Genomic DNA, 57024 nt, shown 5'->3' with positions numbered 1-57024 from the left:
TGTCATCGTGCTGGATGCGCAGGGGCTGATCCGTTCGTCCAACCCAGGCGCCACCCGCATCCTGCGCGCTCCCATGGCCGCTTATGAGGGGCGGCCGCTGTCCGAAGTGCCGGGCCTCGCGGAGTTTGCCGCGTCGGTCCAGGGCCATTTCGATGCGTTTTTGGGGGACCATGAACGCCATGGCCTGGACCATTGGCAGCAGCCGTTCGAGCTGCATGCCTCCTCCGGCGGCGCCGGACAACACGCCACCAGCCTGGTCGCGCGGGGCGCAGAGCTGCCCGATGCCACCCGACTGTTGGTTTTTGACGACATTTCGGAGATCGTTTCGGCCCAGCGTGCGCAGGCCTGGGGCGAGGTGGCGCGCCGGCTTGCGCACGAAATCAAGAACCCGCTGACCCCCATCCAGCTGTCGGCCGAGCGCCTTGAAATGAAGCTGTCGGGCAAGCTGCCGGACCCTGAACAGGCCATCCTCGCCAAGTCCGTCAAGACCATCGTGGACCAGGTCGATGCGATGAAGCGACTGGTCAACGAGTTCCGCGATTACGCGCGCTTGCCTGCTGCCGAACTGCATGCGCTGGACCTCAATGCCCTGGTCGCCGACGTGCTCCATTTGTATGGGGCAGAAAACGCCACCGTGCCTGTAGAAGCCGAGCTGGACCCGCGCTGCCCTTGGATTGCGGGCGACGCGCAGCAGTTGCGCCAGGTCGTACACAACTTGCTGCAGAACGCCCAGGATTCGACCGAGCAGGCCCGCGCCGGGGCCTCCGAGCCCGTGCCGCCGGTGCGCATCAGCACCCGCTGGAGCGAATCGTCACGCCGTGTGCGGCTCACGGTATCGGACAGCGGCGGGGGCTTTCCGTCCCACATCCTGCAGCGCGCTTTCGAACCCTATGTCACCACCAAACCGCGTGGCACCGGCCTGGGTTTGGCCGTGGTCAAAAAGATCGCAGATGAGCACGGAGCGCGCATCGAACTGTCCAATCGCACCGAAGAAGGCGTGGTGCGCGGCGCCCAAGTGTCGTTATCATTCGCCCCTGAACCAGCGGTGGCGTCATAACAACACCGCCCCGCAGTACCTCCCCAAGGCGCTTCAACACACATGGCAAACATTCTGGTGGTCGACGATGAGCTCGGCATTCGTGATCTGCTGTCGGAAATCCTGAACGACGAAGGTCACAGCGTAGACCTCGCAGAAAATGCGACCCAGGCCCGAGCCGCCCGGGCAGGCAACAGCTATGACCTGGTGCTGCTGGACATCTGGATGCCCGACACCGACGGCGTCTCGTTGCTCAAAGAGTGGGCGACTGCGGGCGTGCTCACCATGCCGGTCATCATGATGAGCGGCCACGCCACCATCGACACGGCGGTGGAGGCCACGCGCATCGGCGCTTTCTCGTTCCTCGAAAAACCCATCACCCTGCAAAAGCTGCTCAAGGCCGTGGAGCAGGGCCTGGCACGCAACGCGGCCCACCAGGCTGCACCCGTGGCTGCTGTGTCCGCACCCGCTGCCGCTCCGGCCGATCCGACGTTCTCGCAGCTGCCTGCCGTTTCTGCGGTGATGGCGGGGGTGGACCCCGGCCCCCACGCCCACCAGGGGTTTGACCTGGATCGCCCCCTGCGCGAAGCGCGCGATGGTTTCGAGAAAGCCTACTTCGAGTTTCACCTGGCCCGCGAAGGCGGCTCCATGACGCGCGTGGCCGAAAAGACGGGCCTGGAGCGCACCCACCTGTACCGCAAGCTGCGCCAGCTGGGCGTGGATCTGGGGCGCGGCAAGCGCGGCTGATCAATTAATTTGTGCTTTTTGCCGGAAGCGCTGATTTTTCTGGCTATAATTTGAGGCTCAGGCCCGGTAGCTCAGTCGGTAGAGCAGAGGATTGAAAATCCTTGTGTCGGTGGTTCGATTCCGCCCCAGGCCACCAAACAAAAGCCCTTGATTTGCAAGAATCAAGGGCTTTTTCAATTTCGTACCGCCGAAGCAGGGCCACACCCAGCTGGGCAGGTGCGCATGTCGAAATCCTGCGTTGCCTTGGTGCTGGTTGCTGCCCGTACCGCGCATTGCGTTCCTTGTTGTTTCTCCCCACGTTCCCCATGCCCCTTCTGCAGGACACCACCCTTGGTATCGACTTCGGCACTTCCAACTCCGCGATGGCGGTGCGGCAGGGCGCGGGCCTGTCGCGAATGGTGGCGCTGGAGGGGGATGCACACACGCTGCCCACGGCGCTGTTCTTCAACGCTGAAGACCAGCGCACGCACTTTGGGCGCGATGCGGTGGCGCAGTACCTCGCGGGCACGGAAGGGCGGCTGATGCGCTCGCTCAAGAGCCTGCTGGGCAGTGCGCTGCTGCAGGACAAGACCGCAGTGCACAACCAGCTGGTCAGCTACCAGGACATCATCGGCCTCTTCTTGCGGATGCTGGCGCAGAAGGCCCGCGACGAACTCGGTGGCATGCCCGGGCGGGTGGTGATGGGGCGGCCGGTGCATTTTGTGGACGGCGATGCCGAGCGCGATCAGCAGGCCGAGGACGCGCTGCGCCAGGCCGCGCTGTCTGCAGGGTTCGAGAACGTGAGCTTCCAGTTCGAGCCCATTGCGGCCGCGCTGGACTACGAGCAGCGCATCGACCGGGAGTCGCTGGTGCTGGTGGTGGACATTGGCGGCGGTACGTCGGACTTCACGGTGGTACGCCTGGGCCCCGAGCGCATGGCCCGCGCGGACCGCAGCAGCGATGTGCTGGCCACCACTGGCGTGCACATCGGTGGCACGGACTTTGACCGGCGCCTCAGCCTGGACCTGCTCATGCCGCTGCTGGGCTTTCGCCACATCGGTCCGTCGGGGCGCGAGGTGCCCAGCCGCGTGTTTTTCGACCTCTCGACCTGGCACCTGATCCAGTGGCTGTATTCGCCGCGCGCACTGCGTGATGCGCAGAACCTGCGCACCGACTATGCCGATGCCGCGCTGCATGCCCGGCTGATTCGGGTGTTGAACGAGCGGCTGGGCCACCGCCTGGCCAACACGGTGGAGCAGGCCAAGATCGCGGCTTCTCTGGCCGATGCCGAGGCGCCCATGCCGCTGGACTGGGTCGAGGCTGGGCTCGGCGCCGCCATCACGCCGCCCGGATTGGCGCAGTCCCTGGCGCAGCCGCTGGAACAGGTGGTGGCCTGCGCGCGCGACTGCCTGCAGATGGCGGGACTGGGCGATGGGGGTGTGGATGCGATCTACCTGACTGGGGGCTCGTCGGCATTGCGGCCCCTGCGCCAGGCACTGCGCACGGCCTTCCCGGCAACTCCGCAAGTGGAGGGTGATCTGTTCGGCGGGGTGGCTGCGGGCCTGGCGGTTTCGCGGTAGTCATGCCATCCAGTTTGCTATTAATTGGATAGCTTGTGCGGCATATTGCACTAGCGCTACCGCCCGAAAACATCGCAAACAAGGCCCGGGAGCACCTGGAGTCAGTCCTGTACGCCATCCTCGCGCTTCCACTCCAGCGCGGTGTCGTACAGCACGTTGCGCGATGCGCCCGTGATCTCGGCGGCCAGGCGCACGGCGGTCTTCAGGGGCAGCTCGGCCAGCAACAGGCGCAGCACGCGGTGGCTGTCGCCCGCGTCGCTGACCACGGGTACCGGGTGCAGCAACACCACGAATTCGCCGCGCGAGCGCTGGGGCGACCCATCCAGCCACGCCGTCAGCGCCTGCGCTGGCTGGGTGGTGACTTCTTCAAACTGTTTGGTCAGCTCGCGCGCCAGGGTGACGGGGCGCTCGCCCAATACGGCCAGGGCCTGGGCCAGCTCGCCGATGCGGTGGGGCGCTTCGAGCAGCACCACGCACCGGGGCTCCTGGGCCAGCTGCTGCGCAATCACGTTGGCACGCTCCGCGTTCTTGACGGGCAGAAATCCTGCAAACACAAAGCCGCCGTGTTCGGTGCTGTGGGCCACGGCACCGGCCACGCTCAATGCGGTGGTGATGCTGCTGGCGCCCGGCAGGGGCACGGCACGCAGGCCCGCCGCCTGCACTGCGGCCACCAGACGTGCGCCGGGGTCGCTCACGCCGGGGGTGCCTGCATCGCTCACATAGGCCACGCGCTGGCCCTGCTGCAGCCGGTGCACCACGTTCTGCGCGGCTTCGGCCTCGTTGTGCTGGTGCACAGCCAGCAGCTGGCTGGCGCCCTTGTCGATGCCGTAGGCGCGCAGCATCGACTGCGTATGGCGCGTGTCTTCGCAGGCCACCGTGTCGGCCAGTTGCAGCACATGCAGTGCGCGCAAGGTGATGTCGGCCAGGTTGCCGATGGGCGTGGCCACCACGTACAGCGCGCCCTGCGGATAATGCTGCGCAGCGGCGGCGTCGTGCGCCGCGCTCTGGGCTGAAGCGAAAGATGCGCTCAATGAATTTCCTTGGAAAAAGACCACCGGCCCTTGCCACCCCGGGGGCTGCCAAAAAAGCCACCACGCGTGAGCGGGGCAACGCTGCCGAGGACCAGGCATTGGCCCATCTGCAGGCAGCGGGACTGCAACTGGCGGTGCGCAATTATCGGACGCCCGGACGCGGCGGGGGCGAGATTGATCTGGTGATGCGTGACCGAGATGGCACCCTGGTGTTTGTGGAGGTGCGCAGCCGCGCGCATGGCGGCTTTGGCGGCGCCGGTGCCAGCATCAGCGCGACCAAGCAGCAGCGCATCATCTTTGCCGCACGGCACTACCTGATGCGCTTGCCGTCGCCACCGCCCTGCCGTTTTGACGTGGTGCTGGTGGAGGAGGGGGTGCAGTGGCTCAAGGCGGCGTTCGATGCGCAGTAGCGGCGGGCGCCGTACCGGTCGCCAGCGCAATGCGGGTGGCTACCCTTTGCTACAAAAGCTGTAACACGCGGCGGGTATCATCGGGCCCTCATGCTTGAGCAACGCATCCAACAGCATTTCATCGACAGCGCCGACCTGAAGTACCAGGCCGCGCAGACCCTGAGCCACCCCATTGCCGCTGCCGTACAGGCGGTGCTGGCCTGCGTGACCAGCGGCGGCAAGGTGCTGGCCTGTGGCAACGGCCCGTCCGCCGCCGAAGCGCAGCAGTTTGCCGCCTTTTGCGTGGCGGGCTTTGAACGCGAACGTCCCGAGCTGGCCGCGCTGGCGCTCACATCCGACAACACCCTGCTCACGGCGGCTGCGGGCAGCAACGATGCCACCCAGCAGTTTGCGCGCCAGGTGCGCGCCCTGGGCCAGGCGGGCGATGTGCTGCTGGCCCTGACGGTGCACGGCAACGACCCCAACCTGCTGGCTGCCGCCGAGGCCGCGCACGAGCGCGACATGACCGTGGTGGTGTTGGCGGGCCGCACCGGCGGCAAACTGGCCGCCATGCTGCGGGAGACCGACGTCTTGATCAGCGTGCCCCACGACCGTGCGGCACGCGTGCGCGAAGTCCATACGCTGGTACTGCACTGCATCAGCGACGGCGTGGACGCACAGTTACTTGGTGAACAGGAGATCCCACTATGAACCCGACAACCCTGAATCGCACCCGCCGCGTGGTGGGTACTGCCCTGGCTGCTGTCACGCTGGCCGCCGCACTATCGGCCTGCGCGCCCCTGATCGTGGGCGGCGCTGTGGTCGGCGGCGTGATGGCGGTGGACCGCCGCACGGCCGGTACCCAGATCGAAGACGAAGGCATTGAGCTGCGCGCGGCCAACCGCATTCGCGAAGCCCTGGGCGACCGGGCCCATGTCAACGTGACCAGCTACAACCGCCAGGCCCTGCTGACCGGTGAAGTCGCCACGGCCCAGGACCGCCAGGCGGTGGAGCAGATGGTGTCGCAGGTGGAGAACGTGCGCTCCGTGGTCAACGATCTGGCCGTGATGCCCAGCTCCACCCTGAGCCAGCGGTCCACGGACACCTTCATCACCGGCAAGGTGCGTGCGAGCCTGGTGGACGCGCAGGACATCTCGGCCAACTCCTTCAAGGTGGTGACCGAGCGCAACACCGTCTATCTGATGGGCCGTGTCTCGCAGCGCGAGGCCAACCGTGCCACGGACATCGCCCGGGGCGTGAGTGACGTGCGCAAGGTGGTGCGTGTGTTCGAGATCGTTTCGGAGGAAGAGCTGCGCCGCATTGCGCCGCAGCCTGCGCCGGTCACCACGGACACCAAGCCTGCCGGCGGCTGAGGACGGGGTTCAGACCGGAGGGTCAAAGTCCCAGACCGCCGCGCGTGGTCTGGGACTTTTTTCTTGCAGCGCAGCGCTGGAGCTCCGCTGCGCTGCCACACGTCGCCGGCGTTGCACCCGGGGGTGAGGCTGCGACGACGCCTGCTTTGCCCGACCGCCAGTCCTGCCCTTTGTCGGGGCAGACACCGCAGGCGGCTGAGGGGGTTACTTCAAGCGCTGAATCAGGCTGGACGTATCCCAGCGGTTGCCGCCCATCTTCTGCACATCGGCATAGAACTGGTCCACCAGTGCCGTCACGGGCACGCGTGATCCGTTGCGCTTGGCTTCGTCCAGCACCAGTCCCAGGTCCTTGCGCATCCAGTCCACGGCAAAACCAAAGTCGAACTTGCCGTCCACCATGGTCTTGCCACGGTTGTCCATCTGCCAGCTCTGGGCCGCGCCCTTGCCGATCACTTCCAGCACCTGCTTCATGTCCAGCCCGGCGTTCTGGCCAAACGCCACGGCTTCCGACAGGGCCTGCACCAGCCCGGCGATGCAGATCTGGTTGACCATCTTGGCCAACTGGCCCGAGCCGCTGGCACCCAGCAGCGTGAAGGCGCGCGAGAACGCCATGGCCACGGGCTGAGCAGCCTCGAAGGCTGCGGCATCGCCACCGCACATCACGGTCAGCAGGCCGTTCTGAGCGCCGGCTTGGCCGCCGGACACGGGCGCATCCACAAACTGCAGGCCGAGCGCCAGGGCGGTCGCATGCAGCTCGCGGGCCACCTCGGCCGAGGCCGTGGTGTGGTCCACAAAAATCGCGCCGGGCTTCATGCCTGCGAAGGCACCGTCCGCACCCAGGGTGACCGAGCGCAGGTCATCGTCATTGCCCACACAGCAGAACACGATGTCGGCGCCTGCCGCCGCCTCGCGGGGCGTTACTGCATGATGGGGGGCCTTGGTGCCCGCATACTCTGCGCACCACGCTACGGATTTGGTAGCGGTCCGGTTGTACACAGTGACTTCATGACCAGCCAGCGCCAGGTGGCCTGCCATGGGATAGCCCATCACGCCCAGGCCCAGAAAGGCGACTTTGCGGGAGGGAGTGGTGTCGTAATTGCGGGGGTTAGTGCTTGGCATGGTGTGGCGGGAAGATGTTGCAAAAGTATGCGTGAAAACGAAAACCCGCCCAAGAGGGCGGGTGAAGCGGTGCGAAGGTATGTGGACCTGGCTCTGGGGTCAAACGATCGCAAAATGCTCGGTGCCCTGTGCCAGGTCGGGTGACTTGGCGCGCTGGCTGTTGAGCTTGATCTGCAGGCGCAAGTCGTTGAGCGAGTCGGCATTGCGCAGCGCGTCTTCGTAGCTGATGACATTGGCCTCGTAGGCATCGAACAGCGCCTGGTCGAAGGTCTGCATGCCCAGGTTGCGGCTCTTCTTCATGATCTCCTTGATCTCGGAGACCTCGCCCTTGAAGATCAGGTCGGAGATCAGCGGGGTGTTGAGCATCACCTCCACCGCTGCGGCGCGGCCCTTGCCGTCCTGCTTGGGGATCAGGCGCTGCGACACCATGGCGCGCAGGTTGAGCGACAGGTCCATCAACAACTGGGCACGGCGCTCTTCGGGGAAGAAGTTGATGATCCGGTCCAGCGCTTGGTTGGCGCTGTTGGCGTGCAGCGTGGCCAGGCACAAGTGCCCGGTTTCGGCAAACGCCACCGCATGCTCCATGGTCTCGCGGTCGCGGATTTCGCCCATCAGGATCACGTCGGGTGCCTGGCGCAGCGTGTTCTTCAGCGCTGCTTCCCAGCTGTCGGTATCCAGGCCCACTTCACGCTGCGTCACCACGCAGTTCTTGTGCGGGTGCACAAATTCGATGGGGTCTTCCACCGTGATGATGTGGCCGAACGAGTTCTCGTTGCGCCAGTCCACCATGGCGGCCAACGTGGTGGACTTGCCCGAGCCCGTGGCACCCACCAGGATGCACAGGCCGCGTTTGGTCATCGTCACTTCCTTGAGCACCTGCGGCACACCCAGGCCGTCGATGGTGGGCAGCGTGAGCGGAATGGTCCGCAGCACCATGCCGACCTTGCCCTGCTGGATGAAAGCGTTGACGCGGAAGCGCCCGATGCCAGCGGGCGAGATGGCGAAGTTGCACTCCTTGGTGCGCTCAAAGTCCGCCACCTGCTTGTCGCTCATGATGGCGCGCGCCAGCGTGAGCGTGTGGTTGGACGTGAGGGGTTGCGGCGACACCTTGGTCACCTTGCCATCGACCTTGATGGCGGGTGGAAACTCTGCCGTGATGAACAAGTCGCTGCCGTTGCGGCTCACCATCAGCTTGAGCAGGTCATTGATGAATTTACTGGCCTGATCGCGTTCCATCAGAATTTCTCCCGGGGGTGGTCGTCTGCCGGACGATCTTGTGTCGTGGATAGGTGCATCATTTCTGGTTGTCGCTCAGGCGTGCGCTCACCACGCGCAGGCGCAGCGACAGCTTGCGCGCCAGCAGGGCAATCAGGCTGGCGGCCAGTTGCGGATCCTTGGTCATCATGTCGTCCATGGCCTCGGCGGAGAGCACGGCGATCTCGCAGTCGGTGAGTGTGGTGCAGGCCGAAAAGCGGATGCCGCTATCCAGCAGCGACATCTCGCCCAGGATGTCCCCAGGGCGTGTCTCGGCCAGACGCAATTGTTCGCCCCAAGGCTGCACGCGGTCCACGGCGATGGTGCCGGTGAGCAGCACCACCATGAAGTTGCCGTACTCATCCTGGCGAATCACGTCGCGATTGGACGGGACGGCCGCAAATTCAAAAAAGCGCTCCATGCGCTCCACAGCGTCCTTGTCCAGGTGCGCCATGTACTTGTCCTTGGCCCACAGGCCTTGCAGCAGTTTGCCGCCCCGGCTGGTAGGCAGGCGCTTGGCGCCCACTTCCACGGCGCGTGCCTCCCAGGGCACCAGCATGGAGTCGTCCACACCCTGGCCCGCAAACGCGGTGGAAAACAGCACGGAATCCGTGTGGTCGTCCGATGGCTTGCCGCTGCGGGCTTTCATTTTCAGAAGGCTCAAAATGCCTTTCATATCGCGCTCCGGTATGCGGCGCCTGCAGGGGCCGCAAAGTCGTTCATGGGGGTGTGCTGTCGGGGGGCTCAGCCGGGGAAGTTCTCGGGGATCTTGGCCTTGCTGCGTGCTTCGGCCGGACTGATGATGTTGCGGCGCACGAGGTCGGTCAGGTTCTGGTCCAGCGTCTGCATGCCCACGCTGTTGCTGGTCTGGATGGTTGAGTACATCTGCGCCACCTTGGCCTCGCGGATCAGGTTGCGGATGGCGCTGGTGCCCAGCATGATCTCGTGCGCCGCCACGCGGCCGGAGCCGTCCTTGGTCTTGCACAGTGTTTGCGAGATCACGGCCTGCAGCGATTCGGACAACATCGCACGGACCATTTCCTTTTCTTCGGCGGGGAACACGTCGATGATCCGGTCGATGGTCTTGGCGGCGCTCGAGGTGTGCAGCGTACCGAACACCAAGTGGCCCGTTTCAGCAGCCGTCATGGCCAGGCGGATGGTTTCCAGGTCGCGCATTTCGCCCACCAGAATGGCGTCCGGGTCTTCGCGCAGTGCGGACTTCAGGGCCGCCGCGAAGGACAGCGTCATCGGGCCGACTTCACGCTGGTTGATCAGGCACTTCTTGGACTCGTGCACGAATTCGATCGGGTCTTCCACCGTGAGGATGTGGCCGTATTCGGATTCGTTGAGGTAGTTGACCATGGCGGCCAGCGTGGTGGACTTGCCCGAGCCCGTGGGGCCGGTCACCAGCACCAGGCCCCGTGGCTTCAAGGCCAGGTCGCCGAAGATCTTGGGGGCGTTGAGCTGCTCCAGCGTCAGGATCTTGCTCGGAATCGTCCGGAACACGGCGGCCGCGCCCCGGTTCTGGTTGAAGGCGTTGACGCGGAAGCGGGCCAGGCCTTCGATCTCGAAGGAAAAGTCCACCTCCAGGAACTCTTCATACGTCTTGCGCTGCGCGTCGCTCATGATGTCGTACACCATGGCATGCACCGTCTTGTGGTCCAGCGCATCGACGTTGATACGCCGCACGTCGCCGTGGACCCGGATCATGGGCGGCAGACCGGCGGAGAGGTGCAGGTCGGAGGCCTTGTTCTTCACGCTGAACGCGAGCAATTGGGTAATGTCCACGGAGTCCCTCTATCGTTTGGTACGCTTGCCAAACATTATGACCACGATTGCTAACAACCTCCAACAGGTTATGGGCCGGATCGCCCAGGCGTGCCGGGCTGCCGGGCGTGACCCGGGCCAGGTGGGCCTGCTGGCCGTTTCCAAGACCTTTGGCGCCGATGCAGTGCTGGAGGCGGTGGCCGCAGGCCAGCGCGCCTTTGGCGAGAACTACATCCAGGAGGGCGTGGACAAGATTGCCGCCGTGCGGGCTGCCTTGCCCGGCGTGGCGCTGCAGTGGCACTGCATTGGCCCTATCCAGAGCAACAAGACCCGCCTGGTGGCCGAGCACTTCGACTGGGTGCACACGGTGGACCGGCTCAAGATCGCCGAGCGCCTGTCAGCCCAGCGGCCCGATCACCTGCCGCCGCTGCAGGTATGTATCCAGGTCAACATCGACGGTGGGCCCACCAAGTCGGGCGTGGCCCCGGCCGAGGCCCTGGACCTGGTGCGTGCTGTCGCAAAACTGCCACGACTGGTCGTGCGGGGGCTCATGAGCATTCCGGACCATGCTCCTGAATTTGAAGCGCAATTGGCAATCCACACTAGCGCCAGAAGGCTATTTGATGAGATATCGGCAGTGGGAGAGCCAGGCCTGGGGCAGTTTGACACCCTGTCCCTGGGCATGACGGCCGACCTGGAGGCCGCCATTCAGGCAGGCAGCACGCTGGTGCGCGTGGGCACCGGCGTGTTTGGTGGACGGACCTACCCCGCCGCCTGAGCGGGCTCAGCCCGGCAGCGTGAAGCGCGCCACGCAGTCCAGCGCCGCTGTCACATCCGCCTCACTCACATCCAGGTGCGTCACCCAGCGCAGCCGGGTGGCGCCGCCATACAGGCTGCTGGTCACGCGTACGCCGTGCTGCGCCAGCCAGGCGGTGAAGGCTGGGGCCACCTCTGCGTGCAGGTCGGTGAAGAGGATGTTGGTCTGCCACGGCAGCACGGTGAGCTTGCCCTGCAGCACGGGGTGGCTGCGGTTGGCTTCGGTCAGCCCTTGGGCCAGCCGGTCCAGGCGGGCGTGGTCTTCCGCCAGGCGCCGCACATGGTGCTGCAGCGCGTAGTGGCCGGCAGCCGCCAGGACACCCGCCTGCCGCATGCCACCGCCCAGGATCTTGCGGGTGCGGCGCGCCTGCCGGATGAAGTCGCGCGAGCCCAGCACCAGCGAGCCCACGGGCGCGCCCAGGCCCTTGCTCAGGCACAACGATGCGGAATCAAAGTGGCTGCACAGTGCGCGCGCTTCCGCATACACATCGGTGCCGTTGCGCGCGGCATTGGCCGTGGCGGCGTTGAACATGCGTGCGCCGTCCAGGTGCATGGCCAGCCCCCGGCTGCGCGCCAGTTGCGCCACCTCGGCGATGTAGGCGGGCGGCAGCACCTGGCCGCCGGTCGTGTTCTCCAGCACCACGAGGCGGGTGCGCGCGAAGTGCGGGTCGTCCGGTTTGATGGCGGCCGCGATGTCGGCCACGCGCAGCGTGCCGTCTGGCTGGGTCTCGACCGGCTGGGGCTGGATGGAGCCCAGCACGGCCATGCCGCCCGCCTCCCAGCGGTAGGTGTGCCAGCTCTGGCCCACGATGGCCTCGTCGCCGCGCTGGCAGTGGCCCCACAGCGCGATCAGGTTGGTCTGCGTGCCCGAGGGGGCGAACAGCGCGGCCTCAAAACCCAGCAGCTCGGCGGCATGGTCCTGCAGTGCGTTCACTGAGGGGTCGTCGGCAAATACATCGTCGCCCAGCGGGGCCTGGAACATGGCCTCGCGCATGGCGGGCGTGGGCTGGGTGACGGTGTCGCTGCGAAAGTCGGGCATGGGCGCGGTCCTTGTGGGTCGGGTCAATGAATGCAATGGCCGGCCATATTAGTCGCGTTGGCATCCCCTACAGCTGCAATGCCCTCGGCCGGCGAAATGGGCGCTGCCTAGGTCAGGGACGCCGAGCAAGGGCCGCCCCGCAGTGAGGGCGTCGTCCCCCTGAGGGGGAAGGCGCCGAAGGCGACTCAGGGGGGGGCTACGGTCTGGTCATCTTGCAGTCCGTGCCTTGCGCCAGCTCATTGCCGGTGTAGGCGGCATCGGTGCGAAAGCCGTAGTTCGTGCCTTCCCAGCCCACCTTCACGGTCTTGCCGTCCACCGGCGCGATGGTGTTGACCACCTGGGGCAGCAGCAGCTGGTGGTCTTCGCCGCGCATGCGCACCGGGCCCACCACCGAGTCGAGGGTCAGGTCTTCCAGCGCGCGCGCCACCTTCACCGGGTCGGTGGACTGGGCCTTGTTGATGGCGGCGGCGAGGAAGCGCGGCGTCATCTCGATGCGCGGCGCGAGAAAGTCCTTGCCCGTCTTGGCCTTGTAGGTCTTGGCCAGCGCGTCCACCTTGGGGGTGTCGGCCTGGCCGGGGTGCCATTCGGCCACCCAGGTCAGCTGGCCTTGCTTGGCCTGCGATACCGCCAGCACCGTGCCGGGGATGGAGCCCGCGCTGTGGTTGAAGTAGCGCAGGTTGTAGCCCGCGTCACCCGCCGCTTTCAGCAGCAGCGTCATGTCCTGCCCCCAGTTGCCGGTGATGACCGAGTCGGCCTCGGTGCTCTTGACCTTAGCGAGGTAGGGCGCAAAGTCCTTCACGCGGCCGATGGGGTGCAGCGCCTCGCCCACAAACTGGATGTCTGGCCGCGCCAGGCCCACCATCTCGCGGCCATAGTGCGCCCACTGCTTGCCGTGCGCGTAGTCCTGGTTGAGCAGGTACACCTTCTTGATGTCCGGCTGCTTCTTGATGTAGTTGGCGATGGCCTTCATCTTCATGGCCGTGTTGGCCTCGAACTGGAAGTGCCAGAAGTTGCAGGCCTTGCCCGTCAGCTCGGGGTCGATGGAGGAGTGGTTCAGCACCAGGATCTCCTTGCCCGGGTTGCGCTGGTTGTGGCGCGCTGCCGCCTGCACCAGCGCCGTGACCACCGATGAGCCCGAGCCGCCCGTCACGATGGCCTTGGCTCCCTGGTCAATGGCCGCCTGCAGCGCGCTCTGGCTCTCTTGCGCCGAGAGCTTGCTGTCGAACTGCAGCAGCTGCAGCTTGGTGCCCTTGAGCACGCCGCCCTTGGCGTTGATGTCCTCGATGGCGTACTGCGTGTGGGTGAGCATCAGCTCACCCACGTTGGCGAACGGGCCCGACAGCGGATCGATGTAGGCGACCTTGAAGGTCTCCTGCGCGCTGGCGGCCGTGCCGATGAGTAGTGCCGCCGCAGCGGCCAGGGGGGTGAGGAACACGGTTTTCATGGGTTTTGTCTCCGGTGGTTGTTGTGCTTGGTGTAGGGGGGCTGCGGTGCGCGTCAGGCTGGGTTGCGCTTGCGGGTTCGCCGCAGCCCCAGCACACGCCAGGCCAGCTGCGCCAGCTCCTGCGCCACCTCGTCTTGCGACAGGCGGCCGTCAGGGCGGTACCAGTTGTAGAGAAAGCCGGGCAGGCTGCAGGCGGCCAGGGCGGTGATCTTGGTGTCGTTGAACTCGAACATGCCGTCGTCGCGGCCCTGTTCGAGCAGCGCGCACAGCCGGTCGTAGAAGTGGTTCGCCAGGTCCTTTTGCGCCGCCAGGTACTCGGGCCGGTACACCTGCGGCTCGCGGTACGGGAAGAAGGCCGAGGGGTGGTGCTCCAGCGTGGCGCGGATCAGCCGCTCGATGCCTTCCGTCACCTTCACATGGGCAGGCCGGTCATCGTCCGCCGCAAAGTCCATCGCAGTGAAACACGCCACGGCAGGCGCCCACGACAGCGTCTCGAAGATCTCCTGCTTGTTGCGAAAGTAGTAGTACACAAAGGGCTTGGTCACGCCCAGCTGCTGCACGATCTGCTCAATGGTGGTGTTGGCGTAGCCCTGCGCATCGAACAGCGCCTCGGCCGCGCGCAAGATGCGTTCGCGCTTCTCGTCCGACCCGGCCGTGGCGGCCTTCTGGCGGCCGCTGGCCTGCACGGGGGGCTGCTGGTTCATCGGTGTCCTTTGCGCGACGTTGGAGTTATACCCATGGGTAGCATTGTTCTACCGAGCGGTATATATTGGCAAGACGCTGGCGGGTGAGGGTGCTCAGAGAAAACCCTGAGTGGCCGCCAAGAACCAGCGATTTCAGACACCTCGGAGACAACGCCATGCCTTCTGCCGCACCGCAGCTGCTGCTGCACGAACACCTGCGCCGTCACGCGCGCGAAACGCCCGACCGCATCGCCTACCTCTGGTACGGCCAGCCCCTCACCTGGGCGCAGCTTGATGCGGCCAGTGATGCATTTGCCGCGCACCTGCAGGCGCTGGGTGTGGCCAAGGGCGAGCCCGTGGCACTGTTCATGAACAACTGCCCGCAGTACGTGATGGCGCACTACGGCATCCAGAAGATCGGCGCCATCGTCTGCCCTTGCGGGCCGCTGAACAAGGAGCATGAGCTCGAATACCAGCTCACCGACCTGCAGGCGCGCGTGATCGTCGCGGCCGATGTGCTGCTGCCCGTGGTGGACAAGGTGCGCGCCAAGACTGCGCTGCAGCAGGTGTTTGTGGTGCGCTATGCCGAGCTGCTACCCGAGGGCACGCCCAGCATCGACGTACCCGCCGAGCTGCTGGCCATGCGCGCCGCCATGGCTCCGGTGCCTGCGGGCTGCGAAGACTTCTTGGCCACCACCCGCACCGGTGCGCGGCCTGCGCCCGTGGCGCTGTCGATGGATGACATTTCGCTCATGACCTATACCTCGGGCACCACCGGGTTGCCGAAGGGCGCGATGCTGAGCTACGGCAATGCCACCTTCAAGACCGCCGCGTCGGCCGACTGCAATGGCATGACGCCGCACGAAACGCTGCTGGCCGTGGCCCCGCTGTACCACATCGCCGGTATGGTGATGGGCGTGAACCTGCCCGTGTACACCGGCGCCACGGCCGTGCTGCTGTACCGTTTTGACCCGCTGGGCGTGGCCCAGGCGCTGGAGCGCCACCGCGTGACCTGGTGGTACAGCATCGCGCCCATGAACGGCGCGCTCATGCAGGTGCCCGGCGCACGCGAGATGGACTGGAGCGCGCTGCGCCGCAACCCAGTCACCAGCTTCGGCATCACCTTCACCGAGGCGCTGGCCCTGCAGTGGCAGCAGTTCGCGCCGAACTGCATTGCGCACGAGGCGGCCTACGGGCTGTCCGAAACGCACACCGTGGACACCGCCATGCCGGTGGACGCGATCCGCTGGGGCACCCAGGGCAAGCCCGTGCCGGGCAACACCCTGCGCATCGTCGACCCCGACACCGGCGCGCCGCTGGCCGTTGGCGAGGTGGGCGAGATCACCATCCACGGCCCCGGCAACTTCCAGGGCTACTGGAACAAGCCCGAGGCCACGGCCAAGACCCTGCGTGACGGCTGGGTCTACACCGGCGATATGGGCAAGATTGATGCGGACGGCTATGTCACCTTCATCGGCCGCTTCAAGGAAATGATCAAGGTGTCGGGCTACAGCGTGTTCCCCGAAGAGGTCGAGACCCTGCTCATCAAGCACCCCGCCGTGGCCCAGGCCGCCGTGATTGGCGTGCCCGATGCGGAAAAGGGTGAGGTGGTGCGCGCCTTCATCGTCAAGAAGTCCGGCCAGGAGGTGGACGCCGCCGGCCTGGTGGCCTGGTGCCGCGAGAACATGGCGCCCTACAAAGCCCCGCGCGAGGTGCGTTTCATCGACGCACTGCCCGCCACGGGCGCGGGCAAGGTGCTGCGCCGCCTGCTGCGTGATATTGCTTGAATGAGTGAAAAATTGGCTGCCGGTGCTAGTTGAATATGCGCTGGCAGCTATAAAAAATAGAGCGACTGCCCCATGCCATCTTCTGTTCTGTTCACCAAAGTGCTGGTTGCCAATCGGGGCGAAATCGCACTGCGCACCGTGCGCGCCCTGCACGACCTGGGCATCACCAGCGTGGCCGTGTATGCCGACGATGACGCCACCAGCCCCCATGTCCACGCAGCCAGTGCGGCCGTGTCGCTGGGCGCCACCGGCCCAGCGGCGTACCTGGACGGTGCGCGCCTCATCGCCATTGCGAAGGCGCAGGGCTGCGACGCCGTGCACCCGGGCTACGGCTTCTTGAGCGAGCGCGCCGACTTTGCCCGCGCGTGTGCCGAGGCGGGGCTGCGCTTCATCGGCCCCACGCCTGCGCAGCTCGCGCTGTTCGGCGACAAGGCGCAGGCCCGTGCGCTGGCGCAGCAGCAGGGCGTGCCGCTCATGCCCGGCACGCAGGCGGCGGTGTCTCTGGAGGAGGCCCAGGCCTTCTTCGCGCAGCACGCCCATGCTGGCATCGTCATCAAGGCCATCGGTGGCGGCGGCGGGCGGGGCATGCGCGCGGTGGCGTCGGCCGATGACTTGCCCGCTGCCTACGCGCGCTGTCGCAGCGAGGCGCAGGCCGCCTTTGGTGTGGACGGTGTGTACGTGGAGCGCCTGATGGGCAACGCCCGCCACATCGAGGTGCAGGTGCTGGGCGATGGGCGCGAGGTGATCGCCCTGGGCGAGCGCGAATGTACGCTGCAGCGGCGCTTTCAGAAGGTGGTGGAGATCGCGCCCAGCCCTTCGCTGCCCGCAGCGCTGCGCGAGCGGATCACCACCGCTGCCTTGTCGATGGCGCGGGCCGTGGCCTACGAGGGCCTGGGCACGTTTGAGTTTCTGGTGGACCTGGCCTCCAGCGACTTGCCGTTTGTGTTCATCGAATGCAACCCGCGCCTGCAGGTGGAGCACACCATCACCGAAGAGGTCACCGGCGTGGACCTGGTGCAGGCGCAGATCGCGCTGGCCGCAGGCTGCACGTTGCAGGACATCGGCCTCGACCCTGCCGCACCGCCTGCCGTGTTGGGCTTTGCCGTGCAGTGGCGCATCAACGCCGAGACGCTGGACGCACAGGGCAACGCCACCCCGGGCAGCGGTACGCTCAGCCGCTTTGACCTGCCCGCAGGCCCCGGCGTGCGCGTGGACACGCACGGCGCAGCAGGCGCCACGCCGTCGCCGCACTACGACACGCTGCTGGCCAAGCTCATCGTGCACACGCGCAGCCCGCGTTTTGCCGATGCGCTGCGCCGCTCGCAGCGCGCGCTGGCCGAGTGTCGCATCGAGGGTGTGGCCACCAACCTCGCGCTACTGCAGGCGCTGGCAACACGGCCCGAAATGGAGAGCCAGCAGGTGCACACGCGCTGGCTGGAGTCGGTGCTGCCAGAGCTTCTGGTTGCTACTAAAAATATAGCTATCAAGGCAGATTCGACTAGCGCTACAGGGAAAAAAGAAACGCATGTCGCCTCTGACACCCCTGACGGCGCCGTGCTGGCCCCCATGCCCGCCCGCCTGGTGCAGCTGAGCGTGGCCGAGGGCGACGTGGTCGCCGCAGGCGCTGAGCTGGCCGTGCTCGAAGCCATGAAGATGGAGCACGTGCTGCTGGCCCTGCACGCAGGCCGCGTGGGCGCGCTGCTGGCCGTGGCCGGTGGCTACGTCGCGCAGGGGCAGCCGCTGCTGGTGCTGGAGGCTTTGGACGATGCGGCCGATGTCGAAGTGCAGGGCAGCACGGCACATGACCCGGACCACATCCGCGCCGACCTGCAACGCGTCATCGACCGCCACGCCTTCACGCTCGACGCCGCGCGCCCCGACGCCATGGCCAAGCGCCACGCGCAAGGCGGCCGCTCCGCGCGCGAGAACATTGCCGACCTGTGTGACGACGGCAGCTTCATCGAATATGGTGCCCTCGCCATCGCCGCGCAAACGCGCCGCCGCAGCAAGGAAGACCTGATTGCCAACACGCCCGCCGATGGCATGGTCACGGGCATTGGCGGCATCAACGGTGCACTGTTTGGCGAGGTGAAATCCCGCGCGGTGGTCATGTCGTATGACGCCACCGTGCTCGCAGGCACCCAGGGCGCACGCAATCATGCCAAGACCGACCGCATGCTCGGCATCGCGCTGGCCCAGAAGCTGCCCGTGGTGCTGTTCGCCGAGGGCGGCGGCGGGCGCCCGGGCGACACCGACATGCCCGTGGTGGCGGGGCTGCATGTGCACACCTTCGCCAGCTACGCGGCGCTGTCGGGCCAGGTGCCAGTCATCGGCATCGCCGCTGGGCGCTGCTTTGCGGGCAACGCGGCGCTGCTGGGCTGCAGCGACGTGATCATTGCCACGCGCGCTAGCAACATCGGCATGGGCGGCCCGGCCATGATCGAAGGCGGTGGGCTGGGCGTCTTCAAGCCCGAGCAGATCGGCCCGAGCCGCGTGCAGCATGCCAACGGCGTGATCGACGTGCTGGTCGATGACGAGGCCGGGGCGGTGCAGGCCGCGCGCCACTATCTGTCGTTCTTCCAGGGCCGCACATCGCAGTGGTCTGCACCCGACCAGCGCCTGCTGCGCGCCGTGGTGCCCGAGAACCGCCTGCGCGTGTACGACACCCGCACGGCGATGGCGGGCCTGGTGGACGACGGCAGCCTGCTGCTGCTGCGCACCGGCTTCGGTGCGGGCATCCACACGGCGCTGGCGCGCATCGAAGGCCGCCCTGTGGGCCTGCTGGCCAACAACCCGCAACACCTGGGCGGCGCCATCGACGCCGATGCGGCCGACAAGGGCGCGCGCTTCATGCAGCTGTGTAACGCGCATGGCCTGCCCATCGTGAGCCTGGTGGACACGCCCGGCTTCATGGTCGGCCCCGAGGTCGAAGCCACGGCCCAGGTGCGCCACGTGAGCCGCCTGTTCGTCACCGCCGCCAGCCTGCGTGTACCCACCTTCAGCGTGGTGCTGCGCAAGGGTTACGGCCTGGGCGCCATGGGCATGACGGCCGGGGGCTTCCATGCGCCCGTGTTCACTGTCGCCTGGCCCACGGGCGAGTTCGGCGCCATGGGGCTCGAAGGCGCCGTGCGCCTAGGCTTTCGCAAGGAGCTGGAGGCGCTGCCCGAGGGCGCCGAGCGCGACGCGCTGTTTGCCAAGCTGCTGGCCAAGTCCTACGCCAACGGCGAGGCGATGCACATGGCCGCCACGCTGGAGATCGACGCGGTGATCGACCCGGCCGACACGCGGGCCTGGCTGGCGCGGGGGCTGGCGTCGGCGCAGGTGGCTCCGCTGGGTCCACGTTGCATCGATACCTGGTGAAGCAGCACGGCACCTGGCACGGTGGTGCCTATCGGTGCATCAGGGCGAGTTTTGCGCCGAGCCCGACAAACGCGGCCGCAAAGCCGCGGCGCAGCCACACCTGCGCGCCGGGGCGCTGCAGCACCTGGTCACGAAACCGGGCGGCAAAGACGCCATAGCCCAAGAACACCACAAAGGTCATTGCCATGAAGACCAGCGAGAGCTGGACCATGCGCCACGCGGGCTGCGCTTCACCCGGTGCGATGAACTGCGGCAGAAAGGTGAGGAAGAACAGCGACAGCTTGGGGTTGAGCAGGTTGATCAGCATGGCTTCCGCGATACGCCCACCGGCTGTGCGTGCGGGTGCGTCAGTGCGAACCTCCAGTGTGGCGGGCGAGCGCCACGTGGCCCAGCCCATGTAGACCAGGTAGGCGACCCCCGCGTAGCGCAGGACTTCGAATGCCGTGGCGCTGGCGTTGAGAAGTGCGGCCAGCCCGGTGATCGCCGCCAGCAGGTGCGGCACGATGCCGAGCGTGCAGCCCAGCGCCGTCACGGCGGCGGCTCGCGCGCCGCCCGAGAGCCCGGCCGCCACGGTCAGCAGGGTTCCTGGCCCCGGCGAGATGACCACGATGAGAGAGGTGATGAGGAATTCGATGCCCATGGCGAGGGGCCGCGCGGCGGCGTGAAGTGGCGATGCCCGCAGCATCCGCCAACCCCCGCACAACGGTCTTGAACGAAATTGCAGGGGCCGGGCTGTCAGCCGCGTGCGCGAACGTAGGCGCCGGGTGTGATGCCAAAGCTGCGCGTGAAGAGGCGCGTCAGGTGGCTTTGGTCGGCAAAGCCACTGGCTGCGGCGACATCGGCCAGGGGCGTACCCGCGCCCATCAGATGGCGCGCAAGTTGCAGTCGGCGCTGCAGCAGGTAGGCGTGTGGCGTGAGGCCCGTGGCCTGGGCAAATTGGCGCACAAGCTGGTAGCGGCTCAAATTTGCTGCATCGGCCAGTTGCGCGAGACTCCAGGGCTCGGTGGGATCGTCGTCCATCATGGTGCGAGCCCTGGTGATGGTCGCGGCGGATTGTTGGTGGCCCTTCGGCCGCAGCAGCCCGCTCAGCACGTGCAACAAGCATTCCTCAACATGCAGCGCTGCGGCCGAGTGGTTGGGGCGGTGGGTGGCCGCGTCGAACAGCGCCAGTACCTGGGCCGCCAGCCGCGCATCGCGCATCGTCGGAGCATGGAATTCGAAGGCGGAGCCGAGCGGGCCCGGATGCACCTCTGCCGCCAATGGCGCCACCAGGGCAGGCTCTAGGTAGAGCATGCGCCAGGCGCGTCCACGCTCGTCCAGCGGCATGCCATCGTGGACTTCGCCGGGGTTGACCGTGATGGTGTCGCCTGGGCCTGATTCCACAATCCCCCGGCCGCTGGCCGATTTCTGCGCACCCCGCTCGATCACGCCGAGGCCGAACTGCAAGTGCATGTGCCTGCCGAAGACGAGGCGGGAGTCGGCCTGCATTGCTTCGATGCCGGGCAGTGCGGTGGGCAGGAATCGGAAGGGTTTTTGCTGCATGGCGCGCGGCCTTGGGGTGGCGCGGGGCCATGATAAGCTGACCTGATCGTCCCTTTTTCCTACCCCAGTTTCACACGCGGAGACTCCCCATGCCCGGCCTTTTGCCCGATATCGACCCCGATGGTTTGCTTGAGTTTTCGGTGGTCTACACCGACCGCGCGCTCAACCACATGTCCAAGCGCTTCACCGGCGTGGTGCAGGACATCCTGGGCACGCTCAAAGAGGTCTACCACGCCCACACTGCCGTGCTGGTGCCCGGCAGCGGTACCTTCGGCATGGAGGCCGTGGCGCGCCAGTTTGCCAACAAGGAAAAGGTGCTCATCGTGCGCAACGGCTGGTTCAGCTACCGCTGGACGCAGATCTTTGATGCCGACAAGGGCCTGGGGGGTGGTTCCGTGGTGTGCAAGGCGCGCCAGCAGGGCAGTGGCCCGCAGGCGCCCTGGGCACCATGCCCCGCTGAGGAAGTCGCCGCTACCATCCGCGCTGAAAAGCCCAAGGTGGTGTTCGCGCCCCATGTGGAGACGGCCAGCGGCATCATCCTGTCCGACGACTACATCCGCACGCTGACGGCAGCTGCGCATGAGGTGGGCGCGCTGTTTGTGCTGGACTGCGTGGCGTCGGGCGCGATGTGGGTGGACATGCAGGCCACGGGCGTGGATGTGCTCATCAGCGCGCCGCAAAAGGGCTGGAGCGGATCGCCCTGCTGCGCCATGGTGATGCTGTCCGAGCGTGCGCGCGAAGCCATCGAGGGCACCACGAGCAGCAGCTTCTCGTGCGACCTCAAGAAGTGGATGCAGATTGCCGAGGGCTACGAAAAGGGCCAGCACGCGTACCACACCACCATGCCCACCGACGCGCTGGTGCGCCTGCGCGAGGTGATGGCCGAGACGCGTGAATATGGATTTTCCAAGGTGCGTGACGAGCAGATCGAACTGGGCGCCAAGGTGCGGGCGCTACTCGAATCGCGCGGCTTCCCCAGCGTGGCGGCCGACGGCTTCAAGGCGCCCGGCGTGGTGGTGAGCTACACCACCGACCCCGGCATCCAGAACGGCAAGAAGTTCATGGAAGTGGGCCTGCAGACTGCTGCGGGTGTGCCGCTGCAGTGCGATGAAGGGCCGGACTTCAAGACCTTCCGCATCGGCCTGTTTGGCCTGGAGAAGTGGCACAACGTGGACCGCACGGTGGGCCACCTGTCGAAGGCGCTGGACCAGATTGCGGCGGCGGCCTGACGGGTTGCGGTCCAAGTCGGCGGGCTTGCCCGGATGAACGCCGAGACTGATAGCGCAATTTTCGCCTTGCGCCGGGCCAAGCGCCAGGCACTGGGCCTATTGCTGCTGGTGACGGCGGTGTTCATCGCCACCAGCGTGGTCGAACGCGGCCTGCTGCTCAACTGCGTGAAAGCCATGGCTGAAGCCGCCATGGTGGGTGCGCTGGCCGACTGGTTTGCGGTGGTGGCGCTGTTCCGGCGCCCGCTGGGCCTGCCCATTCCGAACACAGCGGTCATTGCGCGCAACAAAGCGCGCATCGGCCGCAACCTCGCCACCTTTGTGCGCGATAAGTTCCTGGATGTGCCCTCGCTGGTGTCTCTGATCCGCCGGCACGACCCCGCCGAGCGGCTGGCGCAGTGGCTGACTGCCCCCGGCAACGCCGCGCTGCTGGGCCACCAGGCCACGCGCCTGGCATCGGCTGCGCTGGAGACGGTGCAGGACGCGCAGGTGGAGCGCTTCATCCACAAGGCCGCGCGTGCCTTGATCGGGCAGGTGGATATGTCGCGTGCCCTGGCGGCAGTGCTCGACACCCTCACGCACAATGGCCGTCACCAGGCGCTGCTGGACGACGTGCTGGCCAAGCTCATCGAACTGTTGCAGAACGAGCAAACCCGCACCTGGGTCGCGCAGTCCATCGTGGCCTGACTCAAGAAGGACCACCCGCGCACCGAGAAGTTGCTGCCCAGCGACTGGCTGGGCGACAAGGGCTCGGCCCTGCTGGCCCGCGCGCTGGAGAGCCTGATGGCCGATGTGGCCGCCAACCCGCAGCATGCACTGCGTGCGCGGTTTGATGTGGCGGTGCAGCGCTTTATCGAGCGTCTTCGCAGCGACCCGGAATGGGAGCGCAAGGGCGAGGAGATCCGCACCTGGTTGCAGACCGACGCCACGGTGGCAGGTTATGTGCAGACCTTGTGGCTGGATCTGCGCGGCGCTCTGCAACGCGACCTGGCCGATACCAACTCGGTGCTGGCGCGGCAGGTGGGCAAACTGGGGCTATGGCTGGGCGAGTCGCTGGCGGGGGACGCGGCGCTGCGGCAGTCGTTCAACGACCGGCTGGAGCGGTGGGTGGAGGGGCTGGCGCCAGATGTGTCCGCGTTCATTGCGCAGCACATCGAGGACACGGTGCTGCGGTGGGATACGGAAGAGATGACACAGCTGATTGAGCTGAACATTGGGAAGGATTTGCAGTACATCCGTATCAACGGCACCGTGGTGGGCGGGTTGATTGGGCTGGTGCTGTTTGCGGTGTCGCATGTGGGGGAGATGGGGCGGGCTTTGTGGGGCGGGTGAGGGCCGCTGAGCGCGGCGCAGCGTGGGAAAAGAGGCGATGCCCCCGTCACACCCCTCACAACAGCCGAAACACCAGCGACATCAGCACCGCCGCCAACACCACCTGCAGCCCCAGCGCCAACCCTGCATACGCCCCCGCTTCGGCATGCACCTGCAGCGCATGCGCCGCGCCGATGCCATGTGACGCCGTGCCCAGCGCAAAGCCCCGCAGCGCCATGCCTTGCGCGTCGGTGGGCAGGCGCATCAAGCCAAACAACCAGCGCGCAGACAGCGCCCCCACCATGCCCGTCAGCGCCGCGAACACGGCGGCCAGGGCGGGCACGCCGCCGATCTGTGCGGCGATACCCATGGCGACCGGGGCGGTGACGGATTTGGGGGCTAGCGACATCAGCACATCACCCGGCAGGTCCAGTGCCCAGCCCAGGCCTACAGCGCTGGCGGCCGCCGCGCTGCCACCCGCCAGCGAGGCCAGCACCAGCCGGCCCCAACGCGAGCGCAAGGCCGCGCGGCGCTGCCACAGGGGCCAGCCCAGCGCCACCACCGCAGGGCCCAGCAAGAAGTGGATGAACTGCGCGCCCGCAAAGTACGTGGGATAGGCCGTGCCGGTGGCCAGCATGACCGTGGCCAGAATGGCCACCGACAGCATCACCGGGTTGGCCCAGGGCGCGTGCCCCGAGCGCACCGACAGAGCCTGCGCCAGCACATACACCGCCAGCGTTGCGGTCAGCCCGAACAGTGGGGCCGATGCCAGGTACACCCACAGCTCAACGAAGTTCGCCATGGTTCTCCTTGGGATGCAAAAGACGCAGCACCAGCGCCGTCACGGCCATACCGACCCAGGTGGACAGCACAATCACCGCCACCAGCTGCAGGCCATAGGTGCTCAGCAGCGCCAGATGGGTCATCACCCCCACGCCCACCGGCACAAACAGCAGCGACAGGTGCTGGAGCAAGAAGCCCGCCGCCGGGGCTACGGCATCCCGAACGGGCTGCCAATGCAAGGCTAGCAAGAGCAGCACCATGCCGACCACCGGCCCTGGGACCGGGAGCTTCAAAAAGTGAGACAGCGCCTCGCCCCCCGACTGCATGAGCAGAAGAAAGGCCAGCCCTTGCAGCGCCTTCATGGCGATCAGAAACGCGGCAGGTCGGGGTGCTTGATCTGCCCCCCACGCACCAGCATCTTCCCGTACTCCGCGCACCGGTTCAGCGTGGGGATTACCTTGCCGGGGTTCAGCAACCCTGCCGGATCAAACGCGTGCTTGAGCCCGAACATCTGCGCGTTCTCAGCCGCAGAAAACTGCACGCACATGCTGTTGAGCTTCTCCACGCCCACGCCATGTTCGCCCGTCACCGTGCCGCCCATGGCCACGCTGGTTTCCAGAATGTCGGCGCCAAACAGCTCGCAGCGGTGCAGCTGGTCGGCGTCGTTCGCATCAAACAGGATCAGCGGGTGTAGGTTGCCGTCGCCCGCGTGGAACACGTTGGCGCAGCGCAGCTGGTACTTCTTTTCCATCTCCTGGATGGCGAGCAGGATGTCGGCCAAGCGCTTGCGCGGGATGGTCGAGTCCATGCACATGTAGTCGGGGCTGATGCGGCCGCTGGCGGGGAAGGCGTTCTTGCGGCCGCTCCAGAAGCGCAGGCGCTCGGCTTCGTCGTTGCTGACCGAGATGGCGGTGGCGCCTGCAGCGCGCAGCACGTCGCTCATGCGGCCGATTTCTTCCTCTACCTCTTCGGGTGTGCCGTCGCTCTCGCACAGCAGGATGGCTTCCGCAGTCAGGTCGTAGCCCGCATGCACAAAGTCCTCCACGGCAGCGGTCATGGGTTTGTCCATCATCTCCAGGCCAGCCGGGATGATGCCCGCCGCGATGACGGCAGCCACCGCGTCGCCCGCTTTGCGCACGTCGTCAAAGCTGGCCATGATGCAGCGCGCCAGCTGGGGCTTGGGGATGAGCTTGACGGTGACCTCGGTGGTCACGGCCAGCATGCCCTCGCTGCCGATCACGGCGGCCAGCAGGTCGTAGCCGGGGGCGTCGAGTGCCTCGCTGCCGAATTCGACGGGCTCGCCTTCCACCGTGAAGCCTTTCACCTTGAGCACGTTGTGCACGGTGAGGCCGTATTTGAGGCAGTGCACGCCGCCCGAGTTTTCGGCCACGTTGCCGCCGATGGTGCAGGCGATCTGGCTGCTGGGGTCGGGCGCGTAGTAGAGGTTGTAGGGTGCCGCCGCCTCGCTGATCGCCAGGTTGCGCACGCCACACTGCACCACGGCCGTGCGGCTTTCGGGGTTGATGTCGAGGATGCGGTTGAACTTGGCCAGCGACATCGTCACGCCCAGGGCGTGCGGCATGGCGCCGCCCGACAGGCCCGTGCCCGCACCGCGCGCCACCACCGGCACCTGCAGCCGGTGGCACACCTGCAGCACGGCCTGCACCTCGTCGTAGGTTTCCGGCAGGCACACCACCAGCGGGCGCTGGCGGTAGGCGGTGAGGCCGTCGCATTCGTAGGGCGTGGTGTCCTCGTTGTGCCAGAGCAGTGCGTGGGCGGGCAGCACGCGGCCCAGGGCCTGGACAACCTCGGCCTGGCGCGCGGCGCGTTCGGACAGGGCTACGGTGGGGTCGGCGGCAGTGTTCATGGCTGTCACTGTAGGGGATGGCTCGGTGCCCGGGCTTGAGCTTTTCTTCAGGGGATTGTGAAAAACACCGGATTGCTCACCAATTGATAGCTGCTGGTGCCTGTTGAGCAAGCGCTGGAGGCAAATTTGCCTGAACCTGATGGAGGCGGGCGCGGCTCGGGCGAGGGCGGCCGAGCAAGGGCCGCCTCGCAGCAAGGGCTGCGTCCCCCTTCCCGGCGCAGCCGAGAGAAGGGGGAAGGCGCCCAAGGCGACTCAGGGGGATACCTTTACTACGCCATGGTTTTGCGCAGCCACTCGGCAAACGCCGCGCATTCCCACCGGTCCATGGTGCCCGTGCGCCAGCACAGGTAGTGCGCGTGGGGGCTGGCGGTGTCGGTGTCAAACAGGCGCACCAGTGTGCCGTTCTCCAGCCAGGGCGCGCCCAGCTTCAGGCGTACCAGCGCCACGCCCATGCCGGCAGCGGCGCCGTCACACATCAGGCCGATGTCGTTGAACTGCGAGCCCTCGCTGGGCTCGGCCCAGTCGAGACCCGTGGCAGCAAACCAGGTGCGCCAAGGCTCCAGCGGGCTGCGCAGCAGGGGCACGCCCTCCAGGTCCTCGGGGCGGTCAAAGGGCCCGTGCTCGCGCACAAATGCGGGCGAGGCCAGGGGCGTGACCACGTCGCGCGCCAGCTCCACATGCTCCACGTCGGCATAGTGGCCGGGGCCAAAGCGCACCATCAGGTCGGCATCCTCGGCCACCACGTCCAGCAGCGGAATGGAGACCTGCAGCGCCAGGTCGATCTCGGGATAGGCCTCGGTGAACTGGCGCAGGCGGGGGATGAGAATGGTGCGCGCAAACGTGGGCGTCACGGCCAGCTTGAGCCGCCGGCGCCCTGGCGCGGCCGCCTGGCCGGGGAACCGCTGCAGCGCACCCAACCCCTCGCGCACATGGGCCAGGTAGGCGCTGCCCTCGGTGGTGAGCGAAAAATCGGCCCGGCCAAACAGCCGCACCCCCAGGATCTGCTCCAGCTGCTTGACGCGGTGGCTCACGGCGCTGGGCGTCACGCACAGCTCGTCGGCAGTCTGCGTCACGCTGCGCAGGCGGGCCAGGGCCTCGAACGTCAGCAGGCACTGGATGGGCGGAATGCGTCGTGCGGCGCTGCTGAGAAAAGAGGACGGAGCTGCCGTGGCCATGGGACGAAGCAATCTAGCGGAAGATCACCGTCTTGTGACCGTTCAGGATCACGCGGTGCTCGCTGTGCCACTTCACGGCGCGGGCCAGCACCTGGCTTTCGGTGTCGCGGCCACGGGCGGTGAGGTCTTCCACGGTGTCGGTGTGGTCCGCACGGGCCACGTCCTGTTCGATGATCGGGCCTTCGTCCAGGTCGGCCGTTACGTAGTGGGCCGTGGCGCCGATCAGCTTCACGCCCCGGTCATGGGCCTGGTAGTAAGGCTTGGCGCCCTTGAAGCTGGGCAGGAAGCTGTGGTGGATGTTGATGGCCCGACCGGCCAACTTTTGACATAGGTCAAGAGAAAGTATCTGCATGTAACGGGCCAATACCACCAACTCGGCCCCTTCGCCCTCGATAATCTCAAACTGTTTGGCTTCGGCCTGGGCCTTGGTGCTGCCCGTCATCGGGATGTGATGAAACGGCACGTTGTAGCTGGCCGCCAGCTGGTAGAAGTCGCGGTGGTTGCTGATGATGGCGCGGATGTCAATGGGCAGCAGGCCACTCTTCCAGCGGAACAGCAGGTCGTTGAGGCAGTGGCCTTCCTTGCTGACCATGAGCACGGTTTTCATGGGGGCTGCCGTGGCGTGCAGGCTCCAGTGCATGTTGTAGGGCTCGGCAAAGCTGGTCAGGCGCGCTTTGAGGGTGGGGTGGTCGTGCTGGTCGCAGGCAAACTGCACCCGCATGAAGAACAGGCCCGTGGCGTGGTCGTTGTACTGCGCGGCTTCTTCGATGTTGCCGCCATGCTCCAGCAAAAAGCCGGAGACGGCGTGCACCAGCCCCAGGCGGTCGGGGCAGGACAGGGTAAGGATGTAGGCGTTGGTCATAGCTGTGCAATTGTCGCAGCAAGGGCCAAAGGCCGTGAAACCGTGAAATCAACAAGGAGCGCAAGAAGCGCAATGGGCAACGAGGGCTATGCCTCATCACTGGTCCCCTGGCGGGGCATGCTGCTGTACCTGGTGCTGGGGGTGGCCTGGGTGTTTGCGGGCGATGTGTTGCTGGCCCACTGGGTGACCGACCCGGCCCTGTTGACCCGTTTCCAGACCTGGAAGGGCTGGGGCTATGTGGCGCTGACCAGCGGCCTGGCCTGGTGGCTGCTGCGGCGCATGCGCCGCGCCGAAAAGGTGCGCATGGCCATGGCGCAGGAGCTGACGCAGATCGTGCGCCATGCGCCGGCCGGGTTTGCGCGGGTGGCGCTGGACGGCAGCTTTTTGTGGGCCAACGCCCGCCTGTGCGACCTGCTGGGGGCCACGCCCGCGCAGACGCTGGGCCTCAATTTTCGCGATGTGATGATCGCCCAGGATCCTGACTGGGCGGCGTCGCAGCTGGAGCGCCTGCTGGCTGGCGAGATCGACCACTATGTGGGCGAGCGCCACTGCCTGCGGCTGGACAACGGCCGCCGGGCGCCTGTGCTGTGCACCGTGACGCTGGCGCCCGAAGTGGGCGATGAGCCCGCGCACCTGGTGTGTGTGGTGCAGGACCTCGACGAGATCAAGGCCGCGCGTGCGGCGCTGCAGCGCAGCGAGGCCCGCCAGCGCCTGGCAGCCACAGTGGTGGACAACACCATGGAGGGCGTGGTGGTGACTGACGCCCACAGCCGCATCCTGTCGGTCAACGCGGCGTTCACCCGCCTGCTGGGCTATACCGAGGAGGAGCTGCTGGGCAAGACCCCGCGCGTCTTCAAGTCGGGCCGCCACGACAAGGCTTTTTATGAGGCGATGTGGTCGGCGCTGACCGAAACCGGGTACTGGCAGGGCGAGATCTGGAACCGCCGCAAGAACGGCGAGATCTTCCCGGAGCACATGTCCCTGTCGGCCGTGCGCGACCCGGCGGGCGAGATCACGCACTACGTGTGCATGTTCACCGACATCTCCGAAGAAAAGGCCCAGCAGCGGCAACTGGAATACTTGGCGCACAACGACCCGCTCACGGGCTTGTCCAACCGCACCTGGTTCGGACACCAGCTGGAGCTAGCGGTGCAGGAGGCGCAAGGCAGTGGCGAGCACATCGCCGTGCTGCTGCTCAACCTGGACCGCTTCAAGGACGTGAACGACAGCTACGGCCATGCCACGGGCGACGAGGTGCTCAAACACATTGCGCGGCAGGTGCAGTCCGCCCTGCGGCCCGGAGACGTGCTGGGGCGCATGGCGGGTGACGAGCTGGCCGTGGTGGCGCGCAACCTGCGCCATGCCGATGGTGCCGCCGCCGTGGCGCGCCACCTGATCCGCGCCGTGGCCGAGCCCTGGCGTTCGCCCGACGGGCTCGAGGTGGTGGCGGGCGTCAGTGTGGGCATCTGCATGTTCCCGGAGCACGCTGGCACCACCGAGCTGCTGCTGCAGGGCGCCCACGCGGCGGTCTATGGCGCCAAGGCGCGCGGCCGGGGGGCGTGGTGCTTCTTCCACGAGGCCATGACCCAGGCGGCCCGCGAGCGGCTGGAGCTGGAGTCGCGCCTGCGCCTGGCGCTGGCCCAGGGCCATCTGCAGATGTACTACCAGCCCCAGATCGACATTGCCACCGGTCGCATCCAGGGCGCCGAAGCCCTGGTGCGCTGGAACGACCCGCAAGAGGGGCTGATCTCCCCCGCGCGCTTCATTCCCGTGGCCGAGACCTCGGGCGTCATCGGCCCGCTGGGGGAATGGGTGGTGCGCGAGGTCTGCCGTCAGGGCCAGCAATGGCGTGATGCGGGGCTGCCACCGCTGACCCTGGCGCTGAATGTGTCACCGCGCCAGTTCCACCTGACCGACTTGGCCGGTTGCACGGCGGCCGCGCTGCAGGCCAGCGGGTTCCCCGCGGCACTGCTGGAGCTGGAGATCACCGAAAGCGCCCTGGCCGAACGTACCGAAGAAGCCCGCCAGGTGCTGGTGCGCCTGCGCGAGCTGGGGGTACGCATCGCGGTGGATGACTTCGGCACCGGCTATTCGTCGCTGGCGCAGCTCAAGCGGTTTCCCATCGACGTGCTCAAGATCGACCAGGGATTCATCCGCGATATTCCGCAAAGCGAGGACGACATGGCCATCAGCGCCGCCATCATTGCCATGGGGCACAGCATGGGCCTGTCGGTGCTGGCCGAGGGGGTGGAGACCGAGGGCCAGCTGGCCTTTCTGCGCGAACGGGGCTGCGACGCCTACCAGGGCTACCTGTGCAGCCGCCCTGTACCCGCCGACGATTTTGTGGCGCTGCTGCGCGCGCAGGCGGAGCCTGCCGCTGCGCAGGGCTGAATAGGGTGAACAGGCCCTGAGTGCGCTCAGACCTTCTGTCCGGGGGGCGCAGGGCGCCACTGCTCGCGCAACTCTGCGCACACATCACGCGGGGGCAGCGCCGGGGTCTGGACCACGGCATCTGCTTGTGCACCTGATTTGACAGCGGCCGACGCATGTTCCACCTGCGCGATCACTACTTTTGACACCAGATTTGCCGGCCAATGCGTTGGCACGCCCAGGTGGCGCAGCACATGGCCGCCACCAGCCACCAGCAGCACCGTCTGGCCGGAGCGCAACGCCTCCTGGGCCGTCCGGGCCATGCTGGCGTCGCGGGCGATCTGGATGCGGGCCATGGGCGCAATTTGCGACTCCGGCAGCAGCCCGCAGTGGCCGTCGCGCAGCGCCTGGTATTGCTGCGCCAGCGCGGGGGCGGGCAAGTGCCGGTCCCAGGCGGTCTCCGCCATGGCGGCCCGCATGCGGGCGCGGGGCAGGTTGCCTCCCAGCACGGGCACGCCGGCGCCCACGGCCGCCATCACCACCGGGCCATAGGCCTGCCATGGCCAGGCGGCGTTGTCCCATTGCAGGGCGGCCTGGGCCTGCGCTTCGCTGGCATCGCGCGGCAGGCCCCGGGTGCTGTGGCCCCGCTCGGCCATCTCCATCACCACGGCCGCCAGCTGCCCGCGCGAGGACAGCCACGCCACGGCCTCGCGCTGCAGGCGCTGGTGGTCGGGCGCATCGTGCTGCTCGCCCAGCAGCAGTACATCGGCGGGCAGCAGGCTCTGCAAGCGGTCGGTCCAGAGGGGGGAGGGCGGCGTGCCGGTGGCGGGGGCGTAGGCGCAGCCAGCCAGCGCCACGGTGGCGCTTCCCAGCACCAGCCAGGTGCGCAGGAGAGGGAGGGGCAGTCGTTGCATGGCTCCATGCTACGCGGGCCGCTCTTGACCCAGGTCAAGGTTGTGGTGATGCCCCTTCCCTACACTGCGCCATGCGCTCACGTCCCACGCTCTCCACCAAACTCCTTGCCATGGGCGCGGGCTTCTTGTTGGTGGCGCTCGCGTCCATCGGCCTGACCCTGTGGGTGACCTGGAAGCTTGAGGGCGGCGCAGCGGCGGTCAACGAGGCGGGCCGCCTGCGCATGAACATGCTGCGCATGGTGCTGGTGCTGCAGACCGAGCCACCCGAGGCCGTGCAAGAACGCGCCCGCCAGTTCGACGCCAGCCTGGAGTTGCTGCGCACGGGCGATCCGTCGCGCCCGCTGTTTGTGCCGTGGAGCGATGAGACACGTACGCGGTTCGATGGCATCCGCGCCCGGTGGGCTGAGGCCCGCACCGGGTGGGTCAGCGCATCGCCCCCGGACCGCGCTCGGAACCTGGCGGAGGCCGATGCCTTTGTGCAGCAGGTCGATGGTTTTGTGGACGCCATCGAGATCCAGATCGCGGGCTGGACTGCCGCGCTGCACCTGTTCCAGCTGTTCATGATGGCGCTGGCCATCGTGGCTGCCGTCACCTTCATGGCCGTGAGCTATCTGCTGGTCATCAATCCCGTGGCACGTCTGCAGCAGGCCCAGGCCCGGCTGCGCCAGGGCGAGCTGGGCACGCGGCTGCCGGTGGATACGGATGACGAGTTCGGTCAGCTGTCGGCGGGCTTCAACCTCATGGCGCATGCACTGCAGGCATCGCACGACGAGCTGGAGCACAAGGTGCGCGAAAAGACCGCCAGCATCGCTGTGCAGAACCAGCGCCTGGCCGCGTTGTATGAGGTGAGCGCGCTGGCCAGCACGGCGGGCAGCCTGGAGCTGCTGGCCCAGGGTTTTGTGCAGCAGATCCGCCGCGTGGCGGGGGCCGACGCAGCCGCCGTGCGCTGGTCCAATGAGGCCAACGAACGCTACGTGCTGCTGGCGGGCGACGGCCTGCCGCGCACCATGGCCGAGGGCGAACATTGCCTGCACACGGGCACCTGCCTGTGCGGCCAGCCGCAGGCCCAGGCGCGCACGCGGGTCATTCCCATCACACCGTCCACGACCGTTGCCTTGCCCCATTGCCGCGAGGCGGGGTTCCAGACCATGGTCACCATCCCGGTGCAGATGCTGCAGCGCCTGCTGGGCGAGGTGGATCTGTTCTTCCGCTCGCCAGTGGAGCTGACCGATGAACTGCGCGACCTGCTCGAAGCCATGACGCGCCACCTGGCCAGTGCCATGGAGGGCCTGCGTGCCACCGCGCTGGAGCGCGAGGCGGCGGTGGCAGAGGAGCGCAGCCTGCTGGCGCGGGAGCTGCACGACTCCATCGCCCAGTCGCTGGCCTTCCTCAAGATCCAGACCCAGCTGCTGCGCGATGCCGTGGCGCGCGGCGATGAGGCCAAGCGCGACCGCAGCATCGGCGAGCTGGATGTGGGGGTGCGCGAGTGTTATTCCGATGTGCGCGAGCTGCTGGTGCACTTCCGCACCCGAACCAGCGAGGAAGACATCGAGTCAGCGCTGCGCGCCACCTTGTCCAAGTTTGAGCACCAGACCGGCATGGCCACCACGCTGGGCATGGTGGGCCACGGCTTGCCGCTGGCGCAGGACGTGCAGATCCAGGTGCTGCACATGGTGCAGGAGGCATTGTCGAACGTGCGCAAACATTCGGGCGCCACGCGGGTGGATGTGCTGGTGCACCGCCATCCACGCTGGCGCTTTGAGGTGCAGGACAACGGCACTGGCTTTGAGGTGGCCTCCGTGCCACCGGACTCGCTGCATGTAGGCCTGGGCATCATGCGCGAGCGGGCCCAGCGCATTGGCGCGGTGGTCCAGGTGGAGTCCGCTCCGGGGCAGGGCACCCGCGTGTGCATCGAGCTTCCCTCGGTCGCACCCACCCAGCCTCACCAGCCCGCCGCATTCACCCATTCAGCGGGTTCGATATACGCCGTAGCCCCCCAACAAGCCACCATGCCATGACGACCTCCGTATCGCCCGTTGCCACCCCCCCCGCGTCAGCGCCGACGACACCGCCGGTCACGCTGCTGGTGGTGGACGACCACACGCTGTTCCGTCGCGGACTGATCGCGCTGCTGAGCCAGTATGAGGGCCTGTCCGTGGTGGGCGAGGCGGGGGATGCCGCGCAGGCCCTGCGGCTTGCGCCCCAGCTGCAGCCGCAGGTGATCCTGCTCGACAACCACCTGCCGGGGGTGATGGGCGTGGATGCCATCCAGGGCCTGCGCGAAGTCTCGCCCGCCTCGCGCGTGCTCATGCTCACCGTGAGCGAGGACGCGCAGGACCTGGCCACCGCGCTGCGCAACGGCGCGCAGGGCTACCTGCTCAAGACCATCGACGGCGACCTGTTGGCCCAGGCCATTCGCCGTGCCGCCCGGGGCGAGCCCGTGGTAAGCCCCGAACTCATGGGCAAGCTGGTGGCGGCGTTCCAGTCGCAGGGTGTGCCCGAGATAGCGCCCGCCGCGCCCTTACCCGCCGATGCCGCTGCGGTCGCTGCAGGCGCCGCCAGCGGCTTCACACCCCTGTCACCGCGAGAGGAAGACGTGCTGCGCGAGATCGCGCGCGGTGCCAGCAACAAGGAAATCGCGCGCACGCTCGATATCGCCGAGACCACGGTCAAGATCCATGTGCAGCACATCCTGCGCAAGCTGGGCCTGAGTTCACGCGTTCAGGCGGCCGTCTACGCGTCAGACCGGCAGCGCGCCGAATAGCGCTGGCCCGCGCACGCTCCGGGCGCGTCGGGCTGGTGTGGTGCGGGTGCTATTACCCACAACGCTTGCGCCATAGTTCTTTCGGACGATGCTCCGCCCAGGGTAAATAGTCCCTCTGCCGCGCCGCACACCCTCTAGTGAAGGATGTGCAAAGGTCGCCACAAACGCGACCATTCCTCTCATGCAAAAAGAGAGGAATCGCGCAATGGCCAACGCAACCCTGACCCCGGGCGACAGCCCGCAGCGCACTCGCCAGGCTTGGTCGGTGCTGATCGTCAGCACCTTCGCCTTCACGGTCTGCTTCATGGTGTGGATGATGTTTGGCGTCATCGGCATCCCCATAAAGAAGATGCTGAACCTGAACTCCACGCAGTTCGGGCTGCTGATGTCCATGCCCGTGCTCACGGGCTCGCTGGTGCGGGTGCCCCTGGGCATCTGGACCGACAAGTTCGGTGGCCGCATCGTGATGGCGGCCGTCATGGCTACCACCGTGCCTGCCATCTGGCTCATGAGCTATGCCACGGAGTACTGGCACTTCCTGACGATCGGCCTGTTCGTGGGCTTGGCGGGGGGCTCGTTCTCAGTGGGCACGCCCTATGTGGCGCGCTGGTTCCCCAAGCATCGCCAGGGCACGGCCATGGGTGTGTATGGCGCGGGTAACTCGGGTGCAGCCGTGAACAAGTTCGTGGCGCCGGTGCTGCTGGTGGCCTTCGGCTGGACCATGGTGCCGCAGGTGTATGCGGCCATCATGCTCGGAACGCTGGTGCTGTTCTGGTTGTTCAGCTACAGCGACCCGGCCCACCTAGTGCCCAGCAACGTCAAGTTCACCGACCAGCTCAAGGCGCTCAAGGACCCCAAGGTCCTCAAGTACTGCCAGTACTACAGCATCGTGTTTGGCGGCTATGTGGCGCTGTCGCTGTGGATGGTGCAGTACTACGTGGGCGAGTTTGGCCTGGATATCCGCGTGGCGGCACTGCTGGCCGCGTGCTTCTCGCTGCCCGGCGGTGTGCTGCGCGCCATTGGAGGCATGCTGTCCGACAAGTACGGCGCCCACAGCGTGACCTGGTGGGTGATGTGGGTGAGCTGGATCTGCCTGTTCCTGCTGAGCTACCCCCAGACCGATTTCACCATCGTCACCGTCAACGGCCCCAAGACCTTCCACATCGGCCTGAACGTGTACCTGTTCACCGGTCTCATGTTTCTGCTGGGCATTTGCTGGGCCTTCGGCAAGGCCAGTGTCTTCAAGTACATCAGCGACGACTACCCCCACAACATCGGCGCCATCAGCGGCATCGTGGGTCTGGCTGGTGGCCTGGGCGGGTTCGTGCTGCCGATCCTGTTCGGTGCGCTGATGGACCTTACCGGCATCCGCTCCAGCGCTTTCATGCTGATGTACGGCGTGGTGTGGGTCTCGCTCATCTGGATGTACTTCACCGAAGTGCGCAACACCCGTCTCATGGGTTCGCAGGGTGCTGTTGCGCAACCAGCCACCCGTTGATCTTTCAAGGAAAACTCACCATGTCTGCCACTACCACCAGCGGGCGCCAGGGGCGTCTGCTCACCCTCTGGGCCCCGGAGGACAAATCGTTCTGGGAGCGCGAAGGCGAAGCCATCGCCAAGCTCAACCTGTGGATCTCGGTGCCCGCGCTGTTCCTGGCCTTTGCCATCTGGCAGGTCTGGAGCGTGGTCGCCGTGAGCCTGCCGGGCCTGGGCTTCAAGTATTCGACCAACCAGCTGTTCTGGCTGGCGGCGGCACCCGCGCTCTCGGGCGCCACGCTGCGCATCTTCTACTCGTTCATGGTGCCGCTGGTCGGTGGCCGCCGCTGGACGGCGATCTCCACCGCCTCGCTGCTGATCCCGGCCATCGGCATCGGCTTTGCGGTGCAGGACAACACCACGGCCTACCCCACCATGCTCATCCTCGCGCTGCTGTGTGGCCTGGGCGGCGGCAACTTCAGCTCCAGCATGGCCAACATCAGCTTCTTCTTTCCGAAGGAGCGCAAGGGCTCCGCGCTGGGTGTGAATGCGGGCCTCGGTAACCTGGGCGTGTCGGTGGTGCAGTTCCTCAGCCCTCTGGTCGTGACGGCCGGTATCTTTGGGGTCTTTGGCGGTGATGCTCAGACCATTGTGAAGAACGGCCAGACCGCGCAGGTGTGGACCCAGAACGCCGCCTTCATCTGGGTGCCATGGATTGCGCTGACGGCGCTGGCCGCCTGGTTCGGCATGAACGACATTGCCGATGCGCGTGCCTCGTTCGCTGCGCAGGCCGCCATCTTCAAGCGCAAGCACAACTGGCTGATGTGTGTGCTGTACCTCGGCACCTTCGGGTCGTTCATCGGCTATGCCGCAGGCTTCCCGCTGCTCATCAAGAGCCAGTTTCCTAACATCAACCCCCTGGCCTACGCATGGCTGGGGCCGCTGGTGGGCGCGGTGGTCCGGCCGTTTGGCGGGTGGCTGGCCGACAAGCTCGGCGGCGCGCGCGTCACGCTGTGGAACTTCATCGTCATGGCGATTGCCGTGGTGGGCGTCACGGTGTTTCTGCCATCCGCAGGCAATGAAGGTCAGTTTGCAGGCTTCTTCGTGTGCTTCCTGGTGCTGTTCCTCACCACCGGCATCGGCAATGGCTCCACCTTCCGCATGATCCCCGTGATCTTCCTGACCGAAGCCATGCGCGGTGTGGACCCCCGCAACACTGCAGCCGTGGCCCAGGCCAACAAGGAAGGCAACACCCTGGGCGCCGCCACGCTGGGCTTCACGGCCGCCATGGCGGCCTACGGCGGGTTCTTCATTCCCAAGAGCTATGGCAGCTCCATTGCGCTGACCGGCAGCCCCCATGCCGCGCTGTGGACGTTCTTCGCCTTCTACCTCGTTTGCATCGTGATCACCTGGTGGCACTACGCGCGCAAGAACGCCGCCATGCCTTGCTGATGACCCCTGAACAGAACAGAACAAGGAGCCCCCGATGAGCCATTTCCTCGACCGCCTTTCGTACTTCTCGCAGCCCCGTGAGACCTTTGCCCAGGGCCACGGCGAAACCAACGGTGAAGACCGCACCTGGGAAGACGCCTACCGCGACCGCTGGGCGCACGACAAGATCGTACGCAGCACCCACGGCGTGAACTGCACGGGCTCCTGCTCGTGGAAGATCTACGTCAAGGGCGGCATCGTCACCTGGGAAACCCAGCAGACCGACTACCCCCGCACCCGGCCCGACCTGCCCAACCACGAACCCCGTGGCTGCGCACGCGGCGCCAGCTACAGCTGGTACCTGTACAGCGCCAACCGCGTGAAGTACCCCATGGTGCGCGGCCGCCTGCTCAAACACTGGCGCGCCGCCATCGCTCTGGCCAAGAGCCCGGTGGACGCCTGGGCCAGCATTGTCGAGAACGATGCCTCCAAGCGCGAATGGCAAAAGCAGCGCGGCCTGGGCGGCTTTGTGCGCAGCACCTGGGAAGAAGTCAACCAGATGATCGCTGCGGCCAACGTGTACACCATCAAGAAGCACGGCCCGGACCGCATCATCGGCTTCTCTCCCATCCCGGCGATGTCGATGATTTCGTACGCCGCAGGCAGCCGCTACCTCAGCCTCATCGGCGGCGTGTGCATGAGCTTTTACGACTGGTACTGCGACCTGCCCCCCAGCAGCCCGCAGACCTGGGGCGAGCAGACCGACGTGCCCGAGTCGGCCGACTGGTACAACAGCTCGTACATCATTGCCTGGGGCTCCAATGTGCCCCAGACGCGCACGCCCGATGCGCACTTTTTGACCGAGGTGCGCTACAAGGGCACCAAGGTGGTGTCCATCACGCCCGACTACTCCGAAGTCGCCAAGCTGGGCGATCTGTGGATGCATCCCAAGCAGGGCACCGACGCTGCCGTGGCGATGGCCATGGGCCATGTGATCCTGAAGGAGTTCTACTTCAAGGACGGCGGCAAGGGCCGCTCGGCGTACTTTGATGACTACGCACGCCGCTACACCGACCTGCCGCTCCTGGTGGTGCTCAAGGAAAAGACGCTGCCCGATGGCCGCACGGTGATGGTGCCCGACCGCTATGTGCGCGCCAGCGACTTTCCGAACAAGCTCGACCAGTCCAACAACCCCGACTGGAAGACGGTGGGCTACGACGAACTGGGCCAGGTCACGCTGCCCAATGGCTCCATCGGCTTCCGCTGGGGCGCCGACGGGCGTGCCGACCAGGGCCTGTGGAACCTGGAAAACAAGGACGCACGCACGGCGAATACCGTCAAGCTCAAGCTGTCGGTGATTGAGGATGGCGCGCAGGCCCACGACGTGGCTGATGTGGCCTTTCCGTATTTCGGCGGTGTGGCAACGCCCAACTTCACGGCCAACGAACAAGGCGGCGACGTGATGGTGCGCCGCGTGCCGGTGTCCCACCTGGAGCTGGCCGGGCACGAAGCCCAGGGCCGGGTGATGGTGGCCACCGTGTTCGACCTGCTGGCTGGCAACTACGGCATTGACCGGGGTCTGCCCGGCGAAGAGCAGGGCGTCACCTACGACAGCGACCGCCCCTACACGCCCGCCTGGCAAGAAAAGATCACCGGTGTGCCGCGCGATCAGATCATCACCGTGGCCCGCCAGTTTGCCGACAACGCGCACAAGACCCACGGCAAGTCCATGGTCATCATCGGTGCGGCCATGAACCACTGGTACCACAGCGACATGAACTACCGGGGCATCATCAACATGCTGATGCTGTGCGGCTGTATCGGTCAGAGCGGTGGCGGCTGGGCGCACTATGTGGGCCAGGAAAAGCTGCGCCCACAGACCGGCTGGACGGCGCTGGCCTTTGCGCTGGACTGGATCCGCCCCCCCCGCCAGATGAACAGCACGAGCTTCTTCTACGCCCACACCGACCAGTGGCGCTACGAGAAGCTGGGCATGGAAGAGGTCCTCTCGCCGCTGGCCGACAAGAAGGCCTACCACGGTGCGCAGATCGACTACAACGTGCGGGCCGAGCGCATGGGCTGGCTGCCTTCGGCGCCCCAGCTCAAGACCAACCCGATGCAGGTGGCCAAGGATGCTGCGGCGAAGGGCATGGACGCCAAGGACTACGTGGTCCAGTCACTGAAAGACGGCAGCCTGCAGATGAGCTGCGAAGACCCGGACCACCCTGCCAACTGGCCGCGCAACATGTTTGTGTGGCGCTCCAACATTTTGGGATCGTCGGGCAAGGGGCATGAATACTTCCTCAAGCACCTGCTGGGCACCACCCACGGCGTGCAGGGCAAGGACCTGGGCAAGGACGAAGCCAAGCCCGAGGAAGTGCAGTGGCACACCAACGCGCCCGAAGGCAAGCTGGACCTGCTGGTCACGCTCGACTTCCGCATGAGCACGACCTGCCTGTACTCCGACATCGTCTTGCCCACGGCCACCTGGTACGAGAAGAACGACCTCAACACCAGCGACATGCACCCCTTCATCCATCCGCTGTCGACAGCGGTGGACCCGGCCTGGCAGGCCAAGAGCGACTGGGAGATCTACAAGGGTTTCGCCAAGGCCGTGAGCGAGGTCAGCGTGGGCCATCTGGGCGTCGAAAAGGACGTGGTGCTCACACCCATCATGCACGACACGGCCGGCGAAATGGCACAGCCCTATGGTGTGCGCGACTGGAAGCGGGGCGAGTGCGAACTCATCCCCGGCAAGACCGCGCCGCAGGTCACGGTGGTCGAGCGCGACTACCCCAACCTCTACAAACGCTTTACCGCGCTGGGCCCGCTGATGGAGAAGGTGGGCAACGGCGGCAAGGGCATTGGCTGGAACACGCAGACCGAGGTGGGCCAGCTGGGTGACCTAAACGGCCGCGTCAAGGAAGAGGGCGTGACACAGGGCATGCCCCGCATCGTGACCGACATCGACGCCACCGAAGTGGTGATGATGCTGGCCCCCGAAACCAACGGCCACGTGGCCTGCAAGGCCTGGGAGGCCCTGGGCAAGCAGACCGGGCGCGACCACGTGCACCTGGCGCTGCACCGCGAGGACGAGAAGATCCGCTTCCGCGACATCCAGGCGCAGCCGCGCAAGATCATCAGCTCGCCCACCTGGTCGGGCCTGGAAAGTGAGAAGGTCAGCTACAACGCGGGCTACACCAACGTGCACGAGTACATCCCATGGCGCACGCTCACGGGCCGCCAGCAGTTCTACCAGGACCACCCGTGGATGCGTGACTTCGGCGAAGGCTTTGTGAGCTACCGCCCACCGGTGCACCTCAAGACGCTGGAAGAAGTCGAGGGCAAGAAGCCCAACGGCAACCGCGAGATCGCGCTGAACTTCATCACGCCGCACCAGAAGTGGGGCATCCACAGCACGTACAGCGACAACCTGATGATGCTCACGCTCAACCGGGGTGGCTCCGTGGTGTGGCTGAGCGAAGACGACGCCAAGGTTGCGGGCATCGTGGACAACGACTGGGTCGAACTCTTCAACGCCAACGGTGCCATTGCAGCCCGTGCGGTGGTGAGCCAGCGTGTAAACCCCGGCATGGTGATGATGTACCACTCGCAAGAGAAGATCATCAACACCCCCGGTTCCGAGATCACCGGCACGCGCGGCGGTATCCACAACTCGGTCACACGCATCGTGCTCAAGCCCACCCACATGATTGGCGGCTACGCACAGTACAGCTACGGCTTCAACTACTACGGAACCATCGGCACCAACCGCGACGAGTTCGTGCTGGTGCGCAAGATGGACCGCGTGGACTGGCTCGACGATGAGCCTGTGTCCAGCACCGCAGCCCACGCCTGAAGCCAAGGAGAAACACGATGAAAATTCGCGCACAAATCGGCATGGTGCTGAACCTGGACAAGTGCATTGGTTGCCACACCTGTTCCGTCACCTGCAAGAACGTCTGGACCAGCCGCCCCGGGGTGGAATACGCCTGGTTCAACAACGTCGAGACCAAGCCCGGCATCGGCTACCCCAAGGAATGGGAAAACCAGGACAAGTGGAATGGCGGCTGGGTGCGCAGCCCCGACGGCTCCATCGCGCCCCGCCAGGGCGGCAAGTGGAAGCTGCTCATGCGCATCTTCGCCAACCCCAACCTGCCGCAGATCGACGACTACTACGAGCCCTTCACGTTCGACTACGACCACCTGCAGTCCGCGCCTGAAACCAAGGCCGCACCCACGGCCCGCCCGCGCAGCTTGATCACCGGCAAGCGCATGGAGAAGATCGAGTGGGGCCCGAACTGGGAAGAAATCCTGGGCGGCGAGTTCAGCAAGCGCAGCAAGGACAAGAACTTCGACGATGTGCAAAAGGACATCTACGGCCAGTTCGAAAACACCTTCATGATGTACCTTCCGCGCCTGTGCGAGCACTGCCTGAACCCGGCGTGTGTGGCATCGTGCCCCAGCGGCTCGATCTACAAGCGCGAAGAAGATGGCATCGTGCTGATCGACCAGGACAAGTGCCGTGGCTGGCGCATGTGCGTCTCGGGCTGCCCCTACAAGAAGATCTACTACAACTGGCAATCGGGCAAGGCCGAGAAGTGCATCTTCTGCTATCCCCGCATCGAAGCGGGCCAGCCGACCGTGTGCTCGGAAACCTGCGTGGGCCGCATCCGCTACCTGGGTGTGCTGCTGTATGACGCAGACCGCATCCAGGAAGCCGCCAGCGTGGAGCGCGACCGCGACCTGTACCAGGCCCAGCTCGACATCTTCCTGAACCCGAACGACCCCGATGTCATCAAGCAGGCCCGCATCGACGGCATCCCGGACAGCTGGATGGACGCCGCCCGCAACAGCCCCGTCTACAAGATGGCAGTGGACTGGAAGGTGGCCCTGCCGCTGCACCCCGAGTACCGCACGCTGCCCATGGTCTGGTATGTACCGCCCCTGTCGCCCATCACGGCCGCTGCCAATGCCGGCCACGTGGGCGTGAATGGCGAGATCCCCGACGTGTCGCAGCTGCGCATCCCCGTACAGTACCTGGCCAACCTGCTCACCGCCGGTGACACCGGGCCCGTGGTGCGGGCGCTGGAGCGCATGCTGGCCATGCGCACCTACCAGCGCGACAAGCATGTGGAGCAGCGCCAGAACCTGTCGGTGCTCAAGCAGGCCGGCCTGTCGATGGCGGAGGTGGAGGAGATGTACCACGTGATGGCGATTGCCAATTACGAGGACCGCTTCGTCATCCCATCGGCCCACCGCGAGTACGCAGAAAACGCGTTCGACATCCGGGGCGGCTGCGGCTTCTCGTTTGGCAACGGTTGCTCCGACGGCGCCACCGAGACCAGTATGTTCGGTGGCAAGAAGCCGCGGACCATTCCCATCAAAGCGACTGTTTGAGCGACACGGAAGGAATCACCATGTTCAAGAAGAACCCGACCTCCGTGCGCCTGACCCTGCGCGCCCTGGGCTACCTGCTGAGCTACCCCGATGCTCAGCTGCGCAGCGTGATGCCGCAGCTCATCGACGCTCTGCAGGCCGAGCAAGCCCTGACGGCCGAGCGCATGGAGGAGTTGAAGGCGGTGTGCGAGCACCTGGCTGCACTCGACCCGCTGGAAGCCGAAGCCCGCTACGTGGACAACTTTGATCGCGGCCGCCAGACCTCGCTGCACCTGTTCGAGCATGTGCACGGCGACTCGCGCGACCGGGGCCCGGCGCTTATCGACCTGTTGCAGACCTACGAGAAGGCAGGCCTGCAGTTCCAGGCAGAGGAGCTGCCCGACCACCTGCCGGTGGTGCTGGAGTTCGCCTCCACCCAGCCTGTGGAAGTGGCCAAGGAGTTCTTGGGCGAGATGGCCCACATCCTGAACGCGCTGTTCAGTGCGCTGGTGGCGCGCAACAGCCCCTATGCCAGCGTGATTGCTGCGGTGCTCGAAGTGTCGGGCCAGCGCGTGCAGTCGGTAGCGCTGACCCCCGAGCCGCCGATGGACGAGGTCTGGGCCGAGCCCGAGGCGTTTGGCGGTTGCAGCACCCAGGGCCAGTCCAAGCCGGACCAGCCACAACCTCTGCATTTTGTTCGTACCCCCCGCGCCGAGCGGGCACCCGAAGGAGTCTCCGTATGACCACCTGGCTTGACACCCTGTTGTTTGGCATCTATCCCTACATTTGCCTGGCCGTGTTCTTCATCGGCAGTTGGGCGCGGTTTGACCGTGACCAGTACACCTGGAAGAGTGACTCGTCGCAGCTGCTGCGCACTGGAAGCCTGCGCTGGGGCAGCAACCTGTTCCACATCGGCGTGCTGTTCCTGTTCTTCGGCCACACGGTGGGCATGCTCACGCCGCACTTTGTGTACGAGCATTTCATGAGTGCGGGCGCCAAGCAGCTCATGGCCATGGTGACGGGAGGCCTCGCGGGCACGCTGGGCTTCATCGGCCTGTCCATCCTGCTGCACCGCCGCCTGTCGGACCCTCGCATCCGCGCCACGTCCAAGACCAGCGACATCCTGATTCTGGTGCTGCTGTGGCTGCAACTGGCACTGGGCCTGGCCACCATTCCGCTGTCGGCGCAGCATCTGGATGGCTCCATGATGATGAAGCTGGCCGAGTGGGGTCAGCGCGTGGTGACCTTCCGCAGCGGCGGCGTCGAGCTGCTGGCCGAGGCGGGCTGGATCTTCAAGGCCCACATGTTCCTGGGCATGAGCATCTTCCTGGTCTTCCCCTTCACCCGTCTGGTGCATGTGTGGAGTGGCTTTGGCACGCTGGCCTATGTGCTGCGCCCCTACCAGGTGGTGCGTGCGCGCCGCTTGAACCTGCCCCCAGGCCACATGCAGTCGCAAGACCGCCGCGCCTGAAATCCACCGACTATCAAGGAGCACACCATGAGCGGATGTGGAACCGGGAGCTGCGGATGCGGCTCCACTGACAGCGGCGTGGCGGCAGCACCTGCCAGCACGCTGACCCCGACGCAGGCTGCGGCCTACGAGGCCCTGGTCGCAACGATGGACGATGTGCCTCTGCAAGCCACCCTGGCACCACAAGCCGGCGCCTTGGGGGGCAGGGGCTTGGTGGCAGCCGAGGTGGCACGCGTCAATGGCGTGGCCCTCAATGCCCCGCACGAGTCGCTGGACGAAGAGGCCCTGCGTCAGCGTGCGTGCACCGAGTTGCTGCGCCAGGCGGCGCAACAAGCGGGTCTGCTGCCCGCGAGCGATGTGCCGGGCGTCGAGGGGGCCATCAGCGTCCAGGCCTCCGATGCCATTGAGCAGTTGCTGGAGCGCGAGCTGGACCTCCCTGATCCTTCAGAAGAAGCCTGCCGCCGCTACCACGAGGCCCACCCTGCGGCCCATGCCCAGGGGGAGCGTGCGCAACTGCGCCATGTGCTGTTTGCGGTGACACCGGGCGTGGATGTGAAGCAGCTGCGCCTGCGGGCCGAGGCCTTGCTGATTGAACTGCGCTGCGCCGACGATGGCGGTGCACAGTTCGCCAAGGCCGCCGCCCAGTGGTCCAACTGCCCCAGTGGTCAGCAGGGCGGTGACCTGGGCTGGCTGACCCGCGCCGACTGCGCCCCCGAGTTCGCGCGCGAGGTGTTTGGCGGCGCCGAGATCGGCGTGCTGGCACGCCTGGTGCACAGCCGCTTTGGTCTGCATGTGGTGGAGGTGGTGGCGCGTGACCCGGGGCAACAGCCCTCGTTCGAAGAGGTGCGCCAAGCCGTTGCGCTCACCCTGCGCCAGCAGGCCTGGGTGAATGCGCTGCGCCAATATTTGCAGCTGCTGGCGGGCGCCGCCGTGGTCGAAGGGGTGGCGCTGGACGCGGCCGACACACCGCTCGTACAGTAGTTGCTCCACACACCACCGTTATCTGATTGCCTGCCCATGCCCGACGAGTTGCTGGACCGCTTGCGCCGCTTCCATGACGACGCTTTCCCCCAGTATCGCCAGCAGTTCCAGGCGCTGGTGGACGAAGGGCAGCATCCCACCACCTTGTTCATCGGGTGTTCCGACTCCCGCCTGGTGCCCTATCTGCTGACTGGTGCGGGGCCGGGCGAGCTGTTTCTGGTGCGCAATGTGGGGGCGTTCATCCCGCCGTACGACGGGTCGCATGGCCACCATGGCACCACGGCGGCCATCGAGTTCGCGGTGCTCAACCTGCAGGTGCGCCGCATCGTGGTGTGCGGCCACAGTCACTGTGGGGCCATCAAGGCGATGTATGGTGAGGTGTCGCCCGAGGCCCCCAACCTCAACCGCTGGCTGGACCTGGGGCGCGAGGCACTGTTGCCCATGCAGCCGGGTCCCGAGGTATTGCGCCGCACTGAACAGCGCGCAGTGGTGCTGCAGCTGGAGCGCCTCATGGAGTACCCCATGGTGCGCAGCCGGGTGCAGTCGGGCCAGATCAGCCTGCACGGTTGGCACTATGTGATCGAGGACGGCGAAGTGCATGTGTTCGACGTCCAGACCGGTGGATTTGTGCCCGCTTCGCAGTCGGACCACAGCGGCACCGGCCCCTACCAGCCCTATGTGGAGCATGATGGGCAGGTGCTGGTGGACGAGTGAGCGGCCACTGACTTGCCATGGCGCTGCATTCGGAGTGGAATGAGCGCTCCTTGACGGAACGCAACCCCGTTTCAGCCTGAAACCCAAATCATCGGCCCCCATGAAACGCGAACCCCAGCCCCCACTCAACCCCACCTCGTCCCTGCAGCCCATCAGCCTGGATGTGCTGCGGGAGAAATACCTCAAACCCGGCGAAACCACGGCCGACGAGCTGTACCAGCGCGTGGCACGGTCCCTGGCCTCGGTCGAAAAACCCGAGCTGCGCGAAAAGTACGAGGCCCTGTTCCTCGCCAACCTGAAGGCGGGCGCCATCGGCGCAGGCCGCATCATGAGCGCAGCGGGCACTGACATCCAGGCCACCCTCATCAACTGCTTTGTGCAGCCCGTGGGTGACTGCATCCAGGGCGTGGATGACGAAGGCTTTCCGGGCATCTACGAAGCGCTGCGTGAGGCGGCCGAGACCATGCGCCGTGGCGGGGGCGTGGGCTACGATTTCTCTCGCATCCGTCCCAAGGGCGCACAGGTGAAGGCCACCGCCTCCATGGCATCGGGGCCGTGCAGCTACATGAACGTGTTCGACCAGTCCTGCTCCACCGTGGAGAGCGCTGGCGCACGCCGGGGTGCGCAGATGGGCGTGCTGCGCATCGACCACCCGGATGTGCACGAGTTCATCACCGCCAAGCGCACGCCAGGCCGCTGGAACAATTTCAATGTGTCGGTGGGTGTGTCGGACGAGTTCATCCAGGCCGTGCAGAACAACGCACCGTGGGAGCTGGTGCACAAGGCCCGCCCCGGCACCGCACTGCTGGCCCAGGGCGCTCGCCAGCGCGCCGATGGCCTGTGGGTCTACGCCACCGTGGCCGCACGCGAGCTGTGGGACACGATCATGAAGTCGGCCTACGACTTTGCCGAGCCTGGCATCCTGTTCCTGGGGCGCATCAACGAAGACAACAACCTGCATTACTGCGAAGACATTGCGGCGACCAACCCCTGCGGAGAGCAGCCGCTGCCGTCCTATGGCTGCTGTGACCTGGGCCCCATCATCCTCACCCGCTTTGTGCGGCACCCCTTTGGCTTTGGGGGCGTGGCCGCGTTTGACTTTGACGCATTCACCCAAGCCGTGGCACTGCAGGTGCGCGCACTCGACAACGTGCTCGATGTGACCTACTGGCCGCTGCCGCAGCAGCGCGACGAGGCCATGGCCAAGCGCCGCATTGGCGTGGGCTTCACCGGCATGGGCAACACGCTGGCCATGCTGTGCCTGCGCTACGACTTGCCCGAGGGCCGCACGATGGCGGCACGCATTGCCGAGTGCATGCGCGACGCCGCGTACGCCGCGTCGGTGGATCTGGCGCGCGAGAAAGGTGCGTTTCCAAAGTTCGATGCGCGGGGCTACCTGGCGGAAGGCACGTTTGCGAGCCGGCTGCCCGAATCGCTCAAGGCCGCGATCCACCAGCACGGCATCCGCAACAGCCACCTGTTGTCCATCGCGCCCACGGGCACCGTGAGCCTGGCCTTTGCCGACAATGCCTCCAATGGCATCGAGCCGCCGTTCTCGTGGATGTACAAGCGCAAGAAGCGCGAGTCCGACGGCAGCACCACCGAATACGCGGTGGAAGACCATGCCTGGCGCCTGTACCGCGAGCTGGGCGGGGATGTGGAGGCGTTGCCAGACTACTTCGTCTCGGCCCTGGCCATGCCGGCCGAAGGCCACATCGCCATGATGGAAGCCGTGCAGCCTTTTGTGGACACGGCCATCTCCAAGACCGTGAACATTCCCGCGGACTACCCCTACGAAGGGTTCAAGGACCTGTACCTGCAGGCCTGGCGCGCCAAGCTCAAGGGCCTGGCCACCTACCGGCCCAACAGCATTCTGGGTTCGGTGCTCGAAACCCATGCGGAACCTGCGCCCGCGCCCGCTGCGGCGCCTGTGGCGCCACCCGCACCCCCGGTGGACCCCATGCGCACCGTGATCGAAAGCCGTCCGCAAGGGGGCCTTTCGGCGGTGGCTGAGAAGCTTGAATACTGGACGCAGGAAGGCCACAAGACCCTGTACCTCATCGTGTCCTTCCTGCCCGTGCCCACGGGCGTGGGCAACGGTACGGTGGACCGCGCCATCGAGTTCTTCATGCCGGTGGGCCAGAGCGGCGAGTCGCAGCAGTGGATCACGTCCAGCATGCGCATGCTGTCGCTCGCAGCGCGCGGCGGTTTTCTGGAGCGGGCGCTGTCGGACATGCGCAAAGTCGCCTGGGACCGCGGCCCGGTGCGCCTGGGCACCCACCGCAAGGACGACGGCACGCTGGTGCCCATGTGGCACGACTCCGAGGTGGCGGCCATGGCCTATGCCATCCAGAACATCCTGGCGCGCCGCGTGGCCGACCCGGTGCAGCAGCAACTGCCGCTGGACGAGCCCGCCCCGCTGCCCGTGGCCGTGCCCCAGGCCATGGCGGGCAAGAAGTGCAGCGAATGTGGCGCCCATGCGGTCATCCGCAAGGACGGCTGCGACTACTGCACGCAGTGTGGGCACCTGGGGAGCTGTGGATGAACGGTCGGGGCCCGCATCGGCCTTCCCGGCACACACGGTAAGCATTGGAAGGATTCCCCATGTCTGTCATTCCCTGGCCGTTGAACCCTTCGTCTCGCGCGCAGCCTGCTGCAGCGCGGGCCAGTGCGCCTGACGATGTGGCCGGGCTGGCGGCGGCGTTGATCCAGTCACGCCAGACCATTCTGCCCAAGCGCCTGGGCGGGCCCGGCCCCAATGCGGCCGAGCTGGCGCAGATCCTCCAGGCCGCAGCCCACGCGCCAGACCATGGCCAGCTGCTGCCCTGGCGCTTCATCCTGGTGCCGCAGGCCGCGCGTCCGCCGCTGGCCGATGTGTTTGCGCAGGCCCTGCTGGAGCGCGACTCTGCCGCCACCCCCGAGCAGGCCGAGCAGGCACGCGAGAAGGCGTACCGCTCCCCGGTGTTGCTGTTGGCAGTGGTGGATGCCGAGCGGGGCGACGCCGAGATTGATCTGGCCGAGCGCACCGTCTCTGCCGGCTGTGCCGTGCAGAACATGCTGCTGATGGCCACCGCGCAAGGCTACGGTTCGGCACTGACCAGCGGCAAGGCGCTGAAGGCGCCGAGCCTGCGGGCCTTGTTTCAGCTGGCGGCTTCCGAGCAGGCCCTGTGTTTCATCAGCATCGGCACCGTGTTGTCGCGCAAGGCGGTGCGCGCACGCCCTGCGGCAGGCGCCTATGTAAGCACGCTGGATGCCAAGCGGGGCGTGGTGCCTGGATTTTGAAGCGCGCTGGTGGCCCCCACCTTTCATTGATTGCGAGACCTTTTCATGGATATTTCCAGTTTTGACGACCTGCTGCAGGCCGCATGCATGCAACCCGAGCCGCAGCGCCTGCTGTTCGTCTTCGCGGCGGTGGAGCTGCCCGACGACGCCACCCCGGCGCAGCGCGCACGCTTCGAGGCCGGGCAGGGCGGTGCCCTGGTGCCTCTGATGTGTGTGGACAAGACGCCGCAGGAACTGGCATCGTTCGACACACTGGTGACCGAGGCCCGCCAGTTCACCGCCCCGGGCCACGACTGGGCCATCGTGTTTGCGGCGGCGATGTCCGGCACGCTGAACCAGGCGCCCAGCAGCGCCGATGCCGAGGCGCCCTTGCAGCGCATGGTGGATGCGATCAAGGGTGGGGCGCATGGGGCGTTCATTCCGTTTGACCGCCAGGGCCACCCTGTGCGGTTTGGCTGAGGCCTGCCATGGCACAGGCGTCCGTACCTGCGTCCGCATCCGCATCCGCACCCGTATCTGCTGCCGCGCCAAGGCATCTGCCCGGCTTCAGCGCACCGGCCGTGGGCTTTGAGCAGCCTTTTGCCATGCTGGAGGCCTGCCACGAGCGCGTGCAACGCACGCTGGGTTTGCTGGGCCGCTTGCGTGAGCATGTGCGAAAGCAGGGCGTTGACAACGATGCCCGCCAGGCCGCGCGGGATGTGCTGCGTTATTTCGACATCGCAGCACCGCTGCACCACCAGGACGAAGAACTGCATGTGTTCCCCCTGCTGCTCGCCCAGGCCACGCCCGAGGTCCGGGCGCTGGTCACGCGCCTGCAGCACGACCACGTGGCCATGACCACCGACTGGGCAGCGGCCCGGGCCGGGCTGCAAGCGTTGCTGGATGAAAGCGCCACCGGCTTCACGCCCCAGGACGAGGCCGCGCTGGACCGTTTTGCCATGCGGTATGACGCCCACATCGCCGCCGAAGAAGGCGTGGCCTACCCTGCTGCTGCCGCTTTGCTGCCGCCCGCGTCCCTTGCGGCGATGGGGCAGGAGATGGCTGCGCGGCGGGGTGCGATCTGATTGCTATCAAAAATATAGCTGTAAGCACATATTCGACTGGCGCAAGAGGCCGCTAGGGCTGAAATTTAGGCGCCTGCTGCCCCCAGGGACTGCTTGGCGCCCGGTGCCAAGCGGCCGTTGCCCGGTGGCGATGCCAGCCGTTCCGTCTGGGCAGCGCCTTGGCGGCTGCAGGGCCAACGGCTCGCGCGATACTGCGGGGTTGCGCGCGCGCCCCGCCGCGCCTGTTTGCTTGCCTGCCTGCCGTTTTCCGTATGCGCCCCCTCTTTATTGTTCGCACCCTGGCCACCCTGGCCTTGGCGTGGGCCGCTGCCGCTGCCTGTGTGGCCCTGCAGACCCCGCTGCCCTGGATGATCGGCCCACTGCTGGCTACTTCTGTCGTGTCGATGGCCGGCGGCCCCACCGAAAGCTGGGGCCCGCTGCGCAACGCCGGGCAATGGACGATTGGCGCCGCGCTAGGCCTGTATTTCACGCCCCAGGTGGTCGCGCTGATCGGCGGCCTGTGGTGGGCCATCGTGCTGGGCATTGCGTGGGCGCTGTTCCTGGGCTGGCTGTTTGGTGCCTGGCTTTACCGGGTGCATGCGCCCCGCATGCACGGTGTTCCTGCACCGATGCTGCGCGCCACCAGCTACTTTGCCGGCGCGATTGGGGCGGCGTCCGAGATGACCTTGTTGTCCGAGCGCGAAAACGCACGCACTGACCTGGTGGCCGCCAGCCACAGCTTGCGGCTGCTGATCGTTACGGTGACCATTCCGTTCGCGCTGCAGTTCAGCGGCCTGCACGGCCTCGATATCCTGCCGCCCACGCTGCGGGTGGTGAACTGGTCGGGGCTGGCGCTGATGGCGCTGCTGACCGGTGCGGGGGCGTTGCTGATGGACCGGCTGGGCCGCGCCAACCCCTGGTTCATGGGGGCGATGCTGGTGTCCATGGGCCTGACCATGGCAGGCCAGAGCCTATCGGCGGTGCCCCAGGGCATGGTCAACGCAGCGCAGCTCGTGATTGGGGTGAGCCTGGGCGTGCGGTTTCGCGCGGAGTTCTTGCACACTGCGCCGCGTTGGCTGGCGTCGGTGGCGCTGGGCACGGTGGCGCTGATGGGCGTGTGCGCACTGTTTGCCGCTGCCCTGGCCTGGGCAACGGGGCTGCCCTGGGTCACCTTGCTGCTGGGCACTTCGCCCGGCGGCATCACCGAGATGGCCATCACGGCCAAGGTGCTGCAGCTGGGGGTGCCCGTGGTGACGGCGTTCCAGGTGTGCCGGCTGATTGCGGTGCTGATGCTGGTGGACCCGCTGTACCGGCGGATTTATCCGCCCAGCGCACACGAAGGCTCGGTGGGCTGAGCTAACGCACCGGCCTTTGTCGTGGTGTCAGTGCACCACCACCGGGTTCTGCGCCAGGCCCGCGTAGCGGTCCAGTGCGTCTTCCACTTCTTCCTGGGTGGGCGTGTCGCGCTGCCAGGCCAAGATCTGTTCCTGGAACATCTCGGCCCAGGAACCGTCCAGGTAGACCTCTTTGCCGGAGCGCTTGTCCACGATTTCAAAACCATGGCGCGCAAGCTGGGGAACGGCGGGGGCGGTGTCGTTGAGCACCTGGGCGCTCTTTTTCTCCACGGCATCGGGCAGCATATGGACCACCACGAAGGATTCTGAGTCGTAGAGCATGTGCATCGTGTTCCCCTTGTCGATATAGATGTCAGATGACAGCGGGTGCGCAGAGTTCAAGGGCCTTTGAACAGGTTCTTAGGTAAACCACGGCTTTTGTCCCCTGCTGCGTTGCAGTATTTCATGAAAAACGGAGCACGCCGGGTTCGCGGGGCTTTTTTGCCCGGATGGCGTATGGGCGCAACACTCCGTGCGGCGCGAGCCGTCGGAGGCAGTGCTTTGAACAGGTTCTCAAGGGGGGCTGCTGGCGCGCAGCAGCAGGTCGGCGAAATCGCCGTTGGCCTGGGTGAGCTTGATGCGAACGGGCAGATAACCCAGTCCCGGCGCCACCCAGAGTTCGGCCTTCTGGTCGTAGTCCTTGCGCGGCAGGCGCAGCAGCTTGAGGGCGGGCGTGGGCCCGGCGGGCAGGTCCAGGGTTTCGGGGCCTTCCACGGTGAAGGTCCAGCGGTCGGCGCTGCGGGCGCTCACCGTGGTCAGCGTAATCTGGGTGCCGGGCACAAAGCGGCTGGGGTCTGCGGCCAGTAGGGCGCCCAGCTGGATGAACAGGCTCAGGCGGTCCTGTACGCCCGGCCCTGCCGCCGCGTCGGGCGTGTTGGCGCTGAAGGTGACGCGGCCCTTGTCGTAGTCAAAATGCGCGGCCTGCTCGCTGCGGGATTTGTCGGAGAACTTCTCGGGCAGCAGTCCTTGCTCCGTGACCGTGCCCACGCTGCGCTGCGTGCGGGTGCCTACCAGAAAGGCGCTGATCTCCTGGCGCGCCTCGTAGCGATTGCCGTCGTGCTGCCACAGCAGTTCGGCCCGGGCGCTGTAGGCGAACTTTTTGGCCTGGCCGCTTACGTCAAACGCGAGGCGCGTGGGGGCAGGCATGCGCACGGGCGGCGGTGGGGCGCTGGCACTGCGGCCGGTGCCTCCGGGCGGGCGGATGTCCACGCCCGTGCCGGGCTGGGCGTCTTCAGCCGTGGGCTCTGGGGGGGCGGCCGGTGCCGATGCCGCAGGCGCGGGTGCCGGGGCGGCGTCGTTGGCAGGCGTCTCAGGGGTTGCGCTAGCCACGGTGGTTGCGGCACCAGGGTCCGCAGGCGCGCCGGCTTCCGTGACAGGGGCGGCCGCCAGTAGAGGCTCGGGACGGTCTGCGGCGACAGGGGCTGGGGGGCGCTTGGGGGAGGGCGCCTTTTTACGGGCCGGGGGCTGCGGTACGGCGACGGGCGCGGCGGTCACGCCGGAGGGCGCAACGGCTGGTGGGGGCGGTGCGGGCGCGATGCTGCGCGTGCTGAACACCTGGCTGGACGGCTGTGCAGGGCTGTCCCAGGCCAGGGGCACGCCGCTGAGCACCAGCCAGTGCAGGGCCAGCACCAGGGCCGTGATGAAAACCAGCGCGCGCCGTGGCATCTGCTCGCTGCTTGTGTGTGCGGGTACGGGACCGTCAGGCGCTGCCTGCGCCCAGGTCGCTGGACAGCTGGGCTGCGGCCGCGCGCAGCGGCGCATCAATGGCGCCGCCCCATTCGGGGTCAAAGGTGGCGATGGATCCCAGCGTGGTGATGCCCAGCTCCAGGTGACCGTCGGCATCGAAAACCGGCGCGCAGAAGGCGACGATGCCCGGCAGCAGCGTGTCCACCACGCGGGCGGCGCCGCGCTCGCGCACCTCGGCCAGCAGTGCGTTCACTTCGGCCATGGTGGCGGGCAGGTCGGTGCGGCGCATCTTCACGGCGCGGGCCAGCTCCTCTTTCAGCAGCGGCGCCACCACCTCGGGCGACATGAAGGCCGCAAAACACCGCCCTGTGGCCGACGACAGCAGCGGCATCACGTCGCCCAGGCGCAGGTTGGCGGTGACGGCCTGGGGCGATTCCTCCCAGTGCACGATGGTGGGGCCGTGGTTGCCCCACACGGCCAGCGCCAGCGTGTGGCCGATGGTTTCCATCAGCGCGGGCATGCGTTCGCGGGCCAGGCGCACGCCATCGAGCCGCGTCAGCGAGGCCAGCCCCAGCTTGAGAGCGGCCGGGCCCAGGTCATAGCGCGCGGTGCGGGGGTCTTGCGTGACCAGGCCCAGGCGCTGAAAGCTCACCAGATACCGGTGCGCCTTGGCCGCGCTCATGCCCGCCGAAGCCGCCACATCCTTGAGCATCAGCGGTCCGCGCGAGCGCGTCAGCCCCTCCAGCAGGGCAAAACCCACCTCGACCGATTGAATTCCTGCACGTTCTTTGTCCATGTGCACTAAAATTTGCGAGTTTTGTTTAGTTAAATCAATTTACCCAAGCGTAATTCGTGTTGGGTGAAACCTTCAACCCCTTGAGACAAAGGTCCTGCCACCATGAAACTCGCTACCTACAAAGACGGCTCGCGCGACGGCCAACTGGTTGTCGTCTCCCGCGACCTGGGAACGGCCCATTATGCGACCGGCATTGCCAGCAAGATGCAGCAGGTGCTGGACGACTGGGGCTTCATCTCGCCCCAGCTGCAGGACCTGTACGACCAGCTCAACAGCGGCCGCGCGCGCCACGCCTTTCCGTTTGACCCCGCCCAGTGCATGGCCCCGTTGCCCCGCGCGTACCAGTGGGCCGACGGCTCGGCCTACATCAACCACGTTGAACTGGTGCGAAAAGCGCGCAACTCCGAAGTGCCCGAAAGCTTCTACACCGACCCCCTGATGTACCAGGGCGGCAGCGACGACTTCATCGGCCCCTGCGACGATGTCGTGGTGCCCAGCGAAGCCATGGGCATCGACTTCGAGGCCGAGATCGCCGTCATCACCGGCGACGTGAAGATGGGCACCACCGCCGACCAGGCGCTGGACGGCATCCGCCTGGTGATGATTGCCAACGACGTAAGCCTGCGCAACCTGATCCCGGCCGAGCTGGCCAAGGGTTTCGGTTTCTTCCAGAGCAAGCCCGCTACCGCTTTCGGCCCCGTCGCCGTCACACTGGACGAGCTGGGCGACGCCTGGGACCACGGCCGCGTCAACCTCACCGTGCAGTCCACCTGGAACGGCCGCAAGGTCGGCATGTGCGACGCGGGTCCTGAAATGACCTTCCACTTCGGCCAGCTCATTGCCCACATCGCCAAGACGCGCAACGTGCGCGCCGGCTCCATCGTGGGCAGCGGCACCGTCAGCAACAAGGGCGTGGAGCAGAACGGCCGCATGGAGTGGCCCAAGGGCTACAGCTGCATCGCCGAAAAGCGCTGCATCGAAACCATCCAGGACGGCAAGCCCAGCACCGACTTCATGAAGTTTGGCGACACCATCCGCATCGAGGTCAAGGGCAAGGACGGCGCCAGCATCTTCGGCGCCATCGACCAGACCATTGCCGCACCGGCCGCCTGAGGCCCCGCAGAGAAAAATTTGAATAAAAACGGCTGCATGCGCTAGAGGAACATGCGCTTGCAGCTATCAAATTCATAGTATCAAGGAGACAACCCCATGCAACGCCGTACCCTCTTGTCCGCCCTGGCCGCCGCAGGCGCTACTACCGCCGCGCCCTGGGCCGCCGCCCAATCCGCCTGGCCCGACCAGCCCCTGCGCTGGGTGGTGCCTTACCCCGCCGGTGGCGGCACCGACGTGCTGGCCCGCACCGTGGCCGAGGCCATGCGCCAGACGCTGGGCCAGCAGATCGTGGTGGACAACCGCCCTGGCGCATCCACCAACATCGGTGGCCAGATGGTGGCCACGGCCAAGCCCGATGGCAACACCTTCATGTCGGCCGACAACGCCATCCTGGCCTACAACGAACACCTGTTCACCAAGCTGCCGTTCAACCCTGAAAAGGACTTCACCTACGTGGGCGGCATCAGCCGCTTTCCGCTGGCGCTGGTGGTGCACCCGGCGTTTGAAGCCAAGACGGTGAAGGAATTCCTCGCCTACGCGCGCGCCAACCCCGGCAAGCTCAACTACGCATCGCCGGGCAATGGCTCGCCACACCACCTGGCGATGGAGATGTTCAAGAACCGCACCAAGACCTTCCTCACCCACATCCCCTACCGCGGCGCAGCGCCCGCGCTGCAGGACGTGATGGGTGGCCAGGTGCCCTGCATGTTCCTGGACCTGGCCGCTGGCCTGCCGGTCATCACCTCGGGCAAGGTACGTGCGCTGGCCATCGGCTCGGCCAAGCGCGTGGCCGCGCTGCCCGACGTGCCCACGCTGGCCGAAGCCGGTGTGCCCAACACCGAAGTGTTTGCGTTCCAGGGCATCCTGGCGCCCGCCGGTCTGCCCGCTGCGATCACGGCGCGCCTGAACGGCGACCTGAACAAGGCCCTGCTCAACCCCGCCGTGGTCAAGCGCATGGCCGACTTCGGCATGGAAGCCCTGCCCGGCACGCCGGAGCAGTTCCGCGCCATGGCACGCTCCGAGTCCAAGCGCTGGGGCGAGATCATCAAAGCGGCAGGCGTGAAACTCGACTGACCCCCCTGAGCGGCTGCGCCGCTTCCCCCCAGGGGGACGCACCCGGTGGCCTGGCAAAGCCAGTTCCACGGGTGCACTCGCTTGGCGGTGCGCCCTCTGCGGAGGGTGCAGCGGTGTTTCTTACTCCGGCAGGTGGCATACCGCCTCGATGTTGTTGCCCTCGGGGTCGATGACAAACGCGCCGTAATAGTGGGGGTGGTAGTCGGGCCGCAGGCCCGGGGCGCCGTTGTCTTGGCCCCCGGCTTCGATGGCGGCGCGGTAGAAGGCATCGACCTGGGCCCGCGTGGCGGCCCGCCACGCCAGGTGGCAGCCCGTGGTGGCGGGCGGGCCGCCGTAGGGCGAGGGGCCGTCGATGAACCACACATCCGCCTTCTTGCCGTCGGGCTCAGACGGAGCCGGGTAGGCATAGCCCAGCATGTTCGAGCCGTAGTTGCCTTCAAAACACAGGCTGTAGCCCAAAGGCGCGAGGGCGGCGGTGTAGAACGCCTTGGTGCGGGCGATGTCGGTGACGCGGAAGGTCATGTGGTCCAGCATGGGAGGTCTCCTCGGGTTGTGGTGCCCTGATTTATACCTGAAAGACTGTTTATAAATACAGTATTTTTCAGTCCGACACACAATCTGCCGCGCGGGTGGTGCTACGCCCCCTGCATGGCCCGCAGTTCTTCAGGCCCACCCCTCCAGCACCAGCTTGCCCCGCGCCTTGCCGCTCTCGATCAGCGCATGCGCGCGTTTCAAGTTCTCGGCATTGATCGTTCCAAAGCGCTGGTCCAGCGTGGTGCGAATCAGCCCCGCATCCACCAGCTGTGCCACCTCGGTCAGCAGGCGGTGCTGGCCGATCATGTCGGCGGTGCCGAACAGGGCGCGGGTGAACATCAGCTCCCAGTGCACCGACACCGACTTGCGCTTGAACTTCGTCACGTCGAGCGACACCGGGTCGTCGATCAGCGCGAACTGGCCCTGCGGCGC

At 66.5% G+C, this 57024-nt stretch carries 49 protein-coding genes, 1 tRNA gene and 1 pseudogene (2 of these 51 only partly in view); 30 read left to right on the top strand and 21 right to left on the bottom strand.

Annotated elements, in window-relative coordinates; all coding sequences use genetic code 11:
• The 4 genes from ACTJKQ_RS02770 to ACTJKQ_RS02755 form a co-directional block, all read left to right on the top strand.
• A protein-coding gene (locus ACTJKQ_RS02770) for an ATP-binding protein (protein WP_440595921.1) crosses the window boundary here: on the top strand, positions 1-1057 show its end. It extends 1238 nt beyond the left edge of the window; only the last 1057 of its 2295 coding nucleotides appear in the window; the start codon falls outside the window, past its left edge; the stop codon is at positions 1055-1057.
• A gap of 42 nt (positions 1058-1099) precedes the next feature.
• Positions 1100-1783, top strand: a complete 684-nt coding sequence (locus tag ACTJKQ_RS02765) for a response regulator (protein WP_060986598.1) — start codon at positions 1100-1102, stop codon at positions 1781-1783.
• Positions 1784-1843: 60 nt separating this feature from the next.
• Positions 1844-1919, top strand: a tRNA-Phe gene (locus tag ACTJKQ_RS02760).
• A gap of 169 nt (positions 1920-2088) precedes the next feature.
• Positions 2089-3342 (top strand): Hsp70 family protein, encoded by a 1254-nt coding sequence (locus ACTJKQ_RS02755; protein WP_056059922.1) that lies wholly within the window; start codon positions 2089-2091, stop codon positions 3340-3342.
• 101 nt (positions 3343-3443) lie between these two features.
• Here ACTJKQ_RS02755 and rsmI read toward each other — a convergent pair whose 3' ends face one another.
• Positions 3444-4373, bottom strand: a complete 930-nt coding sequence (rsmI, locus tag ACTJKQ_RS02750; protein WP_099731463.1) for a 16S rRNA (cytidine(1402)-2'-O)-methyltransferase — start codon at positions 4371-4373, stop codon at positions 3444-3446.
• On the opposite strand from rsmI, the gene ACTJKQ_RS02745 reads away from it, so the two are divergent.
• The 3 genes from ACTJKQ_RS02745 to ACTJKQ_RS02735 all read left to right on the top strand — a co-directional run bounded on the left by ACTJKQ_RS02745 (position 4373) and on the right by ACTJKQ_RS02735 (position 6135).
• Positions 4373-4783, top strand: coding sequence for a YraN family protein (locus tag ACTJKQ_RS02745; protein ID WP_121941767.1), 411 nt, complete (start codon positions 4373-4375; stop codon positions 4781-4783). The genes rsmI and ACTJKQ_RS02745 overlap by 1 nt on opposite strands.
• A 90-nt stretch (positions 4784-4873) precedes the next feature.
• Positions 4874-5473 carry an SIS domain-containing protein gene (locus ACTJKQ_RS02740; protein ID WP_056059914.1) on the top strand — a complete coding sequence of 200 codons (600 nt, stop codon included), beginning with the start codon at positions 4874-4876 and terminating at the stop codon, positions 5471-5473.
• Positions 5470-6135, top strand: coding sequence for a BON domain-containing protein (locus tag ACTJKQ_RS02735; protein WP_440595920.1), 666 nt, complete (start codon positions 5470-5472; stop codon positions 6133-6135). The genes ACTJKQ_RS02740 and ACTJKQ_RS02735 overlap by 4 nt, the downstream gene beginning before the upstream one ends.
• A gap of 204 nt (positions 6136-6339) precedes the next feature.
• On the opposite strand, the gene ACTJKQ_RS02730 is transcribed toward ACTJKQ_RS02735, so the two are convergent.
• The 4 genes from ACTJKQ_RS02730 to ACTJKQ_RS02715 form a co-directional block, all read right to left on the bottom strand.
• On the bottom strand, positions 6340-7254 hold the full coding sequence (locus ACTJKQ_RS02730; RefSeq protein ID WP_440595919.1) for an NAD(P)-dependent oxidoreductase: 915 nt from the start codon (positions 7252-7254) through the stop codon (positions 6340-6342).
• A 99-nt stretch (positions 7255-7353) separates the two neighbouring features.
• On the bottom strand, positions 7354-8490 hold the full coding sequence (locus tag ACTJKQ_RS02725) for a PilT/PilU family type 4a pilus ATPase (RefSeq protein WP_056059906.1): 1137 nt from the start codon (positions 8488-8490) through the stop codon (positions 7354-7356).
• Positions 8491-8548: 58 nt separating this feature from the next.
• Positions 8549-9184 carry a Crp/Fnr family transcriptional regulator gene (locus ACTJKQ_RS02720; protein ID WP_015012256.1) on the bottom strand — a complete coding sequence of 212 codons (636 nt, stop codon included), beginning with the start codon at positions 9182-9184 and terminating at the stop codon, positions 8549-8551.
• Between the two features lie 68 nt (positions 9185-9252).
• The gene (locus ACTJKQ_RS02715; RefSeq protein ID WP_015012257.1) at positions 9253-10296 is read right to left on the bottom strand and encodes a type IV pilus twitching motility protein PilT; all 1044 of its coding nucleotides are present in this window, start codon (positions 10294-10296) and stop codon (positions 9253-9255) included.
• Positions 10297-10333: 37 nt separating this feature from the next.
• On the opposite strand from ACTJKQ_RS02715, the gene ACTJKQ_RS02710 reads away from it, so the two are divergent.
• A complete protein-coding gene (locus ACTJKQ_RS02710; RefSeq protein WP_192421027.1) occupies positions 10334-11053 on the top strand; it encodes a YggS family pyridoxal phosphate-dependent enzyme in 720 nt (239 codons plus the stop codon).
• A gap of 6 nt (positions 11054-11059) precedes the next feature.
• Here the strand turns inward: ACTJKQ_RS02710 and ltaE are convergent, their stop codons facing one another.
• From ltaE to ACTJKQ_RS02695, 3 genes are all read right to left on the bottom strand, one after another.
• Complete coding sequence (ltaE, locus tag ACTJKQ_RS02705; RefSeq protein WP_056059900.1) at positions 11060-12130, bottom strand: low-specificity L-threonine aldolase; 1071 nt, start codon at positions 12128-12130, stop codon at positions 11060-11062.
• A 196-nt stretch (positions 12131-12326) separates the two neighbouring features.
• On the bottom strand, positions 12327-13574 hold the full coding sequence (locus ACTJKQ_RS02700) for a branched-chain amino acid ABC transporter substrate-binding protein (protein ID WP_436078230.1): 1248 nt from the start codon (positions 13572-13574) through the stop codon (positions 12327-12329).
• 53 nt (positions 13575-13627) lie between these two features.
• On the bottom strand, positions 13628-14278 hold the full coding sequence (locus ACTJKQ_RS02695; protein ID WP_063459232.1) for a TetR/AcrR family transcriptional regulator: 651 nt from the start codon (positions 14276-14278) through the stop codon (positions 13628-13630).
• Between the two features lie 155 nt (positions 14279-14433).
• Here ACTJKQ_RS02695 and ACTJKQ_RS02690 point away from each other — a divergent pair, with 155 nt between their 5' ends.
• Positions 14434-16044 (top strand): AMP-binding protein, encoded by a 1611-nt coding sequence (locus ACTJKQ_RS02690; protein ID WP_440595918.1) that lies wholly within the window; start codon positions 14434-14436, stop codon positions 16042-16044.
• 87 nt (positions 16045-16131) lie between these two features.
• Complete coding sequence (locus ACTJKQ_RS02685) at positions 16132-19404, top strand: carboxyl transferase domain-containing protein (RefSeq protein ID WP_440595934.1); 3273 nt, start codon at positions 16132-16134, stop codon at positions 19402-19404.
• Positions 19405-19432: 28 nt separating this feature from the next.
• Here the strand turns inward: ACTJKQ_RS02685 and ACTJKQ_RS02680 are convergent, their stop codons facing one another.
• Positions 19433-20044, bottom strand: coding sequence for a LysE family translocator (locus tag ACTJKQ_RS02680; RefSeq protein WP_440595917.1), 612 nt, complete (start codon positions 20042-20044; stop codon positions 19433-19435).
• 95 nt (positions 20045-20139) lie between these two features.
• The gene (locus tag ACTJKQ_RS02675; RefSeq protein WP_440595916.1) at positions 20140-20946 is read right to left on the bottom strand and encodes a helix-turn-helix domain-containing protein; all 807 of its coding nucleotides are present in this window, start codon (positions 20944-20946) and stop codon (positions 20140-20142) included.
• Positions 20947-21035: 89 nt separating this feature from the next.
• On the opposite strand from ACTJKQ_RS02675, the gene ACTJKQ_RS02670 reads away from it, so the two are divergent.
• Positions 21036-22175: an aminotransferase class V-fold PLP-dependent enzyme gene (locus ACTJKQ_RS02670; RefSeq protein ID WP_116748696.1), complete on the top strand. Its 1140-nt coding sequence runs from the start codon at positions 21036-21038 to the stop codon at positions 22173-22175.
• 33 nt (positions 22176-22208) lie between these two features.
• Positions 22209-23504: pseudogene (locus tag ACTJKQ_RS02665) on the top strand (DUF445 domain-containing protein).
• Between the two features lie 55 nt (positions 23505-23559).
• On the opposite strand, the gene ACTJKQ_RS02660 reads toward ACTJKQ_RS02665, so the two are convergent.
• From ACTJKQ_RS02660 to purU, 5 genes are all read right to left on the bottom strand, one after another.
• Positions 23560-24285: an LrgB family protein gene (locus ACTJKQ_RS02660; RefSeq protein WP_440595915.1), complete on the bottom strand. Its 726-nt coding sequence runs from the start codon at positions 24283-24285 to the stop codon at positions 23560-23562.
• Complete coding sequence (locus ACTJKQ_RS02655) at positions 24269-24628, bottom strand: CidA/LrgA family protein (protein ID WP_440595914.1); 360 nt, start codon at positions 24626-24628, stop codon at positions 24269-24271. The genes ACTJKQ_RS02660 and ACTJKQ_RS02655 overlap by 17 nt, the downstream gene beginning before the upstream one ends.
• Positions 24629-24633: 5 nt before the next feature.
• Positions 24634-26133 (bottom strand): FAD-linked oxidase C-terminal domain-containing protein, encoded by a 1500-nt coding sequence (locus ACTJKQ_RS02650; RefSeq protein ID WP_056059869.1) that lies wholly within the window; start codon positions 26131-26133, stop codon positions 24634-24636.
• Between the two features lie 269 nt (positions 26134-26402).
• Complete coding sequence (locus tag ACTJKQ_RS02645; protein ID WP_056059867.1) at positions 26403-27308, bottom strand: LysR substrate-binding domain-containing protein; 906 nt, start codon at positions 27306-27308, stop codon at positions 26403-26405.
• A 13-nt stretch (positions 27309-27321) separates the two neighbouring features.
• The gene (gene purU / locus ACTJKQ_RS02640) at positions 27322-28170 is read right to left on the bottom strand and encodes a formyltetrahydrofolate deformylase (protein WP_056059864.1); all 849 of its coding nucleotides are present in this window, start codon (positions 28168-28170) and stop codon (positions 27322-27324) included.
• A 72-nt stretch (positions 28171-28242) separates the two neighbouring features.
• Between purU and ACTJKQ_RS02635 the strand changes: the two genes are divergently transcribed.
• Entirely contained in the window at positions 28243-30561 is a 2319-nt protein-coding gene (locus ACTJKQ_RS02635; protein WP_440595913.1) for a putative bifunctional diguanylate cyclase/phosphodiesterase, read from the top strand.
• A gap of 26 nt (positions 30562-30587) precedes the next feature.
• Here the strand turns inward: ACTJKQ_RS02635 and ACTJKQ_RS02630 are convergent, their stop codons facing one another.
• Positions 30588-31454: a ChaN family lipoprotein gene (locus tag ACTJKQ_RS02630; RefSeq protein WP_440595912.1), complete on the bottom strand. Its 867-nt coding sequence runs from the start codon at positions 31452-31454 to the stop codon at positions 30588-30590.
• Between the two features lie 71 nt (positions 31455-31525).
• Between ACTJKQ_RS02630 and ACTJKQ_RS02625 the strand changes: the two genes are divergently transcribed.
• From ACTJKQ_RS02625 to ACTJKQ_RS02555, 15 genes are all read left to right on the top strand, one after another.
• Complete coding sequence (locus ACTJKQ_RS02625; RefSeq protein WP_440595911.1) at positions 31526-33472, top strand: type IV pili methyl-accepting chemotaxis transducer N-terminal domain-containing protein; 1947 nt, start codon at positions 31526-31528, stop codon at positions 33470-33472.
• Positions 33469-34218 carry a response regulator gene (locus tag ACTJKQ_RS02620; protein ID WP_440595910.1) on the top strand — a complete coding sequence of 250 codons (750 nt, stop codon included), beginning with the start codon at positions 33469-33471 and terminating at the stop codon, positions 34216-34218. Before ACTJKQ_RS02625 ends, ACTJKQ_RS02620 begins: the two co-directional genes overlap by 4 nt.
• Positions 34219-34423: 205 nt before the next feature.
• Entirely contained in the window at positions 34424-35716 is a 1293-nt protein-coding gene (locus ACTJKQ_RS02615) for an MFS transporter (protein ID WP_440595909.1), read from the top strand.
• A gap of 20 nt (positions 35717-35736) precedes the next feature.
• A complete protein-coding gene (locus ACTJKQ_RS02610; protein WP_056745778.1) occupies positions 35737-37146 on the top strand; it encodes a NarK family nitrate/nitrite MFS transporter in 1410 nt (469 codons plus the stop codon).
• A 34-nt stretch (positions 37147-37180) separates the two neighbouring features.
• A complete protein-coding gene (locus ACTJKQ_RS02605; protein ID WP_440595908.1) occupies positions 37181-40984 on the top strand; it encodes a nitrate reductase subunit alpha in 3804 nt (1267 codons plus the stop codon).
• Between the two features lie 17 nt (positions 40985-41001).
• Positions 41002-42525, top strand: a complete 1524-nt coding sequence (gene narH, locus ACTJKQ_RS02600; RefSeq protein ID WP_056745774.1) for a nitrate reductase subunit beta — start codon at positions 41002-41004, stop codon at positions 42523-42525.
• 20 nt (positions 42526-42545) lie between these two features.
• Complete coding sequence (narJ, locus tag ACTJKQ_RS02595; protein ID WP_440595907.1) at positions 42546-43247, top strand: nitrate reductase molybdenum cofactor assembly chaperone; 702 nt, start codon at positions 42546-42548, stop codon at positions 43245-43247.
• A complete protein-coding gene (narI, locus tag ACTJKQ_RS02590; protein ID WP_116748707.1) occupies positions 43244-43975 on the top strand; it encodes a respiratory nitrate reductase subunit gamma in 732 nt (243 codons plus the stop codon). Before narJ ends, narI begins: the two co-directional genes overlap by 4 nt.
• 147 nt (positions 43976-44122) lie before the next feature.
• Positions 44123-44956, top strand: a complete 834-nt coding sequence (locus ACTJKQ_RS02585) for a peptidylprolyl isomerase (RefSeq protein WP_440595933.1) — start codon at positions 44123-44125, stop codon at positions 44954-44956.
• Positions 44957-44992: 36 nt separating this feature from the next.
• Positions 44993-45670 (top strand): carbonic anhydrase, encoded by a 678-nt coding sequence (locus ACTJKQ_RS02580; RefSeq protein WP_015012284.1) that lies wholly within the window; start codon positions 44993-44995, stop codon positions 45668-45670.
• Between the two features lie 100 nt (positions 45671-45770).
• The gene (locus tag ACTJKQ_RS02575) at positions 45771-48215 is read left to right on the top strand and encodes an adenosylcobalamin-dependent ribonucleoside-diphosphate reductase (RefSeq protein WP_440595906.1); all 2445 of its coding nucleotides are present in this window, start codon (positions 45771-45773) and stop codon (positions 48213-48215) included.
• Positions 48216-48274: 59 nt separating this feature from the next.
• On the top strand, positions 48275-48952 hold the full coding sequence (locus ACTJKQ_RS02570; RefSeq protein ID WP_199170848.1) for a nitroreductase family protein: 678 nt from the start codon (positions 48275-48277) through the stop codon (positions 48950-48952).
• 45 nt (positions 48953-48997) lie between these two features.
• On the top strand, positions 48998-49411 hold the full coding sequence (locus ACTJKQ_RS02565) for a ribonucleotide reductase subunit alpha (RefSeq protein WP_440595905.1): 414 nt from the start codon (positions 48998-49000) through the stop codon (positions 49409-49411).
• Between the two features lie 125 nt (positions 49412-49536).
• Positions 49537-50016 (top strand): hemerythrin domain-containing protein, encoded by a 480-nt coding sequence (locus ACTJKQ_RS02560; protein ID WP_440595932.1) that lies wholly within the window; start codon positions 49537-49539, stop codon positions 50014-50016.
• 251 nt (positions 50017-50267) lie between these two features.
• Positions 50268-51350, top strand: coding sequence for an AbrB family transcriptional regulator (locus ACTJKQ_RS02555; protein WP_440595904.1), 1083 nt, complete (start codon positions 50268-50270; stop codon positions 51348-51350).
• Between the two features lie 27 nt (positions 51351-51377).
• Here the strand turns inward: ACTJKQ_RS02555 and ACTJKQ_RS02550 are convergent, their stop codons facing one another.
• From ACTJKQ_RS02550 to ACTJKQ_RS02540, 3 genes are all read right to left on the bottom strand, one after another.
• A complete protein-coding gene (locus ACTJKQ_RS02550; RefSeq protein ID WP_055392879.1) occupies positions 51378-51677 on the bottom strand; it encodes a BTH_I0359 family protein in 300 nt (99 codons plus the stop codon).
• A gap of 225 nt (positions 51678-51902) precedes the next feature.
• Complete coding sequence (locus ACTJKQ_RS02545; RefSeq protein ID WP_440595903.1) at positions 51903-53054, bottom strand: DUF3108 domain-containing protein; 1152 nt, start codon at positions 53052-53054, stop codon at positions 51903-51905.
• Between the two features lie 34 nt (positions 53055-53088).
• The gene (locus ACTJKQ_RS02540) at positions 53089-53871 is read right to left on the bottom strand and encodes an IclR family transcriptional regulator (protein WP_056059824.1); all 783 of its coding nucleotides are present in this window, start codon (positions 53869-53871) and stop codon (positions 53089-53091) included.
• Between the two features lie 102 nt (positions 53872-53973).
• On the opposite strand from ACTJKQ_RS02540, the gene ACTJKQ_RS02535 reads away from it, so the two are divergent.
• A complete protein-coding gene (locus tag ACTJKQ_RS02535; RefSeq protein WP_108499870.1) occupies positions 53974-54984 on the top strand; it encodes a fumarylacetoacetate hydrolase family protein in 1011 nt (336 codons plus the stop codon).
• Positions 54985-55080: 96 nt separating this feature from the next.
• Entirely contained in the window at positions 55081-56058 is a 978-nt protein-coding gene (locus ACTJKQ_RS02530; protein ID WP_056745756.1) for a Bug family tripartite tricarboxylate transporter substrate binding protein, read from the top strand.
• 120 nt (positions 56059-56178) lie between these two features.
• Here ACTJKQ_RS02530 and ACTJKQ_RS02525 read toward each other — a convergent pair whose 3' ends face one another.
• Both ACTJKQ_RS02525 and ACTJKQ_RS02520 read right to left on the bottom strand, forming a co-directional pair.
• Positions 56179-56592 carry a VOC family protein gene (locus ACTJKQ_RS02525; protein WP_108499872.1) on the bottom strand — a complete coding sequence of 138 codons (414 nt, stop codon included), beginning with the start codon at positions 56590-56592 and terminating at the stop codon, positions 56179-56181.
• Positions 56593-56721: 129 nt separating this feature from the next.
• A protein-coding gene (locus tag ACTJKQ_RS02520) for a zinc-binding alcohol dehydrogenase family protein (protein WP_192421011.1) crosses the window boundary here: on the bottom strand, positions 56722-57024 show its 3' end. 720 nt of this gene lie beyond the right edge of the window; only the last 303 of its 1023 coding nucleotides appear in the window; the start codon falls outside the window, past its right edge; the stop codon is at positions 56722-56724.

It is taken from the genome of Acidovorax sp. 22279 (assembly GCF_052045435.1).
GTDB lineage: Bacteria > Pseudomonadota > Gammaproteobacteria > Burkholderiales > Burkholderiaceae_C > Acidovorax > Acidovorax delafieldii.
This window is presented reverse-complemented; position numbering and strand designations above follow the sequence as displayed.

Coding starts and splice junctions, on each gene's coding strand:
- ACTJKQ_RS02765 (WP_060986598.1), top strand. CDS start 1,100: ATGGCAAACATTCTGGTGGTCGACGATGAGCTCGGCATTCGTGATCTG.
- ACTJKQ_RS02755 (WP_056059922.1), top strand. CDS start 2,089: ATGCCCCTTCTGCAGGACACCACCCTTGGTATCGACTTCGGCACTTCC.
- ACTJKQ_RS02745 (WP_121941767.1), top strand. CDS start 4,373: ATGAATTTCCTTGGAAAAAGACCACCGGCCCTTGCCACCCCGGGGGCT.
- ACTJKQ_RS02740 (WP_056059914.1), top strand. CDS start 4,874: ATGCTTGAGCAACGCATCCAACAGCATTTCATCGACAGCGCCGACCTG.
- ACTJKQ_RS02735 (WP_440595920.1), top strand. CDS start 5,470: ATGAACCCGACAACCCTGAATCGCACCCGCCGCGTGGTGGGTACTGCC.
- ACTJKQ_RS02730 (WP_440595919.1), bottom strand. CDS start 7,254: ATGCCAAGCACTAACCCCCGCAATTACGACACCACTCCCTCCCGCAAA.
- ACTJKQ_RS02725 (WP_056059906.1), bottom strand. CDS start 8,490: ATGGAACGCGATCAGGCCAGTAAATTCATCAATGACCTGCTCAAGCTG.
- ACTJKQ_RS02720 (WP_015012256.1), bottom strand. CDS start 9,184: ATGAAAGGCATTTTGAGCCTTCTGAAAATGAAAGCCCGCAGCGGCAAG.
- ACTJKQ_RS02710 (WP_192421027.1), top strand. CDS start 10,334: ATGACCACGATTGCTAACAACCTCCAACAGGTTATGGGCCGGATCGCC.
- ltaE (WP_056059900.1), bottom strand. CDS start 12,130: ATGCCCGACTTTCGCAGCGACACCGTCACCCAGCCCACGCCCGCCATG.
- ACTJKQ_RS02700 (WP_436078230.1), bottom strand. CDS start 13,574: ATGAAAACCGTGTTCCTCACCCCCCTGGCCGCTGCGGCGGCACTACTC.
- ACTJKQ_RS02695 (WP_063459232.1), bottom strand. CDS start 14,278: ATGAACCAGCAGCCCCCCGTGCAGGCCAGCGGCCGCCAGAAGGCCGCC.
- ACTJKQ_RS02690 (WP_440595918.1), top strand. CDS start 14,434: ATGCCTTCTGCCGCACCGCAGCTGCTGCTGCACGAACACCTGCGCCGT.
- ACTJKQ_RS02680 (WP_440595917.1), bottom strand. CDS start 20,044: ATGGGCATCGAATTCCTCATCACCTCTCTCATCGTGGTCATCTCGCCG.
- ACTJKQ_RS02675 (WP_440595916.1), bottom strand. CDS start 20,946: ATGCAGCAAAAACCCTTCCGATTCCTGCCCACCGCACTGCCCGGCATC.
- ACTJKQ_RS02670 (WP_116748696.1), top strand. CDS start 21,036: ATGCCCGGCCTTTTGCCCGATATCGACCCCGATGGTTTGCTTGAGTTT.
- ACTJKQ_RS02660 (WP_440595915.1), bottom strand. CDS start 24,285: ATGGCGAACTTCGTTGAGCTGTGGGTGTACCTGGCATCGGCCCCACTG.
- ACTJKQ_RS02655 (WP_440595914.1), bottom strand. CDS start 24,628: ATGAAGGCGCTGCAAGGGCTGGCCTTTCTTCTGCTCATGCAGTCGGGG.
- ACTJKQ_RS02650 (WP_056059869.1), bottom strand. CDS start 26,133: ATGAACACTGCCGCCGACCCCACCGTAGCCCTGTCCGAACGCGCCGCG.
- ACTJKQ_RS02645 (WP_056059867.1), bottom strand. CDS start 27,308: ATGGCCACGGCAGCTCCGTCCTCTTTTCTCAGCAGCGCCGCACGACGC.
- purU (WP_056059864.1), bottom strand. CDS start 28,170: ATGACCAACGCCTACATCCTTACCCTGTCCTGCCCCGACCGCCTGGGG.
- ACTJKQ_RS02635 (WP_440595913.1), top strand. CDS start 28,243: ATGGGCAACGAGGGCTATGCCTCATCACTGGTCCCCTGGCGGGGCATG.
- ACTJKQ_RS02630 (WP_440595912.1), bottom strand. CDS start 31,454: ATGCAACGACTGCCCCTCCCTCTCCTGCGCACCTGGCTGGTGCTGGGA.
- ACTJKQ_RS02625 (WP_440595911.1), top strand. CDS start 31,526: ATGCGCTCACGTCCCACGCTCTCCACCAAACTCCTTGCCATGGGCGCG.
- ACTJKQ_RS02620 (WP_440595910.1), top strand. CDS start 33,469: ATGACGACCTCCGTATCGCCCGTTGCCACCCCCCCCGCGTCAGCGCCG.
- ACTJKQ_RS02615 (WP_440595909.1), top strand. CDS start 34,424: ATGGCCAACGCAACCCTGACCCCGGGCGACAGCCCGCAGCGCACTCGC.
- ACTJKQ_RS02610 (WP_056745778.1), top strand. CDS start 35,737: ATGTCTGCCACTACCACCAGCGGGCGCCAGGGGCGTCTGCTCACCCTC.
- ACTJKQ_RS02605 (WP_440595908.1), top strand. CDS start 37,181: ATGAGCCATTTCCTCGACCGCCTTTCGTACTTCTCGCAGCCCCGTGAG.
- narH (WP_056745774.1), top strand. CDS start 41,002: ATGAAAATTCGCGCACAAATCGGCATGGTGCTGAACCTGGACAAGTGC.
- narJ (WP_440595907.1), top strand. CDS start 42,546: ATGTTCAAGAAGAACCCGACCTCCGTGCGCCTGACCCTGCGCGCCCTG.
- narI (WP_116748707.1), top strand. CDS start 43,244: ATGACCACCTGGCTTGACACCCTGTTGTTTGGCATCTATCCCTACATT.
- ACTJKQ_RS02585 (WP_440595933.1), top strand. CDS start 44,123: ATGGACGATGTGCCTCTGCAAGCCACCCTGGCACCACAAGCCGGCGCC.
- ACTJKQ_RS02580 (WP_015012284.1), top strand. CDS start 44,993: ATGCCCGACGAGTTGCTGGACCGCTTGCGCCGCTTCCATGACGACGCT.
- ACTJKQ_RS02575 (WP_440595906.1), top strand. CDS start 45,771: ATGAAACGCGAACCCCAGCCCCCACTCAACCCCACCTCGTCCCTGCAG.
- ACTJKQ_RS02570 (WP_199170848.1), top strand. CDS start 48,275: ATGTCTGTCATTCCCTGGCCGTTGAACCCTTCGTCTCGCGCGCAGCCT.
- ACTJKQ_RS02565 (WP_440595905.1), top strand. CDS start 48,998: ATGGATATTTCCAGTTTTGACGACCTGCTGCAGGCCGCATGCATGCAA.
- ACTJKQ_RS02560 (WP_440595932.1), top strand. CDS start 49,537: ATGCTGGAGGCCTGCCACGAGCGCGTGCAACGCACGCTGGGTTTGCTG.
- ACTJKQ_RS02555 (WP_440595904.1), top strand. CDS start 50,268: ATGCGCCCCCTCTTTATTGTTCGCACCCTGGCCACCCTGGCCTTGGCG.
- ACTJKQ_RS02550 (WP_055392879.1), bottom strand. CDS start 51,677: ATGCACATGCTCTACGACTCAGAATCCTTCGTGGTGGTCCATATGCTG.
- ACTJKQ_RS02545 (WP_440595903.1), bottom strand. CDS start 53,054: ATGCCACGGCGCGCGCTGGTTTTCATCACGGCCCTGGTGCTGGCCCTG.
- ACTJKQ_RS02540 (WP_056059824.1), bottom strand. CDS start 53,871: ATGGACAAAGAACGTGCAGGAATTCAATCGGTCGAGGTGGGTTTTGCC.
- ACTJKQ_RS02535 (WP_108499870.1), top strand. CDS start 53,974: ATGAAACTCGCTACCTACAAAGACGGCTCGCGCGACGGCCAACTGGTT.
- ACTJKQ_RS02530 (WP_056745756.1), top strand. CDS start 55,081: ATGCAACGCCGTACCCTCTTGTCCGCCCTGGCCGCCGCAGGCGCTACT.
- ACTJKQ_RS02525 (WP_108499872.1), bottom strand. CDS start 56,592: ATGCTGGACCACATGACCTTCCGCGTCACCGACATCGCCCGCACCAAG.